Here is a 48,017-nt window from a genome sequence, read left to right on the forward strand (position 1 = left end):
GAGCGCGAGCGGACTCGATCCGCTCGCGCTCGACTATTATAATTTACTTGGGGACAATTAATCCACCCTGCCTAGCCCCCCTTAATAAGGGGGGGACAAGATTCTTCTCAAAGTCAACCCCTACTCCCCTTCTTAAGGGGGATTTAGGGGGATCGAGATATGTGCAACTTCACCTTAAATTGGTATCAGTTAACCGTCAACAGTCAACAGTTAACCCAACGATGAAAATCCGCGACGCAGAAGAAAGCGATTTGCCAGCAATTGTCCAAATATATAACGCAGCAATACCGGGCAGAATGGCCACCGCAGATTTAAAACCAGTCTCAGTCGAAAGCCGCCTCCCGTGGTACAGAGAACACTCCCCCAATTCCTGGCCGATTTGGGTAATGGAATCAGAACAAAATATTGTTGGTTGGCTGAGTTTGCAGATTTTCTACGGACGCGCTGCCTATCAGCATACAGCAGAAGTTAGCATCTACGTCGCACCCGATCGCCAACGCTGCGGAATCGGACAAAATTTATTGCAATCGGCAATTGTGCGGAGTCCAGAATTGAAGCTTAAAACTCTCATAGGAATAATTTTTGCTCACAATCAGCCGAGTGTAAGATTGTTTGAGAAATTTGGCTTTCAGCGCTGGGGATATCTGCCACAAGTTGCGGAACTTGACGGCGTTGAAAGAGATGTCGTAATTCTGGGTTTGCGTTGTTAGCTGTAGGGAAACGGCAATGCCAATTGGTGTCAACTTAAACTGTCAGTCCGCCCAATCCTTCCGTCCGCCCCTCAGTCCGCCAGGGAATGAATTCCCTGTCTAATAGCGAAAGTCCTCTTAAGAGGACTAATGAATCTTAAATTTTTCTTCTCAGTCCTCTTAAGAGGACTTTAGCTTTGAGGCAGGGGTTTCAACCCCTGCCGGACTATCGGTTGTACGTTAAGTTGTCACCAATGGGCTCTTGGAGTGTCCTAATTTGGAAGAAACGGCAACACCGTGTCTTGATTTGTAGGGAAACGGCAATGCCGTGTCCTAATTTGGAGGAAACGGCATTGCCGTTTCCCTACCTCAATCTGTTAAAATTTTAATTTCATCCAAAGATGCGATCGCCACATCAGCATTTTCCAAATGACTAACCTCAGCCTTTCCCCAACAAATCCCGATACAGCCAGCCGCGCCCGCATTTTTACCCATCTGAATATCGCCCGCTGAATCTCCCACCATCAAAGTTGCTGCGGGATTTACTCCGAGTTTCTCACAAGCTTGCAAAAACAATTTCGGATCGGGTTTATGAAGCGTTGAATCAACTCCCATTTCTAACTGAATCCACTCGGCTAAGCCGTGGTGTTTCACAAATTTCTGCACCGATTCTGTTGTAGCAGCCGAAAGAATTCCCAATTTTAAACCCGCTTCCGAAAGATATTTCAGCACTTCCAAACTGCCGACAAATAAAGGAGAAACAGCACTCTTTTTAAACATTTCGTCAGCTTCGTCAAAAGCGCGGCGCGCAATAGTTAAAGATTCCAGCCATCCCCGGCCGGTTTCGGCGATGTATCCCGCCGCCACAATCTCATTTTCCCTGCGACTACCGACGGCTAGCAAACCCGTGGGGTCGATGCTGCCAGCTTCGATGCCGAAAGCCATTTGTAAAGGCTCTCCAACGCCCGGAATTTGAGCGTCTGCGAGGCGCGATCGCTTAATTCCCAACAATCTCAAAAATTCTTGAGAATCCTCTAGAGTGCCGTCTTTGTCAAAGATTACGGCTTGGATATTCGAGAAGGTAATGCCCCGACATTTAATAGTTACCAAGAATCTGAACTCCGTAATTTTTATATTTTTTTCTATCTTCCCATATTGCGCTATTTTTAGCAATTGTTTTTAGCGCAACATAACTCTCTTGTCCCCCCCTTATTAAGGGGGGCTAGGGGGGATCTGGCCTTAACTATTACGAGATATATCGTACTCTTGTCCTCCCCTTATTAAGGAGGGTTAGGGGATATCTGGCCCTAAGAATGACGATCGCACGCACTCAACAACTCCTGACAAACTCCCTCAAAACACTGCAACACATCAACATTCGTAAACCTGACAACTTGCAGTCCATACCCCTCGAAAATCCCTGTTCTTTCCGCATCATATTGTTTCCCCTGTTCAGTAAAATGACTCTCGCCATCAACCTCAATTACCAATCTTAAAGCAGCACAATAAAAATCTACAATAAAATTGTCGATGGGTCGCTGTCTCAAAACTCTAAAAGGGAAATTTCTCAGAAAATCTTCCCAAAGTTTCTTTTCGGCTGGAGTTGGATTTTTCCGAAGTTCCTTGGCGATAGGGATGAGTTTTGGGTTGTAAGGTAGGTGGAAATTCGAGTCGTTTAATTTGATCATCATCCTCCTAATCTCGATCCGGAGATCCCCCCTAGCCCCCCTTAAGAAGGGGGGGACAAGACTCTTCTCAAAGTCAACCCCTACTCCCCTTCTTAAGGGGGATTTAGGGGGATCTCCGGGGGACAAGAGTTTAACTGCCTAATCTAATCTCAAACATCATAAATCACAACTCCAAAATATTTAAAATCTTCCTACTAAATTAGCCACCATTAATCCTAGTACAACCGGCTGGATGGGCTTAACCATATGTCTTTGAAAACCAGCTTCGATCGCCCTTTCGCGTTCTTTATCGCCCGCATAGGCAGTCAGCGCCGCGGCTGGGATTTCTCCTCCGGCTTCCGCAGCCAGAGCTCGCACTTCTCGAATTAAGAAATACCCATCTTCCTCTGGCATTCCGATATCGGAGATGAGCACGTCATATCTGCCCGGATTTTCAGTCAAAGCAGCGATCGCACTTCTGGCAGATTCAACAGCCAAAACCTCCGCCCCGTAGCCTTCAAGCACAAATTGTAAGAAGTCGCGGGTATCGATCAGATCGTCTACGGCTAAGATGTGCAAACCTTTGAGAGAGGGGACGCGATCGCTAGAGGCGTTTAAAGGCTCTACCAAATCAGTTGACTTTAAATCGATCGCCGATGTCAACTCTGGCGGTAGGGATCGCAACGGCAATCTCACAGTCATTGTAGTTCCTTGTTCCTCACCCGGACTTTCGGCTTGCACCGTTCCCCCGTGCAATTCAACCAGGTGACGCACGATCGACAAACCCAATCCCAGCCCTTGATTAGTCTTAGTGCTGGTGGAATCGCCTTGATGGAAACGATCGAAAATATACGGCAAAAATTGTGCCTCAATGCCTTTTCCGGTATCCCTGACTCGAAGTTGAGCATGATTCTCGATCGCCGATAGCAGGATTTCCACTCGTCCTCCCGCCGGAGTAAACTTAATCGAATTAGACAGAAGATTCCACACAACTTGCTGCAAGCGATTGATATCCCCTAAAACAGTTGTAGAAATCAACTCCGAAACAATTTGAATGTTTTTTGCTTCGGCTGATAATTGAACCCCCTCCAGCGCGGCTTGCACCACTAACCGCAGATCGATCGGACAAATGCACAGTTGAAGCTTGCCACTGGTAATCCGGGAAATATCCAGAATATCTTCGATTAACTGAGATTGCGCCCTCGCGCTGCGATCGATCACCTCTAAAGCCTTAGTAACGGCTGGTTCCTTCAGTTTCCCGGAACGCAGAATTTGTGCCCAGCCCAGGATCGGAGTCAGGGGATTGCGTAATTCGTGGGAGAGATTCGCCAGAAATTCATCTTTACTACGGTTGGCTGTTTCTGCCTGGTGGCGGGCCAACTGTTCATGCAGTAATAACTGCGATCGTACTGTCTCAAACTGCTTGCGCTGCGTGATATCCTCGATCGACAACAGAATCATTAAAGCTTGGTCTTCTCGTTCAAGTTTACAAGCATTCAGCAGCAGGATTTTCTGCCCGATCTGCTCAAACAGGTGCTCCAACTCAAAGTTTTCAAGCTTAACATCACTCACCAGAATATCTTCCAAAATCCATCGCAATTGGGGAATATTCCACTGCCCGTTGCCTAGCTCAAACAGCGAATATTTTGCTGTTTCTGACGGTGAAACCTGAAACAATTCATAAAACGATCGATTTGCTTTATTCACTCGGAAATCAGCATCTAAGACAACTAAAGGCGTTTGCACCGTTTCCACAATGGTTTCAGCATAATTTCGCGCCTCCTCCAAGGTTCTGGCACTGCGTTTAAGAGCATCAATATCGAGCAAAACCATCACCACACCGTCAATCTGGTTTTCCGTTGTTCGGTAAGGACGAATGCGGAGGTTGTACCAATATCCCGATAAAGTTTGAATTTCTTGTTCTTTCGTCTGGAGAGTATCAATCACCTCCAAAATCATCTGTTCCAAGTCAGGAACGTTCAGAGTTGAGCGGATGTCGCTAAAAGGTCGTCCAACATCTGTGGGAATCACACTAAAAATTTGCTGTGCCGTTGGCGTAAAGCGTCGAATCTGTAAATCGTTTGTCAGCATTAAAATAGGGATATTGATACTGGAAAGCAAATTTATCAGATCGTTATTGACCCGGCTTTGTTCAATATTTCGGCTGCGAAGTTCCTCGTTAGTGGTAGTGAGTTCCTCGTTAGTGGCTTGAATCTCTTCTTTGGCAGTTTCTAACTCCTCGTTGGTGCTTTGCAACTCCTCATTGCTCGATAGGATTTCTTCGTTGGCAATTTTGATGTCTTGGTTGAGAGTTTCGTGTTCCTGGATCACCGCTTGCAGTTGCGCTTGCACCGCAGTTTTGTCTTGGTAAGCGGTTGCAAGTGCCTGCCTCAGCAGCTCAATTTCGCGCACTAAATCAGCTTGATCGAAGCTTTCAGAAGGGAGAGTGCTGAAGTTAAGCACCGGGGGTGAAGCCTCTTCAAATACCACCAAAAAGTAGCGTCCTTCGACCGCCTGTGGCTGGAACGGAATCACCTCAAAATTGACGATAGTCGATCGTCGGGCCGATTCAACAACCGATACCCCTTCTTTCCTAACGGTCACGTTCTCCGTTTGTGCCTGATAAATGGCGGTGCGAAGCTCAACTAGCAAGCCTTCCCTTGCCATTGTCAGCAAGTTTAAGTCGGCCGTTCCGAAGGCCAGTCTCAAGTAAGGATTGATGTCTCCCCGTACTTGCAGGATGTTCATGAGCTCGTTGACAACCACACCTGCTAGGGCATAGCGATTCAAAATCAGTTGGTCTGTTTCTCGCTGTAAATCAAAGCTATTTGTCAAATTTTCCTTCACTCCCTGCTGTTCACGTGCTTTAGCTACGGGATAGGAACTAGGCGTAAACGAAAAAGTCGGACGAGTCGCCGTCAAGTTTTTGGCATAAATTTTATATTTTTTTTCCACTGAAGTAAACAAGTATGAGAATTTTCCGGTACTCTCAGAAGTGCCTAACAACAGAAAGCCATTTGGGTTAAGACTGTAATGAAAAATGGGCATCACTTTTTTTTGCAATGACTCTCCCAAGTAGATCAGGACATTGCGACAGCTAACTAAATCGAGATTGGAAAAAGGCGGGTCGCTACCTAAGTCCTGTCGGGCAAATACACACAGTTCGCGGACTGCCTTGCTGATTCTATAGCTACCTTCTTCTTGGGCAATAAAGTAGGCACTACGTCGTTCTGGTGAAACATCTACCATCTGGTTTTCTGAGTAGACGCCAGACCTCGCTTTGCCAATTGCCTGTTCGCTAATGTCTGTGGCAAAAATCTGGATCGATGGCTGGATGACTCGATCCCCCAAAAACTCTAACAAGCAAATCGCGATCGAATAAACTTCTTCACCTGTCGAACATCCCGCCACCCAAATCCGAATCGGAGTTTCGGCCGATTTATTTTGGGTAATCCTGGGGAAAACCAGTTCTGTTAACTTTTCAAAGGCTTCGGGATCGCGGAAGAAACTGGTAACGTGGATCAGGATTTCTTCATATAGGGCTGTGACTTCAGCCGAATGGTGTCGAAGATGTTGGGCGTAATCATTCAAGGTTTCCAGCTTGTACAGTACCATCCGTCGCTGAATGCGTCGAGCGATCGTGGTGGGTTTGTAGTGGCTAAAATCTACGCCTGTGGTCGATTTCAGCAGCGCAAAAATACTTGCCAGGGCATTTTCCTGTTCGGGCGATTCTTCAACTTTTGTCAGGGGAAGCGGGCCAGTGAGAAGGGGATTGTGACTATAGTTTGCCAGTTCCTCGGCAATTTTTTCCGGTGGGAGAACGAAATCGACATTGCCTGTGGCAACAGCGGTATTCGGCATACTATCGACTTTTGCTGTGTCTTGACATTGAGCAAAAGTCATGCCTCCGGCTGCTTTGATTGCCTTGAGCCCCAGTGAACCGTCTCCGTCTCCCCCGGATAAAACTACGGCGATTGCTTTGTGCCCGCGATCGACTGCCAATGAGGTAAAAAACGCATCTCCCGGCATATATTTGCCATAAATCTTCTCGCGAGGCGATAGTTTCAGCGCGCCGTTAGATACCACCATCTTGGTGTTGGGCGGAATAACGTAGACTTGATTGGGCTCTACAGCTATGCCGTCTTTTACCTCATTAACAGGCATTTGCGTCGTTCTCGCGAGAATCTCGCTCAGCAGACTTTTGTGATCGGGGGCTAAATGCTGAATCAGCACAAACGCCATACCCGTATCGCTCGGTAAATGGCTCAGTAACTGCGTGAATGCTTCCAACCCTCCTGCTGAGGCCGCAATCCCAACAATGGGAAAGGGGGCATCGGTTTCGGCTAATTGTTCGCTGTCGAGGGCGGCTGGTGCGATCGATTCTTCCGGTGTATTTTCTTGAGATAATTGATGAGAAGTCATGATATGAAGTCCTCGACTTCAGTTATTTAGCAGCATACCTATCTGGAAAGTGTGCGACTGATTAATTCAGAATATTTTGATAGTTAGTTAAGTTGCCATCATAACGCAACTCCCTTAAGGGTGAGCTACACTCTTGGAGCCATGAGCTGTATGCGATCGAAGAACTCTCTCTGCTTTTGGGGCGATCGCCAAGAGAAGCTAGCAATAACCACTGATATTTGTTGACCTACTTAACTTTTTTCAGCGACCAGTGCAGCAGACAGCGCAATTACAGATTCTGTATTAATTCTAGCAGTATAAGCGACTTGTGCACCTTGTATTCCCTTTAAATCTTCAACTCGTTTGTGAATTTCTGACACTCCAGCAGCTTTTAATGCTGTTAAAAATGCTGGGTCATTGTAAACATCTTCGGAAAACGAAACTTCGTCACTTTTAGAAAGATTTTGGATGCGGGCGGCTTTGTTGACGGTCGAACCAAAATAGTCGATCGAATTATTGAGATTTACCAGCAAAGCCGTACCTCGGTGAATGCCAATTCTGACTTGAATCCACTCTTGTGGTTGGCGAGTTGAGTTGTATTCTCTGAAACAGGCCACAGCACCGGCGGCGGCCATAATTGCTTGTTCGTTACTGATAAAGGAAGCCATGACGGCATCGCCGATGGTTTTAATGACTTTACCGCCAAATTTCTCGATCGACTCAAAGAAAATTTCAAAATGATCGCGCACAATATTGTAAGCTTTGGTATCTCCCAGTGTTTCGTACATTCTGGTAGAACCGGTAATATCAGTAAACATAATAGTAATTGCCCGAATCTTGACTCGCTCTCTTTCCGAGATTACTTGATCGCCGAACAAACGCTTATAATCCGGGTGATGAAGCAGTTGCATTCCTGACAGCCGCAGGGGCAGTTGCTCTACTGTCAATTCATCTGGCAATTCATCGGAATGCAAAATCAGCCCCGACAAATTGTGTTCCGTATTAGTTAATTCTATCTTGACTTTTCCGGGACGCACGGCCAGCTCTTGTTTGTCAAAATCTGGGCCGGCCAACTGCTGGAGTTGAATTTCTTGTATGGTTTCTGTTTCTTCGCCTTCAACCTTTAAAATCCCTTTAGCTAAAGTCAAGGGACAGCAGTAGCGATATCGACCGTTTTCTAAGGTAACAATCTCCGATTCGGTGCAGTATAAAGGCGTTACCAGTTGCAGTTTGCTCTGAAGTACGGGAGGGGGAGCGCAGACGGGCCGCAGTTGCGGGTCTTCGATTTCTTTGTTCAGGGAAAAAGTAACTTCGACGCGATCGAGCAAATCAATTTTAAACTCGCGATCGCACATCGGGCAAAAAGACATTTCTGATGTGTCTGCCAAATCTTTAAATTCTTCTGTAATCATGTTGCAGTGGGGGCAGTGAATATCCCAGTGCAAGTCGAAGGCACCGGCTTTCACTCCGTGCAGAAATTCGGAAGTAATTTTTTTAACATTCTTGACTGTATCGCCTGCTACGTAGTATGGATTAATTCTCAATCTCTGCAAAATGTGGGAACCGGTTAACCAGTTTTCGATTTGGTCGATCGTTCCTTTGCTCGAATTGGGACGTTTTTTGAGCTGTTCTAATTTTTCTTTTAATAGTGCGATGTTCATGATCCACTTGCCTTTGAGCCTCATGGCAAGAAATTTCTAAGTATTATTTTGTGTAATTTGCTTGTCTAGTTTGTTTTTGCCTGAGAATGCTGATGAGTTTGCACTTGTGCGGATGTCCCTGATGTTTGTAAATCTTAACAAATTAGCAGCATAAAGGCTAGGTTTATTTAGGAAGATCGATCGCGCTGCCACTTGTTTTAATTTAAAGTGCGATCGGTGCATCTGCCAGCAGGAACATATTAAATTGTTGCTAATTGGTAATTGCTAATTGGTAATTGCTAATTGTCAACCACTAAGTAGGGAGACAGCAATGCCCATAGGTGTCAACTTAAGCTGTTAGCTCGCCAAGTTCGTTAGTCATCCCGTCAGTCCGCCAGGGGTTTCAACCCTTGCCGGACTATGGGTTTAACGTTAAGTTGACACCTATGGGCAATTCCGTTTCCCTACAAATGCGCGCGTACTTTTCAGAATTGATATTAATTGGTAATTAATGATTGGTAATTGGGACGTTTAAGGCAAAAAAAAAGAGGGAATTTTCCCTCTTTTAATAACACTAACTGTGATGTTATTCTTCCGTCGCAGGAGGGATTTCTTCCTCTACATCTAATACTGCTTCGGGTGCTGCTTCAGGTGCTGCTTCGGGTGCTGCTTCGGGTGCTGCTTCGGGTGCTGCTTCGGGTGCTACTTCAGGTGCTACTTCCGGCAGATCCTCTTCCATTGCTGAGGGCACATCTTCGAGTTCGTCGGAGAGGTCATCATCAGCATCGATCGAGTCTACAGGAATGTCTATGCCTGCTTTAGCTTGCTTTTGAGCCAGCATTTTCTCGCGGAACTTAGCTGCCATTTCCTCAGCTTTTTCGTATACCAATTCGCGATTTTTGACCATCGCTCCAGGCTCCGGTTCCAACTGCTTGGTGGAGAGAGAAATCCGGCCTCTCTCGGCATCCAAGTCAATGATCATCACTTTCACTTCGTCGTTAACATTGAAAACGCTATGAGGCGTATCGATGTGATCGTGCGAAATTTCCGAGATGTGCAGCAAGCCGCTGACGCCGCCGATGTCGATAAAGGCACCGTAAGGCTTGATACCGCGTACTGTACCGATGACGACTTCCCCGACTTCGAGGCGGTTCATCTTGCGCTCAACTAAGGCGCGACGATGACTCAACACTAGGCGGTTGCGATCTTCGTCTACCTCTAAGAATTTTAATGGTAATTCTTCGGCGACTAATTCTTCCTTCGGTTTGCGGGTACTGATGTGAGAACCGGGAATAAAGCCTCGCAAGCCTTCTATTCTCACGAGTGCGCCGCCGCGGTTGGTGGCAAATACTTGCGATCGTACTGTGGCATCTTCTGCTTGCAGTTGTCGCACTCTTTCCCACGCCCGCATATACTCGATGCGCCGGATGGACAGGGTTAACTGTCCGTCTTCATTTTCATCGGTTAGAATGAAAAATTCTCTGGTTTCGTTTGATTGCAATACCTCTTCAGGGCTTTCCACTCGATTGATGGACATTTCCTGAATGGGAATGTACGCTGCTGTTTTAGCACCGATATCAATCAGAGCGCCCCTCGGTTCTATACTAAAAACTGTACCCGCTACTACATCGCCCGGGCTAAAGTGATAGTCATATTTATCAAGTAGGGCTGCAAAATCTTCGTGAGTAAAGCCGATGTCTTTGACTGTGGTTTTGAGATTGACCATGCGAATAGTTTCCTAGGATTTCTCTCCTTCATGTTTTTCGTTTGTGCCGGCAGATATTCGAGATTTTGGTGAAAAAGCGATTAACTTTTTTCCAAATCTTTTACTAAAGTCAGTTTTTGCTAACTTTTGCCGGGTGCAACTGCACACCAGCGCTTGCCATTACTGTTACTCCATACTCTGTGTTAAAACGTTGAATCTTAACATTCCGAGTCAAGTAGACTATTTTGACACTCTCAGGTATAAATAAACTGAGATTCTTCATCTTTACATTTTTGATTTACTACCGCCTTGGGACTGGTTGGCTCGGTGTGCTTTTGTGTTGCACTTTCAACGGGACAATTACCGCCTCAAACTTCCCAGCCCTGTACGCATAGTATTTTGCACGGGTTGTGCCTCCCATGAATGGGGTAATGTTAGCTTCGACAATGTTTCGAGAGCTTGTTAGACCTGCAACACTGTTCCAGTGACCTTAGAACTGTTTAATTGCAGATGACAGAGCAGGGGACTAGCTACGCATCCACAGGGTGTCGTGACTCTCAAAACGTAGGCAATTAAGCCTTAGTCTGGTCAGTATGGCTTGCCAGATTTCTCTTACAAGCCCCGTGTCTTTAGACCGGGGTTACTGACTCAACGAGCCGACTTGCTGGCGACAGGATTACTCCAGTCTAAGTAGAGGTCGGTTTCTCCAGAAGCGTAAATTTCGGTATGTCCTACCGTATTTAATTAGTCACCGAGCTTTAGTTAGGTTTTGTTCAAATGCGAGCTTTCCTAAACTGCAACACCGTTAGGTGTGACTACGCACTCAACTAATCCAGTTAAGTTTTTACGTTGTCTAGTTATACTCTATTTTAGACCGATGACGATCATATCACACCCAGCACTATTACTGAGAAAAAAGAACACTCGCTCGAAAGAGAGTCCCTTGAGTCGCTATTCCTCCCGGCCTTCCTCGCGACAAGGTTTTCAATCTCCCAAAATATTTCTATAAATTAATTTAAGCGAGCTTAGCTGGGACTAGCGCAGGATGCTGGGCTTTCTCGATCGACTGCTTCGGAATCCGGCAAATCTGCGTCAAAATTCGGTCTAGTTTCTGTATCTTCAGCTTCGTTGAGGGGATTCTGAAGGTGATTTAGGGTATCTACAAAATCTCGGATGCCTCGAAATTGCCGATATACCGAGGCAAAACGGACATAAGCGACTTCGCTGAGGGGTCGCAGGTGCAACAGCACCAGTTCCCCTATTTCTGAACTGGCGATTTCTCGGAGCGATCGACCTTGAAGTTGCGCTTCAATTTCTTCAGCCAGAGTTTCGAGATGCCCCGAAGACAAACCTGTTTTTTCGCAGGCCCGAATCAATCCCCTGACTAATTTTGACCTGTCAAAAGATTCGCGCTTGCCGTCCCGCTTGATCACCGTAATCGGCACAAATTCTATGCGTTCGTAGGTTGTGAAGCGGTGCTGGCAGTTCAAACACTCACGCCGCCGACGGATGCTTTGACCTGATTCGGCTGAACGCGATTCTAGAACGCGGCTATTTGTGTGTTGGCAGGAGGAACAGCGCATGATTGCTGAGTTTAACAGGCATTGCCAGCAAATTGCCATTCATCTAACCCCTTGGGGTCTGATGAATGGCTGGACTAGAAAAATCACTTAGCACACAGCGGTGAAAGAGTCCCGCACCAAATTAGATCACTATGATGCGGGCTAACCGCAGTCCGGTTCAGGATATTTTGGACTTACCGCAGGCGTATAGCTAATTATTTGCCAATCCGGGGAGGTTCCCGAAAGGCGATCGCAAAAAATAGTACGCCTATGGCTAAAGCCAGAATCAAAATGTAAGCAACACTTTCCATGTTAAATTTTCCCTATCTTCCCTTGCCGTATTATTTTATCGTGAACAAACCTGACGGTCAACTGAGTACAGTTAGACCGCAGGCTTCTTTTTCCTTTTTTTCAAAGGCTTTTTATAGTGAGGTAGTTCCACCCCCACTTGCTAATATAGTATCAGAGTATTTCCCGATCATCTTGGGGTTTAAAAGAATAATTGTCGGTTTCGGTACCAAAACCCAACAAACCTTTCATCCCAAGGAGTAATTCCCAACGGGGTACGGGGCCGAGCGCTCAGATTAATCCCCTCTAAATATACGTTCGGGACTTCCCGGCTGGTAGTTAATTGCTGGTTTTATTCTTAACTAAAAAAACCCGGTTTCTTGAAGAAACCGGGTTTTTGTGTAGCGGGGAAGTTTCCCCCCTACCCAGAGGCTGGCAAAATTTAGAGAGGTTCTTGTCTTCTGGTGGTTACGTCGCCCAGTTTTTGGAACAGGCCCCACTCGACTTGTTCTTCCAAGTCAGCCTCAACTCCAGCAAACACGTCGCGGAAAATAGTCCGAGAACCGTGCCAGATATGGCCGAAGAAGAATAGCAAAGCAAAGCAAACGTGTCCGAATGTGAACCAACCGCGAGTCGAAGTGCGGAAAACGCCGTCCGAGTTCAAGGTTTCGCGATCGAATTCAAACACTTCACCCTTTTGAGCAGCGCGAGCAAACTTCTTAACATCTAGAGGATTATTAAAGGTTTGACCGTTAAGTTCACCACCGTAGAAGCTGACGGTAACTCCGCTTTGTTCAAAGCTGTATTTTGATTCAGCACGGCGGAAGGGGATGTCAGCGCGAACGACCCCATCTTTGTCCGTCAAAATTACTGGGAAAGTTTCAAAGAAGTTGGGGAGGCGGCGAACCGACAATACCCGACCTTCGCTGTCAGTAAATACTGGATGGCCCAGCCAAGATTTAGCAATACCGTCGCCATTGACCATCGCGCCGGCCCGGAACAAACCGCCTTTAGCAGGAGAGTTGCCCACGTAGTCGTAGAAAGCCAATTTTTCAGGAATTTGTTCGTAAGCTTCTTGGAAGCTTTGGCCACCGGCCAAGCTAGCTTGAGCTCTGCGATCGATTTCTTGTTGGAAATAGCCGCCGTCCCACTGATAGCGAGTCGGGCCAAAAAGTTCGATCGGAGTTGCAGCAGAACCGTACCACATCGTACCCGCAACCACAAAGGCTGCAAAGAACACAGCAGCGATACTGCTAGAAAGTACAGTTTCGATATTCCCCATCCGCAGGGCTTTGTAAAGACGTTCCGGCGGCCGCACTGTCAAGTGGAACAAACCGGCAATTACGCCGACTACGCCCGCTGCAATGTGGTGAGCCACGATGCCGCCCGGATTGAACGGATCGAAGCCTTCAGGGCCCCAAGAAGGCGCCACTGGCTGGACGTGACCGGTCAGGCCGTAGGGGTCGGACACCCACATTCCCGGCCCAAAAAGTCCCGAAAGGTGAAATGCGCCGAAGCCGAAGCAAAGCAAGCCGGAGAGGAACAGGTGAATGCCAAACATTTTTGGCAAGTCAAGGGCTGGTTCACCGGTGCGAGGGTCTCTGAAAAGTTCTAAGTCCCAAAATACCCAGTGCCAAACTGCTGCTAAGAACAGCAGGCCAGAGAGGACGATGTGAGCGACGGCGACGCCTTCAAAGGACCAGAAGCCCGGATCGACGTTACCTTCGCCAGTGATGCTCCAACCGCCCCAAGAACCCGTAACTCCCAAGCGAGTCATGAAGGGCAACACGAACATCCCTTGACGCCACATTGGGTTCAGAACTGGGTCTGTGGGATCAAAAACTGCTAGTTCATAAAGGGCCATTGAGCCGGCCCAACCTGCCACGAGGGCAGTGTGCATTAAGTGTACAGAAATCAATCGGCCTGGGTCATTTAAGACGACTGTGTGTACGCGATACCAGGGTAGTCCCATTGACTGCGGTTCTCCAAGGTGTAAGTGATGATGTCTATTTTTACGGAAAAATCAGATTTTGAATCCCCAGCAGTTACCTGCAGGGTTTAAACTCTGCCTTTTGCCGACTGCCATCTACCTTCAAAGGTGGAGGCATAAAAATGAAAGTTATTTAAAGAAGTGTATCGAGTGTTAGAACCGATTGCAATATGTTGAGCATTACATTAGTTGCGGGTTGCCCATTTCGCAGCGGGCGGCGATCGTCCCGAGGCGTTCGAGGACTTGCTCGGCATCGATCAGTCTGGTGAGGGTGACGTTGCCGATATTTTTGGCGGGATCGGCAGGATCGGGACGGACTGCGGGTTGGACTTCTACCATGAGTACGGCGTCTTCTACGCGGTAGAGCCACATTTTTTCGTTGCGATCGGAAAGACAGAGGTTGAGCTGTTGGATGTCCGGCGCCCGCCTCCAGGCGGCGTGACTCCACTCGCCACCTACGCCCCAGACGCGCCCAACTTTCCAGCCGTCGGATAAGAAGAAGTATTTCACTTGTGTACGCTTGTTGAGATTTTTTTGTCTAACATAACGCAAAACTGCAATTGTACGGAACTATCGAACTGCGAAGGCGCGAAGGGTGCATATTAAATATGGTTATTCGATCGACTATTGCCTATAATATGCTATGTAAGGCATAATTTACTCAAATTAAGATAGCAGATAGTAGATTTACCGATCATTAGAATAAGTTAATCGAGCAAGAAACAGATGACAATTAGCCTGAAGACTATTATGGAGAATTTGCCTCCCGAACAACGAGCAATAGTCGAAAAGCGATCGGTTGAATTAATGGCTGAAGAAATGACCTTGCAAGACTTACGAAAAGCAAGGAAATTTACTCAGATTCGCATGGCAGAATTATTAAATATGCGTCAAGAAAATGTCTCGCGGCTAGAACGCCGTGCGGATTTGTTGGTATCTACTTTGCAAAGTTATATCGCGGCAATGGGTGGGGAGTTGTCATTTGTCGTAGAATTCAAAGATCGACCCCCCGTAAAAATTACTGGATTAACATTGATGTTTGAAGAAAGCAGCTACACTAATGGAGAGGAAGAGTTTTAATTGAGGAACACCGTTTTTTTAGTGAGAGCGATCGAGTCTTCAAAGTCGTTTGCGGTGTGCAAAATGTTGGATTAGCTGAGAGTATTTAGGCAAGTAGCTTGGGTTAGGTTGGGATCGACGGTGGCGAGGGTTAGTTCGTAATGAACGGCGGTGGCGGCAATGAATCTATCTGCGGGGTCTTGGTGTATTATATCTAGTTGACGGCTCAGAATCGCAATTTCATTGGTGAGGATTGCTTCTTTTGTGTCGAGTTCTTGTAGGCTTTTTTGAATCCATTTTTCTGGTGTGGGTTCTAGGGTTAATCTTCCTTTTTCGGCGAGTAGTAGGGTTTCCCAAATGCTAATGGGACTTAACCAAAGTTCGTTTTCTTCGTTAGCAATCGCCGTTTGTAAAGTGGTTGATAGGCGAGGATTCCCAAGACGATACCAAAGCCAAATGTGGGTATCTAGTAAGAGTTTCATGACAGGACATCCCAAGTTACGATGTTAGAGGTTGGCTCGATGATATCTCCGATAATTTTGCCGCTATCTTTGACAGATCCGAAGGCTGCTCGTTTACTTTTTTTGATGGGGGAGATAATGGCAACAGCCCGATCGTTTTGGGCGATGGTGAGGGGTTCGCCGGTTTGTATGGCTTGGGTGAGTAGGGCTTGGATGGTTTCGGGAAGGTCGGAAAGGGCGATCTGTGTCATGGTGTTAGTGGGGTGAGGGTATAGGGACTTACCGTACATCGATTTTAAGCTGTTGTGCATCTAGATTATCTATGATATTAGAGGGGGAGAGGATTTGACGATTTTTGGAATGTTGGGTTTCGTTCCTCAACCCAACCTACAATTTAAGCCAATTCTAGGGAAAGAAAACACGCCCTAGTCCTACCCGGACTAAAACCTAATTTTGCCAGATGTCTATTATTCAATCTAAAATCTAAAATCTAAAATCTAAAATCGAATGACCGCACAAACACCAGTACAATTCCAAGACAGTTTCGACATCATCGTAGTAGGTGGCGGACACTCCGGCTGCGAAGCCGCCCTCGCCACTTCTCGCCTCGGCTGTCGCACCCTTCTCCTCACCCTCAACCTCGACAAAATTGCGTGGCAACCTTGCAATCCGGCTGTCGGCGGCCCGGCTAAAACCCAACTTACTAACGAAGTTGATGCGTTAGGCGGGGAAATTGGCAAAATGGCCGATCGCACCTACTTACAAAAGCGCGTCCTCAACGCATCGAGAGGCCCCGCAGTGTGGGCGCTGAGAGCACAAACAGACAAGCGGGAATACGCCGCTGTGATGAATAATATTGTTGAAAATCAAGAGAATTTAACCATCCGCGAAGCGATGGTAACAGACTTAGTTTTGGGCAAAAATGAAGAAGTTATCGGAGTCGAAACATACTTCGGCGTCGCTTTTGAATGCAAAGCAGTAATTCTCACCACAGGCACTTTTTTAGGTGGCACGATTTGGGTAGGCAATAAGTCGATGCCCGCCGGACGTGCGGGAGAATTTGCCGCCGTTGGTTTGACGGAAACTCTCAACCGTTTGGGCTTTGAAACTGGCAGATTGAAGACTGGAACTCCGGCAAGAGTTGACAAACGTACTCTCGATTACACCAACCTAGAACCGCAGCCGGGAGATACAGAGGTTCGCTGGTTTAGTTTCGATCCAGAAGTTTGGATCGAACGGGAACAAATGCCTTGTTATTTAACTCGAACTACGCCAGCTACTCATCAGTTAATTAGAGACAATTTGCACCTTTCTCCAGTCTACGGCGGCTGGGTTGATGCTAAGGGGCCGCGCTATTGTCCGAGTATTGAAGATAAGATTGTGCGGTTTGCGGATAAGGAAAGTCACCAGATTTTTATTGAACCCGAAGGTAGAGATATTCCTGAACTTTATATCCAAGGATTTTCTACTGGTTTACCAGAAAATTTGCAGTTGCAAATGCTGCGGACTCTTCCGGGTTTGGAAAAGTGCGAGATGATGCGCCCTGCTTATGCTGTGGAGTATGATTATTTGCCGGCTACTCAGTGCTTTCCAACGCTGATGACTAAGAAGATCGAAGGGCTGTTTTGCGCGGGTCAGGTGAACGGTACAACTGGATATGAGGAGGCGGCTGCACAGGGGATTGTGGCGGGGATTAATGCCGCGAGGTTTGCGAAAAATCAGGAGATGATTGTGTTTCCTCGCGAGCAAAGTTATATCGGCACTTTGATCGATGATTTGTGTACGAAGGATTTGCGGGAACCTTACCGGATGTTGACTTCGCGATCGGAATATCGGCTATTATTGCGATCGGACAATGCGGATCAACGCTTGACGCCGCTGGGACGGGAAATTGGCTTGATTGACGATCGCCGGTGGGAGTTGTTCGATCGCAAACAAGCTAATATTGTGGCAGAGAAGGAACGCTTGTACTCGACGCGGGTGAAAGAACACGAGGAAGTAGGCAAGGCAATTTTTGCTGACACTCAACAAGCGATTAAAGGTTCAATTACTCTGGCTGATTTGTTGCGTCGTCCTGGTTTTCATTATGTGGATTTGGAACGCTACAATTTAGGCAATTCTAGTCTGAAGTTGGCTGAGAAAGATGGTGCAGAAATTGACATCAAATATTCCGGCTACCTGCAAAGACAGCAAAATCAAATCGATGACATTGCCAAACACGAACGCCGACAATTGCCTGCAGATTTGGATTACATGGCAATTACAACTCTATCCAAAGAATCGCGGGAAAAATTGGCTAAGGTGAAACCGCTGACGATTGGCCAAGCTGCCCGAATTGGTGGGGTGAATCCGGCTGATGTTAATGCTTTGTTGATTTTTCTGGAAGTGCGAAACCGTCAGCAGCCAGCGGGTGTTGCTAAATAAGCTAAACTATAGCAATCCTAAATCATTTGCATAATTATTGTAGGGGCAATCCGACCCCTACTCCCCGTGGTTGCCCGATAGATAGGGGGTAGGCACGGGGAGTAGGGGTAGCACTACCCCTACAAATTTATCTGAATCATTTAGGATTGCTATAGAGGTGTCTCAAGACTCCCTTGAGTTTTATTAAAAATAGCAATTTTTGCAGGATTCGTAAACTTTTTACCCCACCCCAACCCTCCCCTTATCAAGGGGAGGGAGTAAGAAATTCACAAATGATTTAGGATTGCTATAGCAGTATGAAAAAGTGTGACTATTGTGGCACCACTATTTTGTTCTGCGGCTTTCATAGTGATGGATATAGATTCTGGGCTTTGCTGAGTCACGGTATGAATAAACTTTTCGCTTGATGTTACAAAAATCACCCGACTGGGCTTATAAAAATTCCGAAATCTTGAATTTATACCTGTATTCAGCAAAGCCACAAAAAAGGAAAACTGGCAGAATGTCAACTCTAATTGATGAAATTCTGCCAGTATATTGTAGATATTGATCAATCCTCGAACCAAGTCTGAATTTCGCAAATATTCCGCATAAGAATCAGCGTTCATCGGTGGTTCAAACCTCCCCAAAGTCCCCACCAGTGTTGCCCCCTCAAAGCCTTAAAAGAACAGCGAGATGCCTTGCTATACGCTTATATACGTGCTCACTGGTGGTACTGGGGAATAGAGCGGAATGAGGTATTGGGCGATCGCACAATCGGCTACATAATCATTCCCCAACTTTCATAAAGAGTGCGAGAGAGAGGGGGAGACAGCGAGAGGGAGAGGGGGAGAGAGAGGGGGAGAATGGGGAAACACAGTTAAATTCATCCGTGTATCCGTGTCCGAATCCGTGTCGTGCCCTTCTTCCCTCTTCCTTCTTCCTTCCTCCTTCCTTTAATGTGCCCAGAGAATCACACCAGCTTCATAAGGACTGCTGAGATTATCGTGCTTGGGCAAAACGCGCAACGACAAACCTTGCAAACCGCTAGAAGTATAAGTAATGTCAGCCGTATAAAGGCTAGCATTGTTAGCATCTTCTCCCAAATACTCCATCACCACCGGCACGCCACCAATGATATCGCCGTTAGCATCAACCGAGCCTTGATAAAGTTCAACTTGCACGTCTGCAGGCGTCAATCCCATCAGATTAATCCGAGATTTAACAGAGATCGACTGATTGACCTTAACTTCCTTATCCTGGGAAATATCAACAGCCTCAATCTTAATATCGTGCCACTTCGCGAGAACGTGCTTCTTCCAGTGAGACAACTCCTTGGCCGGAGCGCAATTATCAGAAGTCATCGTGAAGAATCGATCGCTCACCGGGAAATAAGCCCGCCGCGCGTAATCCTTCACCATCCGAGCAGTATTGAAGAAAGGACAGTTCAAGCGAATAGAATCCTTCATTTTCTCCGTCCAACCGCGGGGAATGCCATCAGCATCCCGGTTGTAAAACAGCGGTACAACTTCCTTTTCCATCAAGTCGTACAAAGCATTCGCCTCGACATCATCCTGATACTTAGTATCTTCGTAAAATTCCCCATGTCCGATCGGCCAACCGGTACGAACATAATCAGCCTCATCCCACCATCCGTCTAGAATGCTCAGATTCGGCAAACCATTCATCGAAGCTTTCATCCCGGAAGTACCCGAAGCCTCACGCGGGCGGCGCGGCGTATTCAGCCACACATCGCAGCCAGACACCATCATCCGAGCAACGTTAATGTCGTAGTTCGGTAAAAACACCATCGAGCTCATCGTCTCGTGCTCGCGGATGAAGTGAACGATATCTCGAATCAATTCCTTACCCGGAATATCCATCGGGTGAGCCTTCCCAGCAATCACAAACTGCACCGGGCGATTTTGATCCCGCATGATCCGCATAATTCGATCGACATCGCGCAAAAACAGCGTCGCCCGCTTGTAAGTAGCAAAGCGGCGTGCAAACCCGATCGTCAGCACCTTCGGATTGAGAGCCTCCCGCGCGTGTTCGATTTCCGTTTGGGCCGCACCGCGCTCGCGCAAAGTCTTTTGCAGCCACTCCCGTGCGAACACCACCAACTCCGATCGACAGCGTTCGTGATTGCGCCACAATTCCTCATCAGGAATCGACGAAAGCCTGTCCCAGAGACGATCGTCCTTACCGGTCATTTCCCAGTCCGGGCCAAGGTATCGATCGTATAACTCCTGAGTAGACTTCGCCACACAACTGCGAGCGTGTACCCCGTTGGTAATCGAAGTAATCGGTACTTCTTCCTGCGGCAAACCCGGCCACAAACCCTGAAACATCGGGCGCGACACCACACCATGCAAAGCCGCCACCCCGTTGACAAAACTCGACATTTTAATTGCCAAAATTGCCATATTCAGAGGTGCGGACAAATCGCCAGTATTCTCCCGGCCCAATCCCAGAAACTCATCTTGCGACAAGCCAAACATCTTGGGATACTGACCTAAATAGTGCATCACCATATCCGGCTCGAACAAGTCAAACCCAGCCGGCACCGGCGTGTGAGTCGTAAACATACTGCTCGAAACCACCACCTGTTCCGCTTCTACGAAACTCAGGTGATATTCCTCCATCAGCATCCGAATGCGTTCCAAAGCCATGAAAGCCGCGTGGCCTTCATTCATGTGATAAGCCGTAACTGTCAGCCCCAATGCCTTGAGCATTTTCACGCCGCCAATACCCAGCATGATTTCTTGGTGCATCCGCAGAGTTTTATCACCGCCATACAGTTGGTCGGTAATATCTTGGTCGTAGCGACTATTAGGTTCAATATTTGTATCCATTAGGTACAAAGGAACCGTTCCCACTTGTACCCGCCAAATCCGGGCGTACACCTTGCGGCCGGGATAGTCTACCTCAATCCGCAATTCCGAACCGTCGGGATTGCGTTCTGGGTGCAGCGGCATATTGTAGAAATCGTTGAGCGGATAGCGTTCTTGCTGCCAGCCGTCGGCGTTGAGATACTGCGAAAAATAGCCTTCTTGGTAAAGCAGGCCGACACCGACTAAGGGCAAGCCCAAATCGCTAGCTGATTTGAGGTGGTCGCCTGCGAGCACACCCAAACCGCCCGAATAGATCGGTAGGGCTTTAACTAAGCCGAATTCCATCGAAAAGTAAGCGTAGCATTCTTGCTGCTCGGTGCCGCGCTGTTTGCGGTACCAGGCGCGGTTTTTGAGATAATCGTCTAACTGCTGGGCTGCTCGGTTCATTTGGGCAATGAAGCCTTCGTCTTCTGCCATTTCTTGCAGTCGCTCTTGAGATATGGTTCCGAGCATCAGCACCGGGTTTTGGTTGCTGGAGTCCCACAGGTCTCGATCGAGGCGGCGGAAGAGGTCTTTGGTATCGACGTTCCAGTCCCAGTGCAAGTTGTAGGCAAGCTTGCGTAGGGGTTCGAGAATTGTCGGTAGCGACGGGGAAACGTTAAATGTGCGAATTGGCTGCATAGACAAAGCATTTATGTTGGGGTAGCGATATTTTCCTCTGTCTTTGGGTACAAGTCCGTTATTCTGCACACTATTTTAAGTTTTAAGCTGCGGGGGGCGATCGGCTGTTACCTTAACTGCGGTGGCGCGAGCAAATGCCGATCGCCCGCAAAACAGCTTTTCGCACTTCTGGATGAGATTTCTCTATACCGTTAGACCGAAAAATCCAGTGTCCGCCGCCCGCGTGTTCCAGCAAAATTCTCTTTCCATCGGGCAAAACTATTTGCCACAAGTTTAAAACGGAGGTTTTAACTAGCTTGCACTGAATTTCGTGCAAGTTGGTTTCCATGAGCTTGAGTTGATGCAGTACCTGATTTTGTGCCGCTGATTTCATTGGATTTTCACTCCTGATTTAACGCTTGTGAGAGAAAGGGGCTTGGTTCTGCAAGTCCAAACCCCTGCAGGTTAAGGGGTGTGCAGGTGTTTGCGAAAACACTTGCACTAATGGGAGACACTATTGTTAAGGCGGTTTGAGCAAGCTAAACACCCAATGTCAGGCCCGCCCGGCCGCCTTTTGTCGTGTCTATAAAAGCAAGCATACTTGCGTAAATCCGGTTTGTCAAGTGTGCTTGCTTTGTTTTGCTGATATATGTCCAGAAAGAAGCCCAATCAAGATCCAAATACCAAGCCAGCCTTGCAAGTATTGAGAGAGGCTGTCGGTTTAACTCAATCTCAACTCGCAAGCCAAATCCCCGATAAAACAGGAGCAAAAACTTTAACTCGACAGGCGATTAGCAATTGGGAGCGAGGACTTGATGCCCCGGAGCTGACAATTCCTCAAGTTAAAGCGCTGTGTCACGCTTTGGGCAAGAATCTTAACGAATTGCCCGACAACTTAGGCCCGCCGAAGCCCTCTAGCAGTGATGATGTTGGGGGTGCAGCGCAGGAAAATAAGTCGGGAGACTAAGATTCGCGGTCAAGAACTATAACTTTCGGGGGCGCACGAAGCACCTGATCCCTATTGGTGGGTGAGGCGCGCCGATTAACTATTGTCAGCAATAGATAAATCTTGAACCGCGCCTCACCCACCCTACAATTGACTGATGACTGATGAGGAATGACTAATGACTAATTAAGCAATTTTTACTTGTTTCAACTGAGAATTTAGCAATAGCTTCCTAGCATCGCCAGCCGAGAGTGCAGGGCTGAAATAATAACCCTGAATTTCTTGACAGTGGAGTTCGCGCAAACACTCCAACTGCTCTTTAGTTTCTACTCCTTCGGCTACCACGCTCAAGTTCAAATCTCGCCCCAGCGTCGCTACAGCCTTGGCGATCGCCCGTTCGCAGGGATCAGTCGTCAATCCGCTGACAAAGGATTTATCTATTTTTAGGATATTCAGGGGAAACTTTTTGAGATAATTTAGAGAACAATAACCCGTGCCGAAATCGTCCAGCGCAATTTGCACTCCCATATTCTGCAACTCCCTGAGAACTTTTGTGGTATAATCCACATCTTGCATGGCTGTAGTTTCGGTAATTTCTAACTCTAAATACTTGGGTGCTAAACCGCTTTTTTCCAAGCATTTCGCTACCATTTCTAATAAATTAAATTGCTGGAACTGCCGAGCCGAAACGTTGACTGCTACCCGCAAATCTGGCTGCAAAGCATCCTGCCAAGCTTTATTTTGAGTGCAGGCTGTTTGCAGCACCCATTCCCCAATAGGTACAATGAGTCCGTTCTCTTCGGCGATGGGAATAAATGTAGCGGGAGTAACTAAACCTAATTGTGGATGTTGCCAGCGCAGCAGAGCTTCCATGCCCTGAATTTGCCAAGTAGTAATGTTGACTTTTGGCTGATAGAAAACCTCAAATTCTCCTTGTTCTAAAGCCTCGTGCAGTCTGTGTTCTATAGTTAGTAAATGGCTGCCGTGGGGATTAAGTGTTGAAGTATATAACTGATAGTTATTTCTTCCCATTTCTTTAGCGTAGTACAAGGCAGCATCGGCATTTTTGACTAAAGTTTCGGCCTCTTCACCATCATCGGGATAAAGGGCAATGCCGATGCTGCTGCTAACATGAAACGGTTGTCCTTCTAGTTTAAATGGTGGCTTTAAATTGTTGAGTATTCTTTGAGCTGTTTTAACGGCATCTTCTAAGCAATTGATGTCGGGAAGCAGTATGGTAAATTCGTCGCCTCCCCAGCGGGCTACCGTGTCAGTCGATCGCAAAGTGTCGCTGATGCGTCCGGCAAAACCTTCTAACAGGCGATCGCCCGCAGCGTGACCTAGTGTATCATTAATCTTTTTGAACCTGTCCAAGTCTAAAAACATCACAGCAAGCATTTTTTTTGTTTGTTTAGCTTGTTTTAAGGACGCCAGCAGCCGCTCGTTAAAAAGTATCCGGTTCGGTAAACCGGTGAGTTGGTCATAAACAGCTTGATAGCGAATAATTTCTTCAGCTTGCTTGCGCTGAGTAATGTCCATCATCGTGCCGATCGCCCTGACTGCTTGGCCACTTTCATTGCGGATGATATAGCCGCGATCGAGCACAAAAACATATCCCCCGTCTGCACGGTGAAAGCTGTATTCTTCCGACCAACATTGAGCGTCTGAGTTCATTGTTTGGTTGAAGCTTAACATCACTCTTTCCCGTTCTTCGGGATGAATATTTAGCCACCAAGATTCTAATTCTATCGTCTGAGTTTCGTTAAGTTTGTATCCAAAAACTTTTTCAAATTCTTCGCTTAACCAATACTCATTTTTTAACAAATCAAAGTCCCATACGGCGTCATTTGTCGCCCGCGTCAGCAGGTGAAAACGTTCTTCACTTTTGCGGAGTTTTTCTTCGGATTGCACCCGTTCCGTTACATCCCGAAAGCTGAATACTCGACCAGTAATTTTGCCTCCCGTGCGCTGAGGCAACGAGTAGCGCTCGAAGATTCTGCCATCTGTCAACTCCATGAGATCGTAACTTTCTGCTGCAGGGCGATCGGACAATTCTTTAGCACGGTTGAGAAATATTTCCGGGTATTTTAACTGGTTGATTTCAAAACCCAAAATTTGGTTATTATCTCTCGAATCCACCAGCAAATCCGGCAACTGCCACATTTCGGCAAATTTACGGTTAAAGCTAACAACTTTTCCTTCACTGTCAACCGCCAGAATACCGTCAGCCGTAGATTCAATGGTTGCTTGAAGCAACGAAAGAGATGTTTCTAGTTCTAACTCTGCTAATTTGCGATCGCTGATGTCAAATGCTGTGATCAAGATTGAGGCTTTTTTTTCAAATTTTATAATATCTACAGTTGCTTCAATCCAGCGCATGTCTCCAGTTTTCGTGACTATTACTAATTCATATTTAGAGCCTGCTGTTGAGCGCGCATGGCTGGATTTACCCCATTTTTTAACTATTTCTATAAAATCTAGATGAATTAAGTCGTATAAATCCAATGCTAGTAATTCTTCGCGAGTATATCCTGTCAGAGCTTCTGTCTCAGCATTGACATAGCGTAACTGTCTGCGGTGATAGATAAATGCCACAGCATTCACAGTTTCTATCAGTTGGCGAAACTTTTTTTCACTGCGCCGCAAATTTCTTTCAGCCCGCTTGCTATCAGTAATATCTTGTGCTATATATAACTTGCCGCTGACCTGGCCTTGACTGTCGCGAATAATTGAAATAGAAAGCAGTATAATTATTTTTTTTCGCTGTTTAGAAAGGTAGACTTTTTCCACGTTGTGGACAGAACCTTCGGCTGTTAAACTTTCTAAATCTAACTCCGGGGCTGGTGATTCACTTTTCTTAAAAAGTCCGGCTATTGGTTTGCCTAACAACTCTTTTTTAGAGTATCCCAAAAGTTGACAGGTAGCTTGGTTTAACGATAGGATATGACCGCCTGGAGTCGTCGCAATTATCGAGACGTTCATTTCCTCACAAATATCGAGAGCATATTCGGCAGTTTGCTGCAAATCTTGGGTCATCTGGGCAATAGTATGCCAGATATCCTGTTCTTTTTTTGGATATAACACTTTTTCTCCTTTTGGTAGCTTGTCATTCTCTGTTTCAGACTTCGGCTTGATTAACCTCATCGTCTTGGATAAGCTATTTACTGTCTTCCCCCGGATCAATAATGAAATTACCAAACCAAGAAAAACCAGAGAATAACCGATTAGTTTTAACCTAAACTTAGGATATTTTTGATTGGTTAGCTGAGAGTTGATATGATTGTAATTAGGATATTCTTGTGGTTCAATTTGGGATAAATGATTCAAAAATAATGCGGCGCTTCCAGAGGTAAGGGGACGAGATGCCGATCGCAAATAGCTATGTTTTTGAGACAGCACCAAAACCCTTTCTACAGGGTGAGTGCCAGATTCACCCCATACACTTATCGGTAATATTTTTGCACTCATGCTAGATTCCACACCAAAAATAGCAACCGCGAAATATCCCCAAATTAATTGAAAAATTATTTTCATTTGCTCTATTTCCTAAGATAAAATACTTTTTTAGGAACCAAAAATTGTAAAAATCTTAGCAGAAGTTTCTCTGCCATAGGAAAACCCAGCCACCATTAATTCATGTGGATTTGTAAATTAAATTTTAGCCAGGTAATAACTTAGCTTTATAACTAATTACAATTTTAATCTTAATTTAAAATGTGTCATCAGCCATTGTGCCACAAATTATCCGCCATTCTGCCTAGACACCGGGTGAGAGCGCGCTAAAATTAGATAATTCCCGCAAGGAGGCGATCGGGATTTGTTAGAAAAATAAACAATTAGCTTAAAATCTATGCAGAGGTCCACTAATTGAACCCATGAGTCAGACCATCCCAGAACTCCAAAAAGAAGTCCGCGCGCTGCAAGCAGAACTTACCGCCCTGCAAGAGTCGCGGGAAAAACTTGGCGTAGAGCGCTCAGAGTGCCGAGTGGCAGTCAGTTTTCCCAAAAATAATACTCCTGAAGCCATTGCCGAGTTCCACCAGCAAACTGCTGCTTTTGGGGAGCAGTGGTTGCAGCAAATCCAGGAAATTGACCGAGAGACTAAAAATATTGAAAAGCAACTGCAACAAAAACAGGCTTTACTCAATTACAAGCAAGGTGAACTAGAAAAATTGGTGGCCGGAGAGCACTGGCAAGAACTAGAAAACAAAGTTCAAACCGGGGAAAAGCGCTTGCAAACACAAGCTCGCAGAATCAATCAAGCAGCAGCGCAGCTACAGGCAGAAATCCAAGCTTTGAAAGCACTGTACGACCAACTAAATCCTAGTTATTCCGAGTGGTTTCAACAACCAACTCAAATAGTCAAATTTTCGGCAACAACTATTCCTTACGCTGTTCCCAGCAGCAGCGGGTTAATCTTGGAGAATAAGGAGATTGAGTGGGAAAAAAAGTAGTTTAGAATTGTCAATTTTAAAGGTAAATTAGTGATGTAAATGTCGCCGTCGAATGCTCCAATAAGCAAGACAGATTCGACGGCAACATCGCAAGGCTTTTACCTGCTTTTTTAGATAAAAAATACAACACTGCCTCTGGCGCAGTGAATTTTCAGATTTTTGAGTTTCATTTTTTGAAACAGGTTTATTTTCAACTCTGGTGTCAATCTAAAATCTAAAATCTCAAATATAACAGTTCTGGACGCATCAACCGGGTTTTACGAAAAGACTTTGTTGCAGCCCTGGCTTCCGCTAAAAAACCCGATTGATGAGAGCGAGGAATGCGTAAGCCCTGTCTAAAATCTCAAATAGACTTACTAATGAAACAATTGATTTGGATAGCGCTATTTATTCTGGTTGCGGTGACGGCTGTCGGCTGGGGTTCTGACTCGTGGCAGCGGTTGTCGGCTGTACCAGAAGTGGGAATCGATCGCAATATCCACACTTCCCAAAACCCGTCTCCCTTACCGCTTCCTGCTGAAAAAAATGCAGTTTATCTGCCCCAAATTGACCCGTCTCGGTTGTGGAAACACGTCGATAGTTTAGCAGGAGAACGCGATGAAGAAGGCTCTCGATCTTTTACTAGAGACTACATTTCCCAACAACTGCAAACATTAGGATTTTCCGCAGAGTTGCAGCCGTTCGATCGCGGAATTAACGTCTTTGCCGAAAGAAAAGGCACTGACTCAAACGCCGGGGCAATTTTAGTTGCAGCACACTACGATACTGTACCAAACTCCCCCGGCGCTGACGACAATGCGACGGGAGTTGCAGTAGTTTTAGAAGTAGCAAGATTGCTGGGTTCTCGCCCCACGCCTCGGACATTGCAAGTAGCATTTTTCGACAGGGAAGAACTCGGACTTTTAGGCAGTTTAGCATTTACAGGTAACGACGCGCGGTTAAAAAATTTGCAGGGTGCGATCGTCCTAGATATGGTAGGTTATGCCTGCCGCACGCCCGGATGCCAGCAATATCCCGAAGGATTGACAGCGCAACCTTTTCTAGAAGCATCGGGGGTAACTTCTCCCGATAAAGGCGAGTTTATCGCTGTGATTGGGGATGCGGAACATCCGCTGCTATTGAAAAGTTTTGCGGAGTCGGGAAAAGCCGATTTGCCGCCTGTGGTGGCGCTGCCGGTTCCCCTGAAAGGGTTGCTGACTCCCGATGTTTTGCGGAGCGACCACGCGCCTTTCTGGTATAAAGGAATTGGTGCTGTGTTGGTGACGGATACTGCAAATTTGCGATCGCCACATTATCACCAATCTAGCGATACATTAGCAACTATCGATCGACCTTTTTTCGCCGGTTCTGCTCAAATTGTTGTTAATGCCACCGCTAAATTATTGGAAATTAGGTAATTGGTAATCTACTCGTTACCAGGCTCTGCCTGGTAACGCATATCGGGAGGCTCTGCCTCCAATTTTCCCACGCCAAGCAAGCGAGGCAGAGCCTCTGGGCATCGGTTCCTAGGCAGAGCCTAGGAACTAGGTAAATAACTAATAACTAATAACCAATAACAAATAACAAATGACTAACAAAGAAAGCCTGCAACGGCATTTACTGCAACTAGATAATCGAGGCTACAAAGCATACAAAGACATTCAAGGTAACTACGATTTTTCGGAATTCACATTAATTATTGATTACGTGCAGGGAGATCCCTTTGCTTCTCCCAGTAAATTTAGAGTCATAGTTCCCCCCAACATTGCTCAAATTCCCCGCGAACTTTTCAACTCTCGCAGTCGAGAAATAGCCTTGCGAGATTACCTAACTCGCCAGTTTGACAAAGCAGCACACAGCATCAGCAGCAAACGCGGCACTGGCAAAAGCGGTATGATTGCAGTGACTCGGTTCGGACAAGAAGTTTTAGAGCGAACTTCCGCATTTATTACCCCCCCAACCCCCCCTTATCAAGGGGGGGCAAAAATCTCTATATCCCCCCCTTACCAAGGGGGGGCAAAAATCTCTATATCCCCCCCTTACCAAGGGGGGGAATTAGGGGGGGTAGAACTGCGATTTGCCGTCGGACTTCCAGCGGGCGGGCGCAGTATTTTAGGGCGACAAGCTGCTGAAATGCTGTGCGAAGATATTCCGCAAATTGTCAGCAATTCTCTGAAGTATGCTAACTTAAATGCTGCGGAATGTCGCCGTCACGTTGAAACTGTAGAAGATGCTGACTGGCTGCGGCAGCAGTTAGCTGAAAACGGATTAGTTGCGTTTGTTGCTGACGGTTCTATTTTACCCCGCCGCAGCGGTGTTGACAACAGTCCTTTGTTAAATAATGCGGTGGCTTTTCAGTCGCCGCCGTCATTAAAAGTTGAGTTTAATTGTCCGAATCGCGGTTTGATTTCCGGTATGGGTATTCCCGCTGGCATTACTTTGATTGTTGGGGGCGGCTATCACGGCAAATCAACTTTACTCAGGGCGATCGAGTTAGGAGTTTACAACCGAATTCCAGAAGATGGTCGGGAATTTGTGGTGACTAATCCGGCGGCGGTTAAAATTAGGGCGGAAGATGGAAGAAGTGTGGCGGGAGTTGATATTTCGCCTTTTATTAACCACTTGCCGCAAGGTAGAGATACTGCACAATTTTATACAGAAAATGCGAGCGGCAGCACGTCGCAAGCTGCTAATATTATTGAGGCGTTGGAATTAGTCGCTTCTTGTCAAGAGGATTTAGTGCCTGTTTTATTAGTTGATGAGGATACGGCGGCGACGAATTTTATGATTCGCGATCGCCGAATGCAGGAACTCATCGCTAAGGATAAGGAACCGATTACGCCGTTTATTGATAAAGTAAGACAATTGTATGCAGATTATGGCGTATCGACTATTTTAGTCATGGGCGGAAGTGGCGATTATTTTGAGGTGGCAGATACTGTGATTTCACTGGATAACTTTCAAGCATATAATGTGACGGAAAAAGCTAAAAAAATTGCTAAAAAATACTCGACTAGCCGCGCTGCTGAAGGGGGAGAAAATTTTGGTCAGATTACTCAAAGAGTGCCGATTCCTGCTAGTTTAGATCCGAGTCGGGGACGGCGAGATGTGCGGGTGAAGGTGCGGGATGTTGATGAATTGGCTTTCGGAACTGAGGAGATTGATTTGGGCGCTGTTGAGCAAATTGTGGACAGCGGACAGTTAAGGGCGATCGCTGCGGCAATGGTTTATGCTAAGCAGCAATACATGGACGGAAAACGCACTTTGTCGGAAATCATAGATTTGGTGATGGCAGATATTGACGCGCAGGGGATGGATATTTTATCGCCTTTTTCTGAAGGGGATTTTGCCATGTTTCGACGCTTTGAATTGGCGGCGGCAATTAATCGGCTTCGCAGTTTGTCGGTTGTTGCTAAGTAGATTTTCTTAATATAAGTGTATTGTTGTCCTACTTTTGATATGCTGACAAAAGTGAGTGCAAAAACCGCGATTGAAGTATGACAGGCAATATAGGACAACTGACTGCTTTAAGCGATCGACCTTATATAGTATTAAGCAATCAAGGGGAAATTTTACAGTTAGAGTTAAAACAGCAGCAGCACGTATTGGGGCGCGATCGCACTCGTGCTGATTTAGCCATTCCCGAACCCTGGCGCGCAGTTTCCGGCGTTCACGCTGTTTTGCGCCAAATTGGGGATAATTACTGGATTTACGATGGTGACGGGCAGCGGCCGAGCACTAATGGCTTATTTGTCGATCGCACTCGCATCACTCCCAATGACGGTTATTGTCTGAAAGACGGTACAGAAATTAAAATCGGTCTCGATCCTCAAAATCAAGTTTTGCTGAGTTATTTTAATCCGCTGGCGAATCAGGTTGCTGTCCATAGCAAGCAGTCAATTCTTCTTAAGAATCGGTCGGTTTTGTTGGGCCGCGATCCAAACGCTTCGCTGCAATTAGATGCGCCGCTTGTTTCTAGACGCCACGCCACAATCGACCAAGACAGTCGCGGCAATTATATTTTGCGAGACTACAGCGTTAACGGGGTTTTTGTTAACGGTCAGCGAGTGACAAATTCTGTACAGTTGTCCGAGGGAGATGCAATTCGGATCGGCCCGTTTACTCTAACTTACCGCAGCGGTGAGTTGCAGATGCAAGACTCTGGCCATCAAATTCGTTTGGATGCTGACAGTCTGGTGATTCCGAAGCGTTTGGATAACATCACTTTGGCGATCGAACCGGGGCAGTTTGTGGCTTTAGTCGGCGGTAGCGGCGCTGGCAAATCTACTTTAATGCGGACACTTTTAGGCATCGAAAAAACTACTAACGGCGCGGTGTTTCTCAATGGCGACAACCTGCGCCAAAACTTCAATATTTACCGCAATCAAATCGGTTATGTGCCTCAAGATGATATTGTGCACGCAGATTTGACAGTAGAAGAAGTGTTGAGTTATGCAGCTAAATTGCGCTTACCTCCCGATACAGATGTCAAGCAGGTAGTCGCCAAAACTTTAGAAGATATTGAAATGATTCACCGTCGCAAGGCTTTGGTAAAACAGCTTAGCGGCGGACAGCGGAAGCGGGTCAGCATCGGAGTTGAACTGTTAGCAGACCCGAAACTTTTCTTTTTAGACGAACCGACTTCAGGACTCGATCCGGGTTTGGATAAGAAGATGATGCAACTGCTGCGAAAGTTGGCAAATCAAGGCCGGACGGTGATTCTGGTGACTCACGCGACGGCAAATATCACGATGTGCGATCGTATTGTTTTTATGGGTCGCGGCGGACGCCTTTGTTACTTCGGCCCGCCTAGGGAAGCGCTCGATTTTTTCGAGGTCAAAACGGGCGATTTTGCAGACATTTACAACGAATTAGAAACAGGAGAAACCAACGTTCAAAGCTGGGCAGAAAAGTTTAATAAATCTCCCTACTATCAGCGCTATATTGTCAACCACTTCAGCAGAAGCCAGGCTAATGCAAAAACGCCTTCTGCACCTTCTGTACCAAAATCTCAATCTTTTGTAAAACAACTCGTTTTGCTTGCCCAGCGATATTTTCAACTCGTTTCCCGCGACTTAGTTAACTTGAGTTTAGCTCTTTTAACAGCGCCGATCGGCATTAGTTTACTGCGGCTAGCCGTCAGAGATAAAGACCCGTTAATTGGCGCACCGGAGGCAACTTTAGCACCTTTGGCGTTGCGAGTTTTATTTGTATTTACCTGTGCGGCTATTTGGGTAGGACTGGCAACTTCTCTGCAAGAAATTGTTAAAGAATCTGCTATTTATCTGCGCGAACGTTTGGTCAATTTAGGATTGTTTGCTTATTTAGGTTCAAAAATTTTTATACTTTCTGGTTTGGCAGTTTTGCAAACACTGTTAATGGTAGGAGTTATTCTGATTGCTTTTAAATCCCCCGAACCTAGTTTTATTTCCTGGCCTGTGGGAGCAAGTATTACCACATTCCTAACTTTGCTGAGCTGCATAAGCCTTGGATTAGTCGTTTCCGCGATTGTTAAAAATAGCTCTCAAGCTAACAGCGCTTTGCCTCTATTATTGCTGCCTCAGATTATTTTTTCGGGAGTTTTGTTTAAGATGGAAGGTGCGGCGAGCACATTTTCTTGGCTGATGTTAAGCCGCTGGTCTGTCGGTGCTTACGGCTCTTTAGTTAATGTGAATGGGATGGTTCCCGCGCCTACTACATTACCCGATGGGAGTACGCTTCCTCAGCCCTTTGAGCCTACTCCTGTTTACGATCCAACCTGGGAGAATTTGAGTTTAAATTGGGGTATTTTGTGCGTGCATATTTTCGTTTATTTGATGTTGACTCTGTGGTTGCAGAAGCGGAAGGATATTTTATGAATTATTGGCTGATGAAGTCGGAACCGGATGTTTATAGTATTGCGGACTTGAAGGGCGATCGCACTTCTATTTGGGATGGCGTTCGCAACTATCAAGCGCGCAATTTTATGCGAGAAATGAGTCGGGGAGATTTAGTATTTTTTTACCATTCTAATACTAAAATACCGGGTATTGTCGGGTTAGTGCGCGTGGTGGAAACAGGGATTGCTGACCCGAGTCAGTTCGATATTAATAGCGAATATTATGATCCTAAGTCGCCGTTTGATGCTCCTCGTTGGCAAACTGTGAGAGTTGAGTTTGTTGAGGAATTTGCTATGTTAATATCTTTAGATGAACTTAAACAAAAGTTTAGTGCTGATGAGATTTTGGTGGTGAGGAAAGGCAATCGGTTATCGGTGATGCCGGTATCTGAAAGTGCTGCTGAGAAGATTTTGAAGATGAAGTAGGAGAAAAGAGGAAAAAAGATCCGGGTGTCGATCCGTATAGTGAGAATAAGAGATTTAAAGTGATTATATTATTTGGAGTTTTGGATGATTAGCGATCGCCTGTCCCACCTGCAATCTGAAGTGAAAGGTTATTACGATCAACTCGCTGGCCAGGAAACAGCGAAACGGTTGGCTGAAGACGCGCAAAAGGTACGGCTTCAGCAGGGAATTGATAAACTGAAAAAAGAACTCGGTAGCGTTGAACGAGACTATTGGCAGCGCTGGCGGGCGGAAATTGCCGGATTGACGATTCCCGAAGCGGATGCGGAAATAGTTGCGAGTCAATTGGTGCGGGAAGTGGAGTTTCTGGAGATTGAACCTGCGGTTCAGAGGAATGCTGAATTGATGACGGTGTTACAGGAAATCAAAGCGGAGTTGAGTAAGCCGGGAATTCCGGCGGCGGGAAAACTCAAAGCAGCGATTCCGTTATTGCCGGGATTGATTTCCTATGAGATGGAGTTGGATACGGCAGGATTGTTGCGGCGGGTATTTCCCACGTTTTGTAACTTTGCAGACAAACTAAAAAAGTAACGCCCCCCGAATCGCAGGAGAAGCCGCAAAGGCTAACAAAGCTTTGGCTATTTGCAGGGGCGATCGGAGGGTTATTGAGTCTCGGTGGTGGCGGTATAGGTTTGCATTTTCTACAACCTCAGTTATCACCTCTATGTCTGATACAACAGTGCAAACAAAAAACCCAAACTGTAACGGTTCTGTTCGCGGAGTTTGATGGGTGGATGCGGAAAAATATCGCGTCACAGAAACGATTTTACAGAACTTGCAGGATGCAACTAAAAATTACCCAACCGTGAAAATTCTGCCCCTCAAACAAGCGATTAGTCAGCAGGAAGGCAAAGATAAAGCGCGGGAATTGGGCAAGAATAAAAATGCGGATATTGTGATTTGGGGTTGGTATGGCAAGACGCAGCAGAAAGCAGCAGTCAGCGTGAATTTTGAGATTCTTTCAGCAGCAAAGGATTATCTCGATGTAGGTAAGCAAGTGCAGGGAAAACCTCGCTACATGGCGGTGGCTGCGCTAGAAAGTTTTGAGATACAAGTCAATTTAGCGGAGGAACTGAAATATTTAACGTTGGTGACATTGGGGGTGTCTGCTTATGCAGCGGATGATTGGGATAATGCTATTAAACAACTAACGGTAGCACTTTCAGTGGCTAAACCAAATAAAGAAGCTGCACTTGACCCAGCCACTATTTATTTCTATCGCGGCCATACTTACGACAATCAAAAGGAATACGATCGCGCCATTGCCGATTACAATCAAGCCCTCCTACTCAATCCTAAATATGCAGAAGCCTTCAACAATCGCGGCAGTGCTTACGGCAAGAAAGGGGAATACGAGCGCGCCATTGCCGATTCCAATCAAGCCCTTCTACTCAATCCTAAATATGCAGAAGCCTTCAACAATCGCGGCAATGCTTACAGCAATAAAAGGGAGTACGATCGCGCCATTGCCGATTACACTCAAGCCCTAAAACTCAATCCTAAATATGCAGCACCCTTCTACAACCGCGGCCTTACTTACGGCAATAAAGGGGAATACGATCGCGCCATTGCCGATTACACTCAAGCCCTTCTACTCAATCCTAAAGATGCAGAAGCCTTCAACAATCGCGGCATTGCTTACAGCAATAAAGGGGAATACGATCGCGCCATTGCCGATTACACTCAAGCCCTTCTACTCAATCCTAAATACGCAGAAGCCTTCAACAATCGCGGCAATGCTTACTACTATAAAAAGGAATACGATCGCGCCATTGCCGATTACAATCAAACCCTTCTACTCAATCCTAAAGATGCAGAATTTTTCAACAATCGCGGCATTGCTTACTACGATAAAAAGGAATACGATCGCGCCATTGCCGATTACACTCAAGCCCTTCTACTCAATCCTAAATACGCAGAAGCCTTCAACAAGCGCGGCATTGCTTACTACGATAAAAAGGAATACAATCGCGCCATTGCCGATTACACTCAAGCCCTTCTACTCAATCCTAAATACGCAGAATTCTTCAACAATCGCGGCATTGCTTACGGCAATAAAAAGGAATACGATCGCGCCATTGCCGATTTCAATCAAGCCCTTCTACTCAATCCTAAATACGCAGAAGCCTTCTATAATCGCGGCATTGCTTACAACTATAAAAAGGAATACGATCGCGCCATTGCCGATTTCAATCAAGCCCTTCTACTCAATCCTAAAGATGCAGACGCCTTCTACAATCGCGGCCTTGCTTATGAACTCAAAGGCGACAAAGTAAAAGCAATTGAAAGCTATCGCCAAGCTTTAGCCGTCGCTCAAGATCCGCAGGTGAAGGAGTTGACCCAGCGGAAGCTGAAAGAACTGGAAGGGAAGTAATTTTAGGTTTCAGCGATTGAGAATGTCCTAACCGTCTTGGCAGTTCCTATATAGCAAGCCTAAATTATTTTTGTAATTTTGTAGGGGCAATCCCCCCGTGGTTGCCCCGATCGATCAGGGGCGGGCACGGGGGCACCGCCCCTACATTCTCCTAAAGACCGGCCGCACAAACAGCCGCCCCAATTAACCCTACATTGGGATTCAAAACCAATCGAACTGGCATCATTTCTAAGAGCGAATCCATCCGGCCTTTGTGCGTAAACGCTCGCATAAAACCCCCTTCTTGAATCAGCGGCAAAATTTTAGCAGCGATGCCGCCAGCTACGTACAAACCGCCGTAAGGTAACAGTGTCACAGCCAGATTTCCGGCCACCGCACCGTAAGCTTCTACAAACATTTGCATGGTTTGTTCCGAAAGCCGATCGCACTTTTTGAGTGCCGCCTGTGCAATTGTCGCTCCCGGATCGACACTCTTTTCAGTTTTACCGATTTCTGACTCCCATTTTTTGATAACTTCCCCTATCTCCGGCGATTCAGGAGCAAACTTTCTGTCCCGCAAAAACTGGTAAATTGAAACAATCCCTAGTCCCGAAACCACACGCTCGATCGATATTCTTTGAATGTCGTGTTTTGCTAACAAATATTTCAGCAATTCAAACTCCAACTCCGAGCGAGGAGCAAAGTCACCGTGTCCCCCTTCCGAAGAAAAAACCCTGATGCCATTTGCTTCGGGAATTCCAAAACAATTTCCCAAACCAGTACCCGCACCAATCACAGCAATTGGATCGTGTTCGCGGGGTTTTCCAACTTGCAAAGTGTGCAAATCTCGATCGTCCAAAGCCCACACGCCGTAGCCAACCGCGACAAAATCATTAATTAAACTAACGTGTGATATTCCTAATTCCTGTTCCAGACGCTTGGCCTCCAGCCTCCAAGGCAAATTAGTCAGTTTTGCAGTGTTGTTTACCACCGGACCTGCGATCGCAAAACAAGCTTTTTCAGGCAATGGCGCAAAATCCAATTTCGTAGCAGCTTCCGTCAAAAACTGCTGCACCATTGGTACTAAATCGGGAAACTCCCCGCTCGGATAGCGAAACTCGTAAAGAGCGTTCATTTCACCGTTAACAGTCCTTTCCACTAAGCGCAAAATTGTCTTAGTTCCGCCAATATCGCCCGCTAATAATAATGCCATAAATCTCTTTTTCCACCAAAGATAACATTCCCCATTTAAACACCCACAGTATTAATTGCCAACCAAGCCCGCAGCACCTCAGCCACAGTCCAAGCTTGAGCCGTGCAGCCCCGCGGCGAGTGGGGGGCGTCGCCCTCAAAAATTTCGCTCAGACTGCCAACTCCGTCGGCCATTATATGATGTGCCATCGGTTCTAGGAATTCGCGAGCTTGTGCTGGGTCTTTGTATACGTGCAAGTGCGCCAAGACAAACGGGCCAATCAGCCAGCCCCAAACTGTGCCCTGGTGGTAGGCGCTGTCGCGCTGCAATTGGTCGCCTCCGTATACGCCGCGATACTGCGGGTGCTGTGGCGAGAGGCTGCGGAGGCCGACAGAAGTCAGAAGCCCTTCAGCGCAGGCATCCACCACGCCGCGCTGCTGGATGGGCGTCAGTAACGGTGTATAGCGGGTTTCCTGGCGCATCCCCGCTGACAAGGAGTTGGCGGAGTGAGGAGGAATCGAGTCTAGGGGCAGGGATACGGCGAATATTTGGTTGGGCCGCAGGGAACTATCGTTTCCGTCGGGGCCGTCGAGAATGTCGTAACAGTAACCGGTTGAGGCGTTCCAGAAGCGAGGAAATCCGGCGGCTGTTCGATCGCCCAATTGCTGGTATTCATTGTGAGGCTTGCCCAATTTTCGAGCAAAACTTGCCATAGCTTGTATAGCATTGTACCAAAGCGCGCTGAGTTCGATCGGCTTACCAATCCGAGGCGTCACCACCCAATCCTCGATTTTCGCGTCCATCCAAGTCAGTTGCACGCCGGTTTCGCCCGCGTAGACTAAACCGTCATCGGGATCGACGCGGATGTTATACCGAGTTCCCTGTATGTGCCAGTCAACAATCTCACATAACACCGGCCAGAGTTCGGTCAAAAGTTCGTCGTCTCCCGTGGCGTCGATATAAGCGCGGATTGCCTCAAAGTACCACAGCGTGGCGTCTGCGGTGTTGTATTCCGGTTCGCCGCCCGCATCCGGGAAGCGGTTCGGCAGCATCCCCCGATCGACATACCGCGCAAATGTCCGCAAAATCGATCGCGCAATTTCCCATCGCCCGGTACAGATTGTGAGACCGGGTAGGGCGATCGTCGTGTCGCGCCCCCAGTCGCTGAACCAGGGATATCCGGCGATGATCGTTTTGCCTTCGGTTTCCTCCGCTAGCGGGCGGCTGACGATAAATTGGTCGGCGGCTAGCACTAAGTGATTGATCCAGTCGGGAGATTTGCTCGCTTTTGACCATTTTTCCAGCACTTCTCCCTCATAAGTGCGGCGCGATTCTAAAGCTGCATCCCCGTTGAATTGCGGGTTTTTCTCCGTGCTCGCTATCAATGTGAGAGAAGTTCCCGGTGCGATCGTCATGTGAAAAGTCGCCGCCTGCAAGTGATCCTCGCAGCAATCCAATCCGCGGCGCTTTTCGGCTGCTAGATCCAATCCGTAATGCCAATTGTATAAGGGCGCAGAGACTCGAAATGTGGCCTCTGCTGTGGCATCTGTCAGCAGGTACAGGGGTGCAGCCTTGGGAAATGCCGTCACGCAAACGCCGCGTTCCAAGGTTTCTAGGCTCATCTGCCAGTCGCCGGCGCTCGTTGTGTGGTGGTAGTCGCGGTAGTTGACTAGGGCTTTGACAGCGAGGGCGATCGGTTGTGAGGCGCGGTGCAAGCGGTATTGAATATATGTTGTGTTAGCACCTTGCTGCATCCAAATCCGCTTTTCCAGGATAGCGTCGCCGAGAGCAAACCTCCAAACAGGCGTCGTGCCTTCTAGGTGAAAGCTTTCGATGTAGTTGTAGCCGTGGGGTTCGATCGTCGCGTCGGCCCAGCGGTTTGTATAAAGCGGATAGGCGCGATCGTGATACACAGCCGTCTCGTCCAGCTTGGCGAGCATCAAAGTGCGTCCCAGCGGGGGTTTGAGGGCGGCTACCAGCAAGCCGTGATAGCGGCGTGTGAGGAGATTTGCGATCGTCCCGCTAGCGTAACCGCCGATCCCGTTTGTGACCAACCACTCCCGAGACTCCGCCGAGTCAAGATTGCAGCAGATTTCCCGTCCAAAAGCCATAACCATAAAACACACACTCGCGCTGATTTTTTACCTACCTTTAGGTAGATTTTCGACATGATATCAACCAGAAATATTAACGATTCCAGATCGTTAATTTGGCGATCGCCCCCGGGCCGATTCATGCTCTAATTTAGACATAACTAACCGCTACTTTTGCCCCATATACAATTTTAGCCTTTGATGCCTCTGTCTAAAGTTAGTTGTTTGTTATATTAAGTAATATTACCGTCTAAACAGGCGCTGAACGTTAAGGGCAAGCATTTGATAGCGCGTCGGGCGATCGAACTACCAACCTATTTTATAAGGAGAACGGCTCAAAGTGAAGATAGGAGCAAATTACCTCGGCAATAACCAATGTGAATTTACCGTTTGGGCGCCCACCCTCAAACAAATCGCAGTCCAAATTGTTTCCCCAAAAAAACGCCTGATACCTCTGGAACAATCGGCAGAAGGTTATTGGCAAACCACAGCTACAGACATCGAACCAGGAACCCTTTACACTTACCAAATCGAAGGAAAAACCGAGCGACCAGACCCAGCCTCAAAATATCAACCCCAAGGCGTACACGCTCCGTCGCAAGTAATAGATCAAAATATTTTTACTTGGACTGACACAAATTGGCAAGGCGTGCCGCTAGCCGAAATGATTATTTACGAACTGCACGTCGGCACATTCACCCAAGCCGGAACATTTGAAGCAATAATTCCCAAGCTAAAACAACTTAAAGACTTGGGAATCAACGCCATAGAAATAATGCCAGTAGCCCAATTTCCCGGCGAGCGAAACTGGGGATATGACGGCGTATATCCCTACGCAGTTCAAAACTCCTACGGCGGCCCCGAAGGCTTCAAAACACTCGTCAACGCCTGCCACGAACACGGCATTTCAGTAATTCTCGATGTAGTTTACAACCACCTCGGCCCCGAAGGCAACTACCTCAGTCAATTCGGCCCCTACTTTACATCCAAATACGGCTCAATTTGGGGAGATCCCCTCAACTTCGACGACGCCTACAGCGACGGCGTGCGTAACTACTTTATTGAAAACGCCCTCTACTGGTTTCGAGACTATCACATCGATGCCATGAGATTAGATGCAATTCAAGCAATATTTGAAGTAGGTGCCAGACCTTTTTTACAAGAACTCTCCGATGCCACAGCCGATATTTCCCAAGAACTAGGACGGCAACTTTACTTAATAGCCGAAAGTGACTTAAACGATGTCCGCACTATACGTCCCAAAGAACTGGGGGGCTTCGGATTAGACGCCCAATGGTGCGATGATTTCCACCACGCACTGCACGCCTTGCTCACCGGAGAAGACGACCGATACTACCAAGATTACGGCAAGTGCGAACACTTAGAAAAAGCCTTCAAAGAAAGCTTTGTTTACTCCGGCCAGTACGCCCCCCACAGGAAGCGGAGACACGGCAATTCTGTCAAGGATGAACCTGGTCATAAATTTGTGGTGTTTGCCCAAACCCACGACCAAATCGGCAACCGCATTTTGGGAGACCGACTATCCAAAATAGTTGATTTTGAAGCATTGAAACTCGCAGCAGGCACTGTCTTAATTTCTCCCTACATTCCCTTCTTTTTTATGGGAGAAGAATACGGAGAAGAAGCACCGTTTTTTTACTTCGTTTCCCACTCGGACGAAAATTTAATTGAAGCTATCCGCAAAGACAAACAACAAGAATTTAAAGCCTTTGAAGACCGAGGCGAGTTTCACGACCCCCAGAGTCCTGAGACTTTCGATAAGTGTAAGCTAAACTGGGAAAAACAAACCGAAGGCAAACACAAAATCCTTTGGGAATGGCATCAACATTTGATTCAACTACGGCGGACAATACCAGCCCTTAAAAAACTCGACAAAAACAGTCTAGAAGTGTCCAGCACTGAAGCGGAAAAAATCTTATTTCTACGTCGCTGGACAGATGACAGCCAGATATTCTGCATTCTAAACTTCAACACGCAAGATGTCACTTTTACGGCTACACTGCCCCAAGGCAACGGTCACAAAATTTTAGACTCTGCTGATGAAAAATGGATGGGTTCAGGTTCTAGCTTGCCTGAAAAGATAACTTCAGAGCAAAAATTGACCGTTAAACCGCAGAGTTTCGCACTCTATGAATTAGAGTAATTAAAACGGGAGGCAGAGCCTCCAATACAGGCGTTCCCAGGCAGAGCCTAGGAACAAGCAACAGGAGGCAGAACCTATGTAGTTCTCAGCCTCTGTCGCGGAATCTAGTCCCACAAGAAACGGGAGGCAGAGCCTCTCTCATTCCCAGCCTCGGGCCGGGAATGCAGTAGAGGAGGCTCTGCCTCATACATTAAAAGAGAAAACCCTAAAAAACCCGGAGTAAAATTAACATGATGAGAATTCCCACAACAACTTATCGGATTCAATTTCATGGAGGTTTTAACTTTGAAGCCGCCAAACAAATCCTTAGCTATCTGGAAGATTTAGGAATTACCGACCTTTACGCTTCACCAATATTTAAAGCCAGAAAAGGCAGCTCTCACGGATACGATGTCGTTGACTCAAATCAGCTCAATCCCGATTTGGGAACATCAGAAAATTTTGAAGCCCTCACATACGAAATCAAGAAACGGAACATGGGATGGTTGCAAGATATTGTTCCGAACCACATGGCTTATGACACTCAAAATTTGCTGCTGTTAGACGTATTGGAACACGGGCCAGATTCCGACTATTTCGATTACTTCGATATTGAATGGAATCACGCTTACGAACATCTCAGGGGTCGAGTGCTGGCTCCGCTGCTGGGCAATTTTTATGGAGAGTGTCTGGAAAATGGCGAGATTCAACTCAAATACAGCGAAATTGGGCTAACCATCAATTATTATAGCTTACAATTGCCAGTAAGAATTGAATCTTATGCTAAATTCATCAGTCATAACTTGGGGCATTTAGCTAGAGAATTAGGCAGACGCCATCCAGATTTTATCAAGTTTTTAGGAATTCTTTATTTAATTAAAAATACACCTTCAGAAACTAAAGGTAAAACCAGATACGATCAGATAGCTTTTGTCAAAGGACTGCTGTGGGAACTCTACAATCAAAATCCCCTTGTACAGGAATTTATCGATGAAAATATCAAAGTTTTTAACGGAGAAAAGGGAAATTCCGAAAGCTTTAATTTGCTAGACGAATTGCTTTCCGAGCAGTTTTACCGTCTGTCTTTCTGGAAAGTGGGGGCAGAGGAAATTAATTACCGAAGGTTTTTTACGGTCAACGAACTTATTTCGGTAAAAGTTGAAGAGATTAAAGTTTTTCATAAAAACCACGCTCTGATCTTCGACATGGTTGATGAGGGAAAGTTTACTGGATTGAGAATCGACCACATCGATGGACTTTACGACCCCACAGAATATTTGAAACGCCTCCGAGAGAAAGTCGGAGACACTTATATTACTGTTGAAAAAATTCTGGAACACGAAGAAGATTTGCCCTCATATTGGCCGATTGAGGGAACTAGCGGCTACGACTTTTTGAACTACGTAAACGGCGTTTTTTGTCGGTGCGATCGCGAGCAGCAATTTACCGAAATATATCAGAGATTTACTCGCTTTACCGTTCCCTACGAACAGTTGTTTTTAGATAAAAAAGGGCTGATTGTTGAGAAAAACTTGGCGGGAGACGTAGACAATCTAGCTCAACTTTTGAAGAATATTTCCGGTCAATCGAGACAGGGAAATGACTTTACTCGTCCCGGTTTGGAAAAAGCATTGGCGGCTGTTTTGACAATTTTTCCAGTCTACCGAACTTACATCAATCAAGACGGTTTGAGAGAGTCCGATCGCACTTACGTAAAATATGCGATCGCCCATGCCAAAGAACAAGCACCCAGACTCCTCAAGGAACTTAAATTTATCGAAACGGTGCTGTTACTGGAAGAAGAAGAAACCCTAACACCCGAACAAAAAGAGCAGCGCCGGCACTTTGTAATGAAACTCCAGCAGTTGACAGGCCCATTAATGGCAAAAGGCGTGGAAGACACGCTTTTATACGTCTACTATCGACTTTTATCGCTCAACGAAGTGGGAGGAAATCCCAGTCAGTTCGGCGTGTCCCTGGGAGATTTTCACGAGTTCAACCAACAGCAGCAAGCAGCTTGGCCACACAAAATGAATGCGACAGCTACCCACGATACCAAACGTGGCGAAGATGTGCGAGCCAGACTTAACGTTTTGTCAGAAATTCCCGATGAATGGGAACAGCAAGTCAGGTCTTGGAGAGAGGTAAACTCTTCTAAGAAAGTCAACTTTGTGAATCGGATGGTTCCAGATACTAATGACGAATACTTCCTGTACCAAACTCTGCTCGGCAGTTTTCCATTTGAGGGAATTGAAAACACTGATTATGTCGATCGCCTGAAAGATTATGTGATTAAAGCAGTCCGTGAAGCAAAAGTTTATACGGCTTGGCTGAGACCGGATAACGACTACGAAGCTGGTTTTATGACCTTTGTCGATAGCCTTCTCGAACCTTCGGAACAAAATCAATTTATCAACAAATTTACACCTTTCTGTAAAAAAGTAGCTAATTACGGAATTTTCAATTCTTTATCTCAAACGCTGCTGAAAATCACGGCTCCAGGCGTTCCCGACATTTATCAAGGGACGGAATTCTGGGATTTAAGCCACGTCGATCCCGATAACCGCCGTCCCGTTGATTTTGAGCGCCGAATCGAGGTTTTGCGGGAAATTAAAGAGCAAGCTCAGACGGATATTTTGCAACTGGTTGAAGATTTGATTGCGACGCGAGAAGACGCGAGAATTAAGTTGTTTTTGACGGCAAGAGCGCTAGAAGCGAGAAAAAAATACTTGCAAGTTTTTCAATCGGGCGATTATCTGCCCCTGGAAGCAGTTGGCACGTTTAAAGATAATGTTGTTGCCTTTGCCAGAAGCTTTGGAGAGACTACCGTTATTGTCATTGCTCCCCGGTTTTTGACGGGAATTGTCAAACCTGAAGAAATGCCGATCGGCAAACAAGTCTGGAAAGATACTAATTTGAAATTATCCGAGGAAATGCCGTCGGTTTGGAAAGATGCAATTACAAATCAGGCGGTAGAAAGTAACGGTACTTTGGCAATTGGTGACGCTCTGAGTTACTTTCCGGCAGCTCTGCTGATCGGTAAAAAATAGCAATGAAAAGCTGGAAAATTCAAGAATTTTCCGAAATTCCCAAGAGGCGGACTTGAGGCTCTCCCTCAATAAATATTCCTTCCCAGGCACAGCCTGGAAGTAAACGGGTAGGGACAGGGCATTGCCGTGTCCCTTTTCAGAATTGATGTTATATCAAATCCGTTAGCATCGGAATAGTAAATTCGAGTTCACTGTTGACTGTTGACTGTTGACTGTTCACGGCGTCAACAGTCAACCGTCAACAGTCAACATCATGTATGAGTGTTACCGGAAATGATATTAAACCTGATTGCAAGCCAAAAAACCGATCGCCCCTACCAACCAAACAAAATTTATACAACAAAGACGGCAAACACAACACAACGTATACGGTTTGCCACAATACCCGAATCGATCGCACACCGTACATTAGGAAGAGTAAAGAAAAGCAGTCAACAACTGTAGCGGTGTAAACCTCATGAATGCAACCGTCCCCCAAAAGGTTCGGTAAACACGCCTTCATCGCCTGGTCTAACCACCCGCAGTATAGAGATAAGCACCTATCTAAGACTGTATTAAAGCAGGACTCACTATCCGTACACCCCCCACAGGTGAAATCGCAGTCCTGAATAACCAGACTATCACACAGATAGAAAACCAAAATTTTGTAGAGATTGGAGCCGGAACACCCCTATGGGAAAAGTAGTTGGAATTGACTTAGGTACGACAAACTCCTGCGTCGCAGTTATGGAAGGCGGCAAACCCACCGTCATAGCCAACGCCGAAGGGGGTCGCACCACACCTTCCGTAGTAGCATATGCTAAAAATGGCGATCAACTTGTCGGACAAATCGCCAAGCGTCAAGCCGTGATGAACGCCGAAAACACCTTTTACTCAGTAAAACGGTTTATCGGGCGTAGGGTTGATGAAGTAACCCACGAAACCACTGAAGTTTCCTACAAAGTTCTCAAAGTCGGCAACAGCCTCAAACTAGACTGTCCCGCCCGCGGCAAGCAATTTGCCCCAGAAGAAATTTCTGCACAAGTTCTTCGGAAACTCGTAGAAGACGCCAGCAAATACCTCGGCGAAACTGTTACCCAAGCGGTAATTACTGTTCCCGCTTACTTCAACGACTCCCAGCGCCAAGCTACGAAAGACGCAGGAAAAATTGCCGGTATAGAAGTGCTGCGGATTATTAACGAACCTACAGCAGCAGCTTTAGCTTACGGGTTAGATAAAAAGAGCAACGAAACCATCCTCGTATTTGACTTAGGTGGCGGTACTTTCGACGTATCTATTCTCGAAGTAGGCGACGGCGTATTTGAAGTGCTAGCAACTTCTGGAGACACTCACCTCGGCGGTGACGACTTCGACAAAAAAATTGTTGATTTCATCGCTAATGAATTCCAAAGAGCCGAAGGAATTGACCTCCGCAAAGACAAACAAGCCCTGCAACGCCTGACGGAAGCAGCCGAAAAAGCCAAGATTGAGCTTTCGAGCGTTACCCAAGCAGAAATCAACCTGCCGTTTATTACCGCGACTCAAGACGGGCCAAAACACTTGGACACGACTTTGACGCGGGGCAAGTTTGAAGAACTCTGTTCCGATTTGATCGATCGCTCCCGCATCCCCGTAGAAAATGCGATCCGCGACGCCAAATTAGACAAATCTGCAATTAATGAAGTCGTCTTAGTTGGTGGTTCTACGCGCATTCCTGCGGTGCAAGAACTGGTCAAAAAACTCCTTGGCAAAGACCCCAACCAAACGGTAAACCCGGACGAAGTGGTCGCAGTCGGTGCAGCAATTCAAGCCGGCGTACTCTCCGGCGAAGTCAAAGACATCTTGTTGCTCGACGTTACTCCGCTGTCTCTAGGCGTCGAAACCTTGGGTGGCGTGATGACCAAAATCATTCCCCGCAACACAACTATTCCTACCAAGAAGTCGGAAACTTTCTCGACTGCTGTAGACGGCCAAACAAACGTGGAAATTCACGTTTTGCAAGGCGAACGGGAAATGGCAAATGATAACAAGGATTTGGGAACATTCCGCTTAGATGGAGTTCCTCCAGCCCCCCGTGGCGTACCTCAAATTGAAGTTACTTTCGATATCGATGCTAACGGTATTTTGAATGTAGCTGCTAAGGATAAAGGTACTGGCAAGGAGCAATCGATTAGCATTACTGGTGCTTCTACTTTGCCCAGCAATGAAGTCGATCGCATGGTGAGGGAAGCCGAATCGAATGCTTCTGCTGACAAGGAACGTCGCGAAAGAATCGATCGCAAAAACCAAGCTGATTCTCAAGCCTATCAAATCGAGAAGCAGTTGGCAGAATTGGGCGATAAAGTTCCCGCTGATGACAAAACTAAGATTGAAGGGTTGCTTAAAGACTTGCGATCCGCGATCGAGAGTGAAGATGACGATCGCATCAAGACACTGACAACAGAGTTGCAGCAAGCATTCTACGCTGTCAGCAGCAACCTGTACCAGCAAGCAGGCGGCCCAACTGACGGCCCTGGTGGCCCTGGTGGCCCTGGTGGCTATGGAGACGGTGGCCCCACTGGCGGCGGCGACGACGTGATTGACGCCGACTTCACAGAAGGCAACAAATAACAGGCTAAATTAAAAGCCCCCAGCTAGAAGCAAGAAACCCGGTTTTGAACAGAAACCGGGTTTCTGTTCATTCAAAAACAAACCAAAGTCGATCGACTAAAATCACTAAAAATCTTGCTTGAGGCATAGAGACAAAACTAGAATATGCTTCAACAAATATCATAAACTAGCAGTAATATCGCAATCGAGAGCCATTAAATGTCACGTTCTCCTATACAAAATTCCTCCCCAAATACTCCCAGCCAATCTCATATTGCATCCTTGCGCCGACTCCGCCGGATCAGCCATTTACTAGACAACGCCATTCCGATTCCCGGCACAAAATACCGCATCGGACTCGATCCGATATTGGGACTTATACCGGGCGGCGGCGATGTAATCACTTCAATTTTTGCAGGCTATGTTGTCTTCAAATCCGCTCAAATGGGAGTGCCTCAAGAGACTTTAGTAAAAATGGCAGCTAATATCGTATTTGATACAGTTGCTGGTACTGTACCGGTAGCCGGAGATTTGTTGGATGTTGCTTGGAAAGCTAATGTCAAAAATATAGAATTGCTGGATGCTCATTTAGGTTCCCCTGAACAAGGCAAAAAAGCCGATTGGCTATTTGTGGTGGCGCTGTTATTGGGTTTGATTTTAATTGTCGGAGGTGTAATTTTCTTGAGTGTGATGCTTTTCGCGTGGCTATTTCAAGTAATTACAGGACGTTAATCTTTGGTTGGAGGCTAAAGATAAATCCCTTTCTTTGTGTCCTAATTGATAGCATATAATCGGGCAAATTATTCCTTGAAAATCATCTTGGATGAGGATTACGGGCAGGGAAAAACATCTGGGTTGAACTACCCGTAGGTGCGTTGCTTTTTTTATGCCTCAACAAAGATATAAAATCTCACATATCCGTACATTACAAACGGGGCGAGTGGAAACAAACCCCACACTTTTTTACTGCAATACTTGGGAAAAATAATAGGAGTGTTAGCTACAAAAAAAACAGTGGCTGCAATCAATCTTCAATAAATAAATACTAAAATGTGTCAGGGTTGAAAAATTCAACCAACCCCTACCAATAAAAGTTCTGATCCTCTTACCAAGAAGATATATGTGGCAGAAATCTGAGATATTGCACCATTCTCAAGAACAAGCAAGATGCCTGTTCCACAATAAAATTCACTCTGGATATTGAAAAGTATATCTTAAGGGTATTGACAAAAGTTATTAACTATGTTTCCAAACATCAATTTTCTTTGAAACTAGGTAGTGACCAGGAATTTCAAAGGTGGTACCCGCCACGTGATTTATCCGTGGAATCAATCCCAAATCGAAAATCGAAAATCCTCAAGAAAGAGCATTTATCTCGCGCAAGTCAATTCTTTAATCGAAAATCGAAAATCTAAAATCGATTGACCAGGAATTTCAAAGGTGGTACCCGCCACGTGATCTATCCGTGGAATCAATCCCAAATCGAAAATCGAAAATCCTCAAGAAAGAGCATTTATCTCGCGCAAGTCAATTCTTT

34 protein-coding genes are annotated in these 48,017 nt (G+C 46.4%); 16 read left to right on the forward strand and 18 right to left on the reverse strand.

Going from position 1 to position 48,017, the window contains the following annotated elements:
• Window positions 1-221: 221 nt before the first annotated feature.
• Window positions 222-710 carry an N-acetyltransferase family protein gene (locus QUB26_RS06445; RefSeq protein WP_333242412.1) on the forward strand — a complete coding sequence of 163 codons (489 nt, stop codon included), beginning with the start codon at window positions 222-224 and terminating at the stop codon, window positions 708-710.
• Window positions 711-1,058: 348 nt separating this feature from the next.
• On the opposite strand, the gene QUB26_RS06450 is transcribed toward QUB26_RS06445, so the two are convergent.
• The 10 genes from QUB26_RS06450 to QUB26_RS06495 all read right to left on the reverse strand — a co-directional run bounded on the left by QUB26_RS06450 (window position 1,059) and on the right by QUB26_RS06495 (window position 14,452).
• Window positions 1,059-1,799, reverse strand: coding sequence for an HAD family hydrolase (locus tag QUB26_RS06450; RefSeq protein WP_333242307.1), 741 nt, complete (start codon window positions 1,797-1,799; stop codon window positions 1,059-1,061).
• A 197-nt stretch (window positions 1,800-1,996) separates the two neighbouring features.
• Window positions 1,997-2,380 carry an endonuclease domain-containing protein gene (locus tag QUB26_RS06455; RefSeq protein ID WP_333242304.1) on the reverse strand — a complete coding sequence of 128 codons (384 nt, stop codon included), beginning with the start codon at window positions 2,378-2,380 and terminating at the stop codon, window positions 1,997-1,999.
• Window positions 2,381-2,557: 177 nt separating this feature from the next.
• On the reverse strand, window positions 2,558-6,778 hold the full coding sequence (locus QUB26_RS06460) for a chemotaxis protein CheB (protein WP_333317175.1): 4,221 nt from the start codon (window positions 6,776-6,778) through the stop codon (window positions 2,558-2,560).
• A gap of 230 nt (window positions 6,779-7,008) precedes the next feature.
• Window positions 7,009-8,418, reverse strand: coding sequence for an adenylate/guanylate cyclase domain-containing protein (locus QUB26_RS06465; RefSeq protein WP_333317176.1), 1,410 nt, complete (start codon window positions 8,416-8,418; stop codon window positions 7,009-7,011).
• A 565-nt stretch (window positions 8,419-8,983) separates the two neighbouring features.
• The gene (locus tag QUB26_RS06470) at window positions 8,984-10,123 is read right to left on the reverse strand and encodes a 30S ribosomal protein S1 (protein ID WP_333242295.1); all 1,140 of its coding nucleotides are present in this window, start codon (window positions 10,121-10,123) and stop codon (window positions 8,984-8,986) included.
• Window positions 10,124-10,232: 109 nt separating this feature from the next.
• Window positions 10,233-10,385, reverse strand: coding sequence for a hypothetical protein (locus QUB26_RS06475; protein ID WP_333149600.1), 153 nt, complete (start codon window positions 10,383-10,385; stop codon window positions 10,233-10,235).
• A gap of 742 nt (window positions 10,386-11,127) precedes the next feature.
• A complete protein-coding gene (gene nrdR, locus QUB26_RS06480) occupies window positions 11,128-11,685 on the reverse strand; it encodes a transcriptional regulator NrdR (RefSeq protein WP_333317254.1) in 558 nt (185 codons plus the stop codon).
• Between the two features lie 194 nt (window positions 11,686-11,879).
• A complete protein-coding gene (locus QUB26_RS06485) occupies window positions 11,880-11,975 on the reverse strand; it encodes a photosystem II reaction center protein T (RefSeq protein ID WP_006635641.1) in 96 nt (31 codons plus the stop codon).
• Between the two features lie 419 nt (window positions 11,976-12,394).
• Entirely contained in the window at window positions 12,395-13,924 is a 1,530-nt protein-coding gene (gene psbB, locus QUB26_RS06490) for a photosystem II chlorophyll-binding protein CP47 (RefSeq protein WP_333242292.1), read from the reverse strand.
• Between the two features lie 198 nt (window positions 13,925-14,122).
• On the reverse strand, window positions 14,123-14,452 hold the full coding sequence (locus QUB26_RS06495; RefSeq protein WP_039887994.1) for a hypothetical protein: 330 nt from the start codon (window positions 14,450-14,452) through the stop codon (window positions 14,123-14,125).
• Between the two features lie 216 nt (window positions 14,453-14,668).
• On the opposite strand from QUB26_RS06495, the gene QUB26_RS06500 reads away from it, so the two are divergent.
• On the forward strand, window positions 14,669-15,022 hold the full coding sequence (locus tag QUB26_RS06500; protein ID WP_333242289.1) for a transcriptional regulator: 354 nt from the start codon (window positions 14,669-14,671) through the stop codon (window positions 15,020-15,022).
• A gap of 71 nt (window positions 15,023-15,093) precedes the next feature.
• Here QUB26_RS06500 and QUB26_RS06505 read toward each other — a convergent pair whose 3' ends face one another.
• Window positions 15,094-15,483, reverse strand: coding sequence for a PIN domain-containing protein (locus QUB26_RS06505; RefSeq protein ID WP_333138798.1), 390 nt, complete (start codon window positions 15,481-15,483; stop codon window positions 15,094-15,096).
• Window positions 15,480-15,773 carry a type II toxin-antitoxin system Phd/YefM family antitoxin gene (locus QUB26_RS06510; protein ID WP_333242286.1) on the reverse strand — a complete coding sequence of 98 codons (294 nt, stop codon included), beginning with the start codon at window positions 15,771-15,773 and terminating at the stop codon, window positions 15,480-15,482. Before QUB26_RS06510 ends, QUB26_RS06505 begins: the two co-directional genes overlap by 4 nt.
• 196 nt (window positions 15,774-15,969) lie before the next feature.
• Here QUB26_RS06510 and mnmG point away from each other — a divergent pair, with 196 nt between their 5' ends.
• Window positions 15,970-17,886 (forward strand): tRNA uridine-5-carboxymethylaminomethyl(34) synthesis enzyme MnmG, encoded by a 1,917-nt coding sequence (mnmG, locus tag QUB26_RS06515; protein WP_333317178.1) that lies wholly within the window; start codon window positions 15,970-15,972, stop codon window positions 17,884-17,886.
• A 266-nt stretch (window positions 17,887-18,152) separates the two neighbouring features.
• Here mnmG and QUB26_RS06520 read toward each other — a convergent pair whose 3' ends face one another.
• From QUB26_RS06520 to QUB26_RS06530, 3 genes are all read right to left on the reverse strand, one after another.
• Window positions 18,153-18,494 carry a hypothetical protein gene (locus QUB26_RS06520; protein WP_333317180.1) on the reverse strand — a complete coding sequence of 114 codons (342 nt, stop codon included), beginning with the start codon at window positions 18,492-18,494 and terminating at the stop codon, window positions 18,153-18,155.
• A 327-nt stretch (window positions 18,495-18,821) separates the two neighbouring features.
• Entirely contained in the window at window positions 18,822-21,380 is a 2,559-nt protein-coding gene (glgP, locus tag QUB26_RS06525) for an alpha-glucan family phosphorylase (RefSeq protein ID WP_333317256.1), read from the reverse strand.
• Between the two features lie 112 nt (window positions 21,381-21,492).
• On the reverse strand, window positions 21,493-21,753 hold the full coding sequence (locus tag QUB26_RS06530) for a hypothetical protein (protein WP_333317182.1): 261 nt from the start codon (window positions 21,751-21,753) through the stop codon (window positions 21,493-21,495).
• A gap of 255 nt (window positions 21,754-22,008) precedes the next feature.
• On the opposite strand from QUB26_RS06530, the gene QUB26_RS06535 reads away from it, so the two are divergent.
• On the forward strand, window positions 22,009-22,326 hold the full coding sequence (locus QUB26_RS06535; protein ID WP_333317184.1) for a helix-turn-helix transcriptional regulator: 318 nt from the start codon (window positions 22,009-22,011) through the stop codon (window positions 22,324-22,326).
• Between the two features lie 165 nt (window positions 22,327-22,491).
• On the opposite strand, the gene QUB26_RS06540 is transcribed toward QUB26_RS06535, so the two are convergent.
• Complete coding sequence (locus tag QUB26_RS06540) at window positions 22,492-25,839, reverse strand: EAL domain-containing protein (RefSeq protein WP_333317186.1); 3,348 nt, start codon at window positions 25,837-25,839, stop codon at window positions 22,492-22,494.
• 341 nt (window positions 25,840-26,180) lie between these two features.
• Here QUB26_RS06540 and QUB26_RS06545 point away from each other — a divergent pair, with 341 nt between their 5' ends.
• The 7 genes from QUB26_RS06545 to QUB26_RS06575 all read left to right on the forward strand — a co-directional run bounded on the left by QUB26_RS06545 (window position 26,181) and on the right by QUB26_RS06575 (window position 35,455).
• Window positions 26,181-26,759, forward strand: a complete 579-nt coding sequence (locus QUB26_RS06545; RefSeq protein WP_333317188.1) for a hypothetical protein — start codon at window positions 26,181-26,183, stop codon at window positions 26,757-26,759.
• Between the two features lie 359 nt (window positions 26,760-27,118).
• Window positions 27,119-28,156: a M28 family peptidase gene (locus tag QUB26_RS06550; RefSeq protein ID WP_333317190.1), complete on the forward strand. Its 1,038-nt coding sequence runs from the start codon at window positions 27,119-27,121 to the stop codon at window positions 28,154-28,156.
• Between the two features lie 169 nt (window positions 28,157-28,325).
• Window positions 28,326-30,158, forward strand: coding sequence for an ABC-ATPase domain-containing protein (locus tag QUB26_RS06555; protein ID WP_333238343.1), 1,833 nt, complete (start codon window positions 28,326-28,328; stop codon window positions 30,156-30,158).
• 77 nt (window positions 30,159-30,235) lie between these two features.
• A complete protein-coding gene (locus QUB26_RS06560; RefSeq protein WP_333317192.1) occupies window positions 30,236-32,596 on the forward strand; it encodes an FHA domain-containing protein in 2,361 nt (786 codons plus the stop codon).
• Window positions 32,593-33,042 carry an EVE domain-containing protein gene (locus QUB26_RS06565; protein WP_333317194.1) on the forward strand — a complete coding sequence of 150 codons (450 nt, stop codon included), beginning with the start codon at window positions 32,593-32,595 and terminating at the stop codon, window positions 33,040-33,042. The genes QUB26_RS06560 and QUB26_RS06565 overlap by 4 nt, the downstream gene beginning before the upstream one ends.
• An 84-nt stretch (window positions 33,043-33,126) precedes the next feature.
• Complete coding sequence (locus tag QUB26_RS06570) at window positions 33,127-33,612, forward strand: hypothetical protein (protein ID WP_333080424.1); 486 nt, start codon at window positions 33,127-33,129, stop codon at window positions 33,610-33,612.
• Window positions 33,613-33,811: 199 nt separating this feature from the next.
• Window positions 33,812-35,455, forward strand: a complete 1,644-nt coding sequence (locus QUB26_RS06575; RefSeq protein WP_333317196.1) for a tetratricopeptide repeat protein — start codon at window positions 33,812-33,814, stop codon at window positions 35,453-35,455.
• Window positions 35,456-35,606: 151 nt separating this feature from the next.
• On the opposite strand, the gene QUB26_RS06580 is transcribed toward QUB26_RS06575, so the two are convergent.
• Together QUB26_RS06580 and QUB26_RS06585 are read right to left on the reverse strand one after the other, a co-directional pair.
• On the reverse strand, window positions 35,607-36,647 hold the full coding sequence (locus QUB26_RS06580; protein WP_333317198.1) for a glucokinase: 1,041 nt from the start codon (window positions 36,645-36,647) through the stop codon (window positions 35,607-35,609).
• A 35-nt stretch (window positions 36,648-36,682) separates the two neighbouring features.
• A complete protein-coding gene (locus QUB26_RS06585) occupies window positions 36,683-38,743 on the reverse strand; it encodes an amylo-alpha-1,6-glucosidase (protein ID WP_333317200.1) in 2,061 nt (686 codons plus the stop codon).
• A gap of 316 nt (window positions 38,744-39,059) precedes the next feature.
• On the opposite strand from QUB26_RS06585, the gene treZ reads away from it, so the two are divergent.
• The 5 genes from treZ (at window position 39,060) to QUB26_RS06610 (ending at window position 47,212) form a co-directional block, all read left to right on the forward strand.
• Window positions 39,060-40,883, forward strand: coding sequence for a malto-oligosyltrehalose trehalohydrolase (gene treZ / locus QUB26_RS06590; protein ID WP_333317202.1), 1,824 nt, complete (start codon window positions 39,060-39,062; stop codon window positions 40,881-40,883).
• Window positions 40,884-41,116: 233 nt separating this feature from the next.
• Window positions 41,117-43,912, forward strand: coding sequence for a malto-oligosyltrehalose synthase (treY, locus tag QUB26_RS06595; protein WP_333238531.1), 2,796 nt, complete (start codon window positions 41,117-41,119; stop codon window positions 43,910-43,912).
• A gap of 257 nt (window positions 43,913-44,169) precedes the next feature.
• The gene (locus QUB26_RS06600) at window positions 44,170-44,364 is read left to right on the forward strand and encodes a hypothetical protein (protein ID WP_333238355.1); all 195 of its coding nucleotides are present in this window, start codon (window positions 44,170-44,172) and stop codon (window positions 44,362-44,364) included.
• 220 nt (window positions 44,365-44,584) lie between these two features.
• Complete coding sequence (dnaK, locus tag QUB26_RS06605) at window positions 44,585-46,501, forward strand: molecular chaperone DnaK (protein ID WP_333238357.1); 1,917 nt, start codon at window positions 44,585-44,587, stop codon at window positions 46,499-46,501.
• 198 nt (window positions 46,502-46,699) lie between these two features.
• A complete protein-coding gene (locus QUB26_RS06610) occupies window positions 46,700-47,212 on the forward strand; it encodes a DUF4112 domain-containing protein (protein ID WP_333317204.1) in 513 nt (170 codons plus the stop codon).
• Window positions 47,213-48,017 lie beyond the last annotated feature (805 nt).

Origin of the sequence: Microcoleus sp. B4-C1 (assembly GCF_036705285.1) — a bacterium.
Classification (GTDB): Bacteria; Cyanobacteriota; Cyanobacteriia; order Cyanobacteriales; family Microcoleaceae; genus Microcoleus.

Excerpts from the sequence above, each read along its gene's own strand:
- QUB26_RS06445 (WP_333242412.1), top strand. The coding sequence starts at position 222 with ATGAAAATCCGCGACGCAGAAGAAAGCGATTTGCCAGCAATTGTCCAA.
- QUB26_RS06455 (WP_333242304.1), bottom strand. The coding sequence starts at position 2,380 with ATGATGATCAAATTAAACGACTCGAATTTCCACCTACCTTACAACCCA.
- QUB26_RS06460 (WP_333317175.1), bottom strand. The coding sequence starts at position 6,778 with ATGACTTCTCATCAATTATCTCAAGAAAATACACCGGAAGAATCGATC.
- QUB26_RS06465 (WP_333317176.1), bottom strand. The coding sequence starts at position 8,418 with ATGAACATCGCACTATTAAAAGAAAAATTAGAACAGCTCAAAAAACGT.
- QUB26_RS06470 (WP_333242295.1), bottom strand. The coding sequence starts at position 10,123 with ATGGTCAATCTCAAAACCACAGTCAAAGACATCGGCTTTACTCACGAA.
- QUB26_RS06475 (WP_333149600.1), bottom strand. The coding sequence starts at position 10,385 with ATGAAGAATCTCAGTTTATTTATACCTGAGAGTGTCAAAATAGTCTAC.
- nrdR (WP_333317254.1), bottom strand. The coding sequence starts at position 11,685 with ATGCGCTGTTCCTCCTGCCAACACACAAATAGCCGCGTTCTAGAATCG.
- QUB26_RS06485 (WP_006635641.1), bottom strand. The coding sequence starts at position 11,975 with ATGGAAAGTGTTGCTTACATTTTGATTCTGGCTTTAGCCATAGGCGTA.
- psbB (WP_333242292.1), bottom strand. The coding sequence starts at position 13,924 with ATGGGACTACCCTGGTATCGCGTACACACAGTCGTCTTAAATGACCCA.
- QUB26_RS06500 (WP_333242289.1), top strand. The coding sequence starts at position 14,669 with ATGACAATTAGCCTGAAGACTATTATGGAGAATTTGCCTCCCGAACAA.
- QUB26_RS06505 (WP_333138798.1), bottom strand. The coding sequence starts at position 15,483 with ATGAAACTCTTACTAGATACCCACATTTGGCTTTGGTATCGTCTTGGG.
- QUB26_RS06510 (WP_333242286.1), bottom strand. The coding sequence starts at position 15,773 with ATGCACAACAGCTTAAAATCGATGTACGGTAAGTCCCTATACCCTCAC.
- mnmG (WP_333317178.1), top strand. The coding sequence starts at position 15,970 with ATGACCGCACAAACACCAGTACAATTCCAAGACAGTTTCGACATCATC.
- QUB26_RS06520 (WP_333317180.1), bottom strand. The coding sequence starts at position 18,494 with ATGAACGCTGATTCTTATGCGGAATATTTGCGAAATTCAGACTTGGTT.
- glgP (WP_333317256.1), bottom strand. The coding sequence starts at position 21,380 with ATGCAGCCAATTCGCACATTTAACGTTTCCCCGTCGCTACCGACAATT.
- QUB26_RS06530 (WP_333317182.1), bottom strand. The coding sequence starts at position 21,753 with ATGAAATCAGCGGCACAAAATCAGGTACTGCATCAACTCAAGCTCATG.
- QUB26_RS06535 (WP_333317184.1), top strand. The coding sequence starts at position 22,009 with ATGTCCAGAAAGAAGCCCAATCAAGATCCAAATACCAAGCCAGCCTTG.
- QUB26_RS06540 (WP_333317186.1), bottom strand. The coding sequence starts at position 25,839 with ATGAAAATAATTTTTCAATTAATTTGGGGATATTTCGCGGTTGCTATT.
- QUB26_RS06545 (WP_333317188.1), top strand. The coding sequence starts at position 26,181 with ATGAGTCAGACCATCCCAGAACTCCAAAAAGAAGTCCGCGCGCTGCAA.
- QUB26_RS06550 (WP_333317190.1), top strand. The coding sequence starts at position 27,119 with ATGAAACAATTGATTTGGATAGCGCTATTTATTCTGGTTGCGGTGACG.
- QUB26_RS06555 (WP_333238343.1), top strand. The coding sequence starts at position 28,326 with ATGACTAACAAAGAAAGCCTGCAACGGCATTTACTGCAACTAGATAAT.
- QUB26_RS06560 (WP_333317192.1), top strand. The coding sequence starts at position 30,236 with ATGACAGGCAATATAGGACAACTGACTGCTTTAAGCGATCGACCTTAT.
- QUB26_RS06565 (WP_333317194.1), top strand. The coding sequence starts at position 32,593 with ATGAATTATTGGCTGATGAAGTCGGAACCGGATGTTTATAGTATTGCG.
- QUB26_RS06570 (WP_333080424.1), top strand. The coding sequence starts at position 33,127 with ATGATTAGCGATCGCCTGTCCCACCTGCAATCTGAAGTGAAAGGTTAT.
- QUB26_RS06580 (WP_333317198.1), bottom strand. The coding sequence starts at position 36,647 with ATGGCATTATTATTAGCGGGCGATATTGGCGGAACTAAGACAATTTTG.
- QUB26_RS06585 (WP_333317200.1), bottom strand. The coding sequence starts at position 38,743 with ATGGTTATGGCTTTTGGACGGGAAATCTGCTGCAATCTTGACTCGGCG.
- treY (WP_333238531.1), top strand. The coding sequence starts at position 41,117 with ATGAGAATTCCCACAACAACTTATCGGATTCAATTTCATGGAGGTTTT.
- QUB26_RS06600 (WP_333238355.1), top strand. The coding sequence starts at position 44,170 with ATGAGTGTTACCGGAAATGATATTAAACCTGATTGCAAGCCAAAAAAC.
- dnaK (WP_333238357.1), top strand. The coding sequence starts at position 44,585 with ATGGGAAAAGTAGTTGGAATTGACTTAGGTACGACAAACTCCTGCGTC.
- QUB26_RS06610 (WP_333317204.1), top strand. The coding sequence starts at position 46,700 with ATGTCACGTTCTCCTATACAAAATTCCTCCCCAAATACTCCCAGCCAA.